Genomic DNA, 56976 nt, shown 5'->3' with positions numbered 1-56976 from the left:
CGTCGCCGCGTCCCCGACCCCGCACGCCGACATCCTGAACTTCGTCAAGAAGAACCTGGCGGAGAAGGCGGGCCTCGAACTGGAGGTCAAGGAGTTCACGGACTACGTCCTGCCGAACACCGCGACCCAGAACGGCCAGGTCGACGCCAACTTCTTCCAGCACAAGCCCTACCTGGACGACTTCAACAAGAAGAACGACACCACCATCGTCCCGGTGGCCGACGTGCACCTGGAGCCCCTGGGTCTCTACTCCAAGAAGATCAAGGACCTCGAGCACATCAAGGCCGGCCAGACCATCGCCGTCCCCAACGACACCACCAACGGCGGCCGCGCCCTCCAGCTGCTCGCCGAGAACGGCCTGATCACCCTCAAGGACGGCGTCGGCACCAGCGCCAGGCTGAGCGACATCACCGACAAGAAGGGTCTGGAGTTCAAGGAGCTGGAGGCCGCCACCGTGCCCCGCGCCCTGAACGACGTGGACGCCGCGGTCATCAACGGCAACTACGCACTCACGGCCGAGCTCTCCCCGGCCAAGGACTCCCTCGCCCTGGAGAACGCCGAGGGCAACCCGTACGCCAACTTCCTGGCGGTCAAGGACGGCAACGAGAAGGACCCGCGCGTCGAGAAGCTCGCGGGGCTCCTCAACTCCGACGAGGTCAAGAAGTTCATCGAGGACACCTACCAGGGCTCGATCGTCCCGGCCTTCGGCGCACCCGCCAAGTCCTGACGCCTGCCCGGCACTTGCCGACGGAGCCCCGCACATCCCTCCCGGAAGGTGCGGGGCTCCGTCGCGCCGACCCGCCCATGCGCAAGGCGGACCCGATGCTGCATGCTGTGCTTTTACCCGGTCTTCGGCATGGAGCTGCGCATGACTACCACCTTTCCGTCCATCTCCATCAGCACGGACAGGTTGGTGATGCGCCCCTTCGAGATGGCCGACATCCCCGCGTACATCGAGATGATGAACGACGAGATGGTCACCGCGTGGATGGACGGGCCGAACCCGTACACGCAGGTCGACGCCGAACGCTGGGTCCGCAGGATCGCTCCTGCCGAACGCACCGCCGGCCACGGCATCGCCCTCGCCGTCACCGAATTCCTCACCCAGCGGCTCGTCGGCAGCGTCCGCCTCCTCAACACCGACTGGCGCACCCGGGCCACCGAGGTCCGCTACATCACCGCCCCCTGGGCCCGCGGCGAGGGGTACGCCACCGAATCCGTGCTCGCCATAGCCGAATGGCTCTTCCGCGACCAGGGCTTCGAACGCATCGAGCTGCGCACCCCCGCCGACAACACCGCCTCCCAGCAGGTCGCCCAGAAGCTCGGCTGCATCAGCGAGGGCGTCCTGCGCAACGCTCGCATCGCCCGTACCCGGACCGAGAACGGCACCGACGGCGGCTGGACCGACATCCGCACCGACCTGATCGTCTGGGGGCTCCTCCCCGAGGACCTCGAAGGCGTCGCCGAACAGCTCGCCGACGCCGGCGAATACGGCACGTACAACGACTGGAGGTAGAGGTAGAGCCCGAGGCCACCCGCGGGCCCAAGGTCCGGACCGGATACCCTCACCCCTGCCCGGCATGCACGGGCAACGCCCCGCTCCCTCCGACACCCCAGGAGACAGACGACGATGGCCGACCGGGTCACGGTGATCGGCTGGGACGGCTCGCCACTGACCAGAGCGGCCACGGCCGCGCTCTCGGCCGCCACGCTCGTCGCGGGCGCCGCCCACCACCTCGCCCTGCCGGAAGTGCCTCCGAACGCCGAACGCATCCGCCTCGGCAGCGTCGACCTGGCCGCCCGCAGGATCGCCGGACACCGCGGCAGCGCCGTGGTCCTCGCCGACGGCGACCCCGGCTTCTTCGGCGTCGTCCGCACGCTCCGCGACCGCGAACACGGCCTGGAGGTCGAGGTCGTCCCCGCCGTCTCCTCCGTGGCCACCGCCTTCGCCCGGGCCGGCATGCCCTGGGACGACGCCCAGATCGTCGTTGCCCACCCCCGCACCCTGCGCCGCGCGGTCAACGTCTGCCGGGCCCACCACAAGGTCGCCGTCCTCACCTCACCGGGCGCCGGACCCGCCGAACTGGCCCTCCTCCTCGACGGGATCCACCGCACCTTCGTCATCTGCGAGGAACTCGGCACCGACCGCGAGCGCGTCACCGTCCTCACCTCCGACAAGGCCGCCGACCACGCCTGGCGCGACCCCAACGTCGTCATCGTCATCGGCGGCGGCCCCGAGACCACCGCCGCCGGCGCCTGGATCGCCGGCCGCCAGCCCGCCTACCCCCAGGGGATACGGGGCTGGGCCCTGCCCGCCGAGGCCTACCGGGCCGCCGGGGTGGAGCGGATGCAGGAGTCCGGCGAGGGCGAGTTCCCCGGTCTGCGCGCCGCCCAGCTCGCCCGCCTCGGCCCCCGCACCGGCGACCTGGTCTGGGACATCGGCTCCGGCAGCGGCGCCCTGGCGGTCGAGGCGGCCCGCTTCGGCGCGGCGGTACTCGCCGTCGACGCCGACCCGGCCGCCTGCGCCCGCACCGAGGCAGCCGCCCGCGCCTTCGGCGTCCCGGTCCAGGTGGTCCGCGGCCGCGCCCCGCACGTCCTGGAACGGCTGCCCGAACCGGACGTCGTACGGATCGGCGGCGGGGGAGTGCCGGTGGCCACCGCGGTCGCCGACCGCCGCCCCGAACGCATCGTGACCCACGCCTCGACCCGGGACGAGGCCGAGGCCCTCGGCGCGGCGCTCACCGGCAACGGCTACACGGTCGAATGCGCACTGCTCCAGTCCGTCGACCTGGACACCACCGCCTGGACCGAGCGCGAAAGGTCGGTCGTGTTCCTGCTGTCCGCGCGGCGTTCGGACCTCGCCCCCTGACCCGCTCGGCCCGGTACGCGAGGTAGGCTGGCCGATTGTTGTACCACGCCCGGCCGTTCGTCGCTTCGTTCGTCAATGTCCGGAAAAGTGGACCGTTTTGGTCCGCACTGTGGTACGGCACAACCCGGGGGACGCGCAACGTGGCGCAGTCCACAGTGAGCCGTGGCAGAACTGCCTGTCGCGGCGGCGAACGGCCGCGAGAATAGGAAGCCCCGCGGGCGTTTCGTGCCGCGCGGCGAGCCCGCTCGTTCTTGATGACGAGCGCCGGCGTGCCGTGGTTCGGCGTCCCGGGCGAAGGGCCGAAGGAGCACTGACGATGGGCGAGGGGTACGCATGACTGACACCGGCCAGATCCCGGGCGAGGGACTGCCGGAGAACGCAGGCATGGTGGAGCAGCCGGGCATCCCCGCCCCGGACGCGTACACCTTCCTCGACCCCTCCGAGCACACCCCCGAGGACGACGACCTTCTGCTGATGCCGACCTCCCAGGGCGCCTGGAGCGACCCGCAGGCCGCTCCGGCCCCCGCGCAGGGCCAGCCCGCCGCACCGGCGGCGGTGGCGCAGCCGCTCGCGCCGGAGCACGGTGGGCAGCAGCCTCAGCCGCAGGTTCCCGCGCAGCAGGTCCAGGCTGCCCCTGCTCCCGCCGAGACGCACGGCACCCATGAGTCCGGTGGCCGTGACTCCGGCTCCGTGGACCTCAACGGCGTACGGATCCCGGCGCCCGGGCCCGCACCGGTCGGCGCACACGCGGCCGCCGCCCCCGCACACCGTCCCCTGCACCGGGGCCCCGCCTCCGCAGAGGCACCGACGTACGGCGGCACGCAGGGCGGCGGCGTCGTGCGCTCGCTCGCCGACCGCGGCCCGGCCGGAGCCACCAGGACCGCCGCCCCCGCACGCCACGCGGGCCCGCCGACGACGGGCCCCGAGTACGTCGACGTCCCGGCCGAGGACCCTTCGACCCTGCCGGGACCGCAGCTGGGAGAGATCCCGCCGCAGGCCGGCGCCCCGTGGGGGGCACAGCCGCAACAGCCGGAGCCGGAGCAGGTCCTCGCGGAGCCGGTGGCTCCGGAGGAGGCTCAGCAGCCGGAGCAGATCATCGAGGCCGAGCAGGCGGTGGCGGATCCTGCGGTGGCCGAGCAGTCGGTGGCCGAGCCGCTGGTCGCGGAGCCTGCTGTGGTCGAGGCCGAGCAGTCGGTCGAGGCGGTTCAGGCGGTTCCGCCGAGTCAGCCGGGTCAGCCGGCCGAGCCGGTGGCGGTGCCCGCCCCGGAAACCGCGGCGGCCCCGGTCGAGCAGCTGGACCAGCCGGTGCGGCCGGACGAGCCGGTGCAGTCCGCTGCCGGTGCGCAGCCCGAGCCCGCCCCCGAGGCCGTCCCGGCAGAAACGGTCGTCCCCGAGCCGGCCGCCGCCGTGGAGCTGCCTCCCGCCGGCCCGGTCCTCGTCCCGGAGCCCGAGGCGACCCAGCCGGAAACTCCGGCGGACGCACCTGTCCAGCCCCCGACGGACGAGGTGGCCGCCGTCCCCGAGGCGCCGGTGGCCCCGGAGCCCGAGGCACAGGCCGTCCCCGAGGCGCCGGTGGCCCCGGAGCCCGAGGCACAGGCCGTCCCCGAGGCACCGGTGGCCCCGGAGCCCGAGGCACAGGTCGTCCCGGCGGAAGTACCCGCCCCCGAACCCCGGGTCGAGGTCCAGCCCCAGACCCCGGCACAGGCTCCGCCCGCCGCCGAGCCGGTGACGCGGCCCGAGCAGGAGCAGGCCGTCGAGCCGACCCCCGAGCCGGTCCCGGCCGAAGCGGTGACCGAGAGCCCGGAGGCCGTCGCGGCTCCGGAGCCGGTGGCCGCGCCGATCGCTCCCGAGCCCGTACAGCCCGAGCCCGTCGCCGAGGAGCCCGTGGCTGAGGCGACGGCCCAGCAGCTCCCCGTGACGGAGCAGGAAGCCACCCCGGCCCCTGCCCAGGAGCCGGCAGAGGCAACGACGGCAGAAGCGGCCGGCGAAGCGGAAGCAGCCCAAGCGGTCGCGCCCGTCGCCGAGGACGGCACCGGCCCCGAGGTCATCGAGACGCCGGAGCTTCCGGAGCCGCTGGAGCCCGCCCAGCAGACGCAGGCCGAGGCACCGCAGAGCGCGGCTCCGCGGCAGGACGGGCCGGCACAGCAGCCCGAGGAGCCCGCCGAGCCGTTCACCCCGCCCGCCCCCGGCTACGACGACGCCGAACGGGAAGCGGTGCTCCGGGTCATGCGCGAGCGCCGTGACATCCGCAACGGCTTCCGCAGCGACCCGATTCCGCACGACGTCCTGCTCCGGGTGCTGGAGGCGGCGCACACCGCGCCGAGCGTCGGGCACTCGCAGCCGTGGGACTTCGTCGTCATCCGCTCGGCGGAGACGCGTCGCTCCATGCACGAACTGGCCGAGAGCCAGCGCGAGGCCTACGCCAAGTCGCTGCCCAAGGGCCGGGCGAAGCAGTTCAAGGAACTGAAGATCGAGGCGATCCTCGACACCCCGGTGAACATCGTCGTGACCGCCGACCCCACCCGCGGCGGCCGCCACACCCTCGGCCGGCACACCCAGCCGCAGATGGCGCCCTACTCCTCGGCGCTCGCCGTCGAGAACCTGTGGCTCGCGGCCCGCGCCGAGGGCCTCGGCGTCGGCTGGGTCAGCTTCTTCGACGAGCGGGAGATGGTGCGGGCCCTGGGCCTGCCCGAGCACCTCGAAGTGGTGGCCTACCTCTGTGTCGGTTACGTCGACGAGTTCCCCGAGGAACCCGAGCTGATGCAGGCGGGCTGGTCCAAGCGCCGCCCGCTGTCCTGGGTCGTCCACGAGGAGACGTACGGCCGTCGCGCACTGCCCGGCGCCGAGCCGCACGACCTGCTCCAGGAGACGATCTCCGCGATCCGCCCGCTTGACGCGAAGGCGCTCGGCGAGGCGTGGGAACGCCAGAAGCGGATGACGAAGCCCGCCGGCGCGCTCGGCATGCTGGAGATCATCTCCGCGCAGCTGTCCGGGCTCTCCCGGATGTGCCCGCCGCCGATCCCGGAGCCCGCGGCGGTCGCGATCTTCGCCGGCGACCACGGGGTGCACGCCCAGGGTGTCACCGCCTGGCCGCAGGAGGTCACCGCCCAGATGGTGGCGAACTTCCTGGGCGGCGGAGCCGTCTGCAACGCGTTCGCGGCCCAGGTCGGCGCGGAGGTCTGCGTGGTGGACGTCGGCGTGGCCTCGGACCTGCCCGCGACCCCCGGCCTGCTGCCCCGCAAGGTGCGGCCCGGAACGGCGGACTTCACCACGGGCCCCGCGCTCAGCCGCGAAGAGGTCCTCGCCGCGATCGAGGTCGGCATCGAGACCGCCCGCGACCTGGTGGCGGCCGGCAACAAGGCCCTGCTCACCGGCGAGATGGGCATCGCCAACACCACCGCGTCGGCGGCGCTGATCTGCGTGTACACCAGGATCGACGCCTCCGAGGTGACCGGCCGGGGGACCGGCATCAACGACGAGATGCACGCCCGCAAGGTCGACGTCGTCCGCCGCGCCCTTGACCTGCACCAGCCGGACCCCGCCGACCCGATCGGCGTGCTCGCGGCGGTAGGCGGCCTGGAGCACGCGGCGATGGCCGGCTTCCTCCTCGGCGGAGCCTCCCTGCGTACGCCGGTGATCCTGGACGGCGTGAGCGCGGGCGCGGCGGCCCTGGTCGCCCGCGCCATCGCCCCCGAGGCACTGGCCGCCTGCATCGCCGGCCACCGCAGCGCGGAGCCCGGCCACGTCGCCGCGCTCAACAAGCTGGGCCTGCGCCCGCTGGTCGACCTCGACCTGCGCCTGGGCGAGGGCACCGGCGCGCTGCTGGCGCTCCCGATCGTGCAGAGCGCGGCGCGCGCGATGCACGAGGTGGCGACGTTCGACTCGGCGGGCGTGACGGAGAAGTAGCCCGCGGCCCGTCAGCCCCTTCGGCGCCCGGTGTCCAGCCTCTCCGGCGTTCGAGGAGCCGGGGCCCCGGACCTCAGCCCGTCCGGCGCTTGAGGACAGACCGGGGCCCGGGGCGGAGCCCCGGTTTCGGGAAGGGGGGTCGGGGACAAGGCCCGTCGCGGGCGCCCCCACCCGCCCCACCCCGGCGCCCCCGGCCCCCACCCACCCCCACCCCGTATCGTGTCCCTCACCGGGAACCCCGCTTTCCGCACGTCACAGCCGCTCCACCGCCGCAGCGGCCTACGCAGCACCCGCACGAGGAGCCCGTACCGCCATGGCCGAGCACGCAGACCACGCCGACCACCCCGCGTACCCCGTAGGACTGCGCCTGCACGGCCGCCGGGTCGTCGTCGTCGGCGGCGGCCAGGTCGCCCAGCGCCGACTGCCGCAGCTCATCGCCACCGGTGCCGTCATCACGCTGATCTCCCCCTCCGCGACGCCCTCCGTCGAGGCCATGGCGGACGCCGGGGAGATCCGCTGGGAGCGCCGCCGCTACCAGGACGGCGACCTCGCCGACACCTGGTACGCCCTGATCGCCTCCTCCGACACCACGGCCAACGACGCCGCGTCCGCCGAGGCCGAGCGCACCCGCACCTGGTGCGTCCGGGCCGACGACGCCGAGGCCGCCACCGCCTGGACCCCGGCCACCGGCCGCAGCGAGAACGTGACCGTCGCCGTCCTCACCACCACCTCCCAGGGCCGCGACCCCCGGCACTCCGCCGCCATCCGCGACGCCATCGTCGAGGGCCTGCGCGACGGCACCCTCGCCGCCCCGCACCACCGCACCCGCGCCCCCGGCGTCGCGCTCGTCGGCGGCGGCCCCGGCGACCCGGACCTGATCACGGTCCGCGGCCGCCGCCTCCTCGCCGAGGCCGACGTGGTCATCGCCGACCGCCTCGGCCCCCGCGACCTGCTCGACGAACTCCCGCCGCACGTCGAGGTGATCGACGCCGCGAAGATCCCGTACGGGCGGTTCATGGCCCAGGAGGCGATCAACCAGGCGCTGATCGAGCACGCCAAGGCGGGCAAGTCCGTGGTCCGGCTCAAGGGCGGCGACCCGTTCGTCTTCGGCCGCGGCATGGAGGAAGCCCAGGCGCTGGCCGCCGAAGGCATACCCTGCACGGTCGTCCCCGGGATCTCCAGCACCATCTCCGTCCCCGGTGCGGCCGGCATCCCGGTCACCCACCGGGGCGTCGCCCATGAGTTCACCGTGGTCAGCGGCCATGTCGCCCCCGAGGACCCGCGCTCGCTGGTCGACTGGGAGGCCATCGCCCGGCTGCGCGGCACCCTCGTCCTGCTGATGGCCGTCGACAAGATCGGCGCCATCGCCGCCGCCCTGATCGCCCACGGCAAGGACCCGGCCACCCCGGTCGCCCTCGTCCAGGAGGGCACCACCGCCGCCCAGCGCCGGGTCGACGCGACCCTCGCGGACGTCGGGGAGCGCGCGGTCGCCGAGGACGTGCGCCCGCCCGCCGTGATCGTCATCGGCGAGGTCGTCACGGTCGGCCCCGACTCCGCACCGAGGAGCGCCCCGGACCCGGCCGCGTGACCGGCAGCGACGTAACCCGCGGTTACGTATCCCGATCCCAGGCGTTGGCACCACACACCGGACAAGGCAGTATCACCCTGTGGCAGATCTCATCACCGTCGACGACCCTGACGACCCCCGGCTGAGCGACTACATCGGCCTGACCGACGTCGAGCTGCGACGACGACGCGAACCCGCCGAAGGCCTCTTCATCGCCGAGGGCGAGAAGGTGATCCGACGCGCCCGGCAGACCGGGTACGAGATGCGGTCCATGCTGCTCTCGGCCAAGTGGGTCGACGTCATGCGCGACGTCATCGACGAGGTCCCGGCCCCGGTGTACGCCGTCGCTCCCGAGCTCGCCGAACGCGTCACCGGCTACCACGTACACCGCGGTGCGCTCGCCTCCATGCAGCGCAAGCCGCTCCCGGCATCCGACGAACTGCTCGCCGGCGCGCGCCGGGTGGTGGTCATGGAGTCGGTGAACGACCACACCAACATCGGCGCCATCTTCCGCAGCGCGGCGGCCCTGGGCATGGACGCGGTCCTGCTCTCACCGGACTGCGCCGACCCGCTCTACCGGCGCTCGGTCAAGGTCTCCATGGGCGCCGTCTTCTCCGTTCCCTACGCCCGGCTGGAAGCCTGGCCCAAGGGGCTGGAGACGGTACGGGAGGCCGGCTTCCGGCTCCTCGCCCTTACCCCGGACGCCAAGGCCACCAGCATCGACGAGGCGGCCCCGCACCGGCTGGAGCGGGTGGCGCTGATGCTCGGGGCGGAGGGCGACGGGCTGTCCACACAGGCCCTGATGGCCGCCGACGAATGGGTCCGCATCCCGATGGCGCACGGCGTCGACTCTCTGAACGTGGGCGCGGCGGCGGCCGTCGCGTTCTACGCGGTGGCCACGGGACGCCCGGAGAACTGAGCGGGGACGACCCCTGCCGGCTCCGGCGTCAGGACCACTGCCGCGGCCTCTGCGCGGCCGGTGCTCGCGCGGCCTGTACGGCCTGCGCCTGCGACACCCGGTTCGCCTGCTCGGCCCCGGTCCCGGTCCCGGTCTTCCCGCCCATCCCCCGCGCCGGCCCCTGGCAGCCCTGCGCCGCCGCGATGCCCAGTGCCACCAGCAGCGTCACCACGACGAACACCACCAGCCGCTGACGCAGCAGCCGCGGATTGGCCGGCCGCCGCCCCGCCGAGGTCGTGCGGCCCCCGGAGTGGGTTCCGGGCCGGCCGTTCGTCCCGGCGGGGGACCCCTGCCGCTTCCCCCCGGAACGCGTCGTGTTGCGCGACGCCTGCTGCGGGCGCGAGCCGCCGGTGCGCGGCGGTCCCGAACGCGCGGGCGCGCCGCGCCTGCCCGACCGGGGGCGGGAGGCGGACGGGTCCTCCGAACGGCGGGTGTGCTGCTCGGAGTACGGATCGGCCATCCGCCCGGTCGGCCGGTCGGCGTCCTGGGCGGAGCGCTGGACTGGCGGCCGGCTCTCGTGCAGCCCCTGCGCCTCGCGCGCCGCGATCTCCTTGAGCCGCATGGACAGTTGCAGCGTGCTGGGCCGCTCCTCCGGGTCCTTCGCCAGACAGGCGCGCACCAGGGGGGCCAGTGCGTCGTGCACATCGTGGAGCTGCGGCTCCTCGTGCACGACGCGGTACAGCATCACCTCGGAACTGCCGTGCCCGAAGGGGGAGTCGGCCATCGCCGCGTACGCCAGCGTCGCGCCGAGCGAGAAGACGTCCGTCGCGGGCGTCACCGCCGCGCCCCGGACCTGCTCGGGCGCGAGGAACCCGGGCGACCCCACCGCCGTACCGACATGGGTGAGCGTGCTCGCCCCGGTCGCCCAGGCGATGCCGAAGTCGATGATGCGGGGGCCCTTGGGGGAGAGCAGGATGTTCGACGGCTTCAGGTCACGGTGGACCACCCCCGCCTCGTGCACCGCCACCAGACCCTCGGAGAGGGCCGCCCCGATCGAGGCGACCTCGGCGGCGGCCAGGGGGCCCTCCTCGGCGACCTTGTCGTGCAGCGAGGGGCCGGGTACGTACTGCGTCGCGAACCACGGGCGGTCCGCCTCCAGATCGGCGGCGACCAGCCGGGCCGTGCAGCCGCCGCGGATCCGCCGGGCCGCCGACACCTCGCGCGCGAAGCGCGAACGGAACTCCTGATCCTCCGCCAGGTCGGGCCGGATCACCTTGAGCGCGACCCGCTGGCCGCGCCGGTCGGAGCCGAGGTAGACGACGCCCATGCCGCCCGCGCCGAGTCGCCGGTGCAGCCGGAACGAGCCGACGAGACGCGGGTCCTCGCGCCGGAGCCGCATCATCGCCATCGTCTGCCCATCCCCGCTGCCTGGTCCGCCTGACGAGGCACAGCTTACGTACCCCGCGCCCGGCGCGCTCAGAGGCCGCGCCCTCGCCGGAAATTCGATTGTCCGTGCCGTACGGGAGGGGTGAAGAGGGGTCCGGGCGTGGCGGATCCGGGTCCCTCGGCCGGGCGGTCCGCTCAAGGGGCCACCGGGCAAGGGGGATTGGATCACCGCGGGAGAGCCGGGGCGCGGTCGTCACGCAGGCTGTGACCACCGTTCCGGGACACGGGGTGGTGGTGTCCCGGGCGGCCTCCGGCACGGGGGCGGCTGCCCGCCGGGGGCGGTGGGCGTGAGTGAAGTCACCCACCGGGTGCGCCCGCGAAGCCGACGGGCACGCACCGGCACACGTGCCGGGCACGTACCGGACCGGCCCCGGCGTTCCCTCGGGGATGACCCCCAACCTCCGGTGGTCCGTCTCCACCCAGGGGAGTACGCCGATCGACGACGGCTCATCCTCCGGGAGGCCCGGGATTCGGTACGCGGGCATGACGCCCCGTGCTCGCCGCCTACCTAATGTTGAGGTCAAGCGGCGGGCGCAGCACTCGTCCCCCGAGGTCACACGCCCGCCGCCCTCCATCAGGTCAGGAGAGGAACCATGTCGGACACGGCAACGCGGACGATGGTCCGTATGCAGGGACGCAAGGCGTACGCCGCGTTCGGCGCCCGTTCGTCCGGCACCCGTCACCCCTTGGTGGCGACGGTGATGGTCCTTCCCCTGGCGGCCCTGCTCGCGGTCGTCTTCGGCGGCTGGGACGCGGTGGTCACACATGCGTCGTCCGTGGCGGTGATGCTGGGGCGCTGAGCGGCGCCCGGGGTCCGGAAGAGCGGTCCGGACCCGCACATCCGGCCAACAGCCCCGTGGGGACGGGGGTGCGGCGGACGGCAGCGTTTGTCCGGTCAGCTGGGGAGCTGACCGGGCATCGCGCTGTCCGGGCCCATGCGCTTCCGCGTCCGGGCCCACGCACGGCATCAGCACGGGCACTGTCCGGACCGGCTCTCGCGTTACGCTCACGGCGGGACCGGTGCCACGGCCGGGCCGACCGCCGCCGGGGGAGCCGTTGACCACCACCGAGACCTCCGTAGTCCATGAGCTGGGCACCCTCGCGCACCGCCTCTCCCACCCCGCCAGGACGCGTTGCGTGTGCGAGCCGTCGCAGGTCCTCGCGGACCGGCCCGACGGCACGGTGGTCCGCAGCGGCGCGATCGTGGCGAAGGCCCACGCCGTCGACACCGACCGCGAGGCGCTGGCGGCCCGGATCGCCTTGGCCGACGCCCCGCAGCTCACCGGGATCCTGCTCCCGCCGCTCACCGCCCCGGGACAGTCGCTCACCGCCCCCGAGCACCAGGAATCCTCCGGCACCCCCCGGCGGACAGGGCTCTACGCGCTCCCCGCGCCCGCTTCCCGCCCGGTCACGCTCTGGCCGTTCGGTGCGCCCGTCGACCCCTTCGACCCCGGGGCGGCCCCCTGGGCCGAGGCCGCCGCGCTGCTCGCCCGCCTCCACCGGACGGAGCCCCCGTTCCGGCTCCCGCCGATGCGTGGACCGGTCAAGGCGGCGCGGGCCGTCGCCCGGATGCGCGCGGCCCTTCCCGGCGAGCCGGCCGTCCTGCCCGTGCTGGCCGGCTGGCGCGCCCTGCCCGGCTGGGCCCGGGGCGCGGCCCCGGCGCCCGTGCAACGGGCCGGTTTCCTGTGCCACGGGGACCTGCACCTCGGCCAGCTCGTCCGCCATCCGGCGCCGGACGGGCCCTGGCTGCTCATCGACGTGGACGACGCGGGGACGGGCGATCCGGCGTGGGACCTCGCCCGGCCCGCCGCCTGGTACGCGGCCGGACTCCTGGCTCCCGAGGACTGGTCCGCCTTCCTGGACGCCTACCGGTCGGCCGGGGGACCCGCGGTTCCCGCCGCCGGAGATCCCTGGCCCGAACTGGACGTCCCGGCCCGCGCGCTGACGGTGCAGACGGCGGCCCTCGCCCTGGCCAAGTGCGCCGCGGAGCAACGGGATCCGGACGAGCACGAACAGCTGATGATCGAATCCTGTGCCCGAATCGCTACGTTGCCGCCCGAGTTGGCCACTGTCCGCCCGTCGTAGGGTGAACGGACCGTGGCTGGGCAGACCTTCCGGCGACGGCACAACGAGGGCGAGGAGCCGAGCCGATGATGCAGTGTCCGAAGTGTCACGCGCAGATGAACACGTACAACCGCAACGGCGTCCAGATCGAGCAGTGCAGCGGCTGCCGGGGGATATTCCTCGACTACGGCGAGCTGGAGTCGCTGACCCGCCTGGAGTCCCAGTGGTCCCAGCAGGCCCCGCCCGCGCCCCCGGCCCCCGGCGGCTACCCGGCCGGCCCCGCCCCGCAGGCGTACCCGGCCGCTCCCGCCGCCCACGCCCCCGCCTGGGGTGCGCCGCAGCACGGCGGGCACTACGGCCACCGCCGCCAGAAGGGCTTCGGCCGGATGCTGTTCTCGTCCTGAGCTTTCCTCCACGGCCCGGCGTTCACCGCGCTGCCGGGCCGTGGAGGTGGCGGACGGGCCGACCGTACGACGAAAGAACCCCCGGTCGTGGAGACGACCGGGGGTTCTCGACGGTGCGCGATACTGGGATTGAACCAGTGACCTCTTCCGTGTCAGGGAAGCGCTCTCCCGCTGAGCTAATCGCGCAGGTGAACCTGCGTGTACTGCGTGCGCGATACTGGGATTGAACCAGTGACCTCTTCCGTGTCAGGGAAGCGCTCTCCCGCTGAGCTAATCGCGCGGGGATCCTTGCGGACCAGTGGACGATACTGGGATTGAACCAGTGACCTCTTCCGTGTCAGGGAAGCGCTCTCCCGCTGAGCTAATCGTCCTTGGAGGTGGAGACGGGATTTGAACCCGTGTAGACGGCTTTGCAGGCCGTTGCCTCGCCTCTCGGCCACTCCACCAGGGGTGGGGGGCCAGGAAGAATCCCCCACCTTCTGCGAGCGGACGACCAGGTTCGAACTGGCGACCTCAACCTTGGCAAGGTTGCGCTCTACCAACTGAGCTACGTCCGCTTGTCTTTCCCGGCCCGCTTGCGCGTCCCGGCGACGTGTTGAACTCTAGCGGATTCCTGGGCCAGTACAAAAACGCGTTTGTGCAGCGTGCTGCGGTGACCTCGCCCCGACGCAGGTCACCGCACACCGTCCTAGACTCATTGGCGTGTCCGATCTCGCCCCCTTGGCCCGCTTCGACGGCCTCATAGCCTCCGGTCTGCAGGATGTGACCCACGATCCCGCGGCTCTCGACTCGTCCGGTTTCTGGGCGGTATCCGCCGATTTCGAAGGCCGTATCGTCTGCGCCCGCTTCTTCGACGTACGCAAGGAGGCGGTGCCCCCTCCCGTCCCCGGAGCCTGGCGCGGGCCCGCCACCGGGGACTGGGTATCGTCGCTGGACCGTGACGCCTACACCGCGGGCGTACGGCGGATCCGTGAACACATCGCGGCGGGCGACGTCTACCAGGCCAACCTCTGCCGGGTGCTGTCCGCACCGCTCCCCGGTGGCGGCGCCGGGGCCGACGTCGACGCCCTGACCTCCCTGCTCGCCCGCGGCAACCCCGCCCCGTACGCGGGAACGATCCGGCTGCCCGGCCACGGCGTGGAGGTCGCCACCGCGTCCCCGGAGCTCTTCCTGCGGCGCGACGGGCGGACCGTGGAGTCCGGGCCCATCAAGGGCACCGGCCGGACCGAGGACGATCTGCTGGCGAAGGACCACGCGGAGAACGTGATGATCGTGGACCTGGTCCGCAACGACCTGGGCCGGGTCTGCGCCACCGGAAGTGTGAGCGTGCCCGATCTCTGCGTGGTGGAGAAGCACCCGGGCCTCGTCCACCTCGTCTCCACCGTCCGGGGCCGGCTGGCCGACGGGGCGGGCTGGCCCGAGCTGTTCTCGGCGGCCTTCCCGCCCGGTTCGGTCACCGGGGCGCCGAAGTCCAGCGCGCTGCGGATCATCGCCGAGCTGGAGCGCGCTCCGCGCGGGCCGTACTGCGGTGCGATCGGGTGGGTCGACGCCGACCGGGGTGCGGCCTCGCTCGCCGTCGGGATACGGACGTTCTGGATCGACCGGACCGGGCCCGCGCCGCTGCTGCGGTTCGGGACGGGCGCCGGGATCACCTGGGGATCCGACCCGGAGCGCGAATGGGACGAGACCGAACTCAAGGCCTCCCGGCTGCTCGCTGTAGCGTCGGGTGCGCATCTGGAGACAGGAAGGACCGCGATATGAGGATCTGGGTCAACGGCGGACTGCGGGACGCCGACGACGCCCGGCTGTCGGTGCTCGACCACGGGCTGACCGTGGGCGACGGCATCTTCGAGACGGTGCGCACGAGCGAGGGGCGCACCTTCGCCCTGACCCGGCACCTCGACCGCCTCACCCGGTCCGCCCGGGGCCTGGGCCTGCCCGACCCGGACCACGACGAGGTCCGTCGTGCCACCGCCGCCGTAATCGCCGCCAACCCCGTCGCCCTGGGCCGCCTGCGGATCACCTGCACCGGCGGGCTGTCCCCGCTCGGTTCGGACCGGGGCACCGACGGGCCGAGCCTCGTCGTCGCCCTCGACGGGGTGAGCCGCCGCCCGGACAGCACGGCGGTGATCACCGTCCCCTGGACGCGCAACGAACGCGGCGCGCTCGCGGGCCTGAAGACCACCTCGTACGCCGAGAACGTCGTCGCCCTGGCACGTGCGCGGGAACGGGGTGCGTCCGAGGCGCTGTTCCCCAACACCGCCGACCGCCTCTGCGAAGGCACCGGCTCCAATGTGTTCGTCGTCCTGGACGGCCGGATCCACACCCCGCCGGTGGCCTCGGGCTGTCTCGCCGGGATCACCCGCGCACTGGCCGTGGAGTGGACCGGGGCCGAGGAGACCGACCTTCCGATGGACGTCCTCGCCGAGGCCGACGAGGTGTTCCTGACCTCGACGCTCCGTGACATCCAGGCGGTGCACCGGGTCGACGACCGCGAGCTGTCCCCGGAGATCGGGCCGGTGACGGCGAAGGCCATGCGCGTCTTCGCCGAGCGGGCCGGCGACGACCTCGATCCGTAGCGGGCTCCGGCGGCCCACGGGCTCCGGCGCCCCCGAAAAGCGCGTGACGGGGTGTCGTGGAGGGGATACAACCCTTTGATGACCACGACACTCCGGCCGTCCGGGCCGCTTCAGCAAGGCGCCGACGGGGCGCGGGCACGCCATTACGACGTGTGCGACAACGGGCTGCCCGTCGGCGCCGTCGCGATCAGTACCGACGACGCGTTCGGGGCGACCGCCGGAGTGCTGGGCTCCCTCAGCGTGGAGGAGCCCCGGCGCAGGCGCGGCCGGGGCACCATCGCCGCGCTCGCCGCCGAGGAGGTGCTGCGGGGGTGGGGCTGCACCCGGGTACGGGTGGAGGTCCCCGCCGACAACGACCCCGCCCGGCGCCTCGCGGCCGCCCTCGGCTACACCGAGCGCAGCCGCAACATGGTCAAGCACCTCGGCCCGGACCCTGCCCCGCTGCCCGCGGGTCTCACCGCGCGGGCGATGGACGAGGCGGAGTTCGCCGCCTGGCGGCGGGACGCGCTGCAGACGTACGCGCAGGACTGGATCGACCGAGGAGTGCCGCCCGAGCAGGCCCGGCGCAAGTCCGAGTCCGACCACGCCACCCTCCTGCCGGACGGACTGGCGACCGAGGGGGTGCGCTTCGAGGTGCTGGTGCACGCGGGCGAGGTCGTCGGCCATGTGTGGGTGGCCCGGCGGGAGCTCCCGCCGGGCGGCCCGGCCGGATTCGTCTTCGATGTCGAGGTACGCGAGGAACACCGGGGCCGGGGACACGGCCGGGCCCTGATGCTGCTCGCCGAGGACGTCACCCGCGGCTGGGGCGCGGACCGGCTCGGCCTGCACGTCTTCGCCTCCAACACCCCGGCCCTGCGGCTGTACGAGTCCCTGGGCTACGCCACGACGCGGTACAACCTGGCCAAGGCGTTGTAGCGGGGCCCACGGTGCCGGTCCCGCGGCTACCCGCCCTGCGTGGCCAGAGTCCGGTCGACGATCTCCTCGATCCGCTCGCGCAGCCCGTCCTGGCTCTTGCCGCCGTCCAGCCGCTCGTCGCCGATCACATAGGTGGGCGTGCCGGTGACGCCGATCGCCTTGGCCTCCGCGTGGTCGGCGTCGACGATCAGCAGATGCCGGCCGTCGATCAGCGCGGTGTCGAACTCCTCGGCATCCAGACCCAGCTCGCGTGCCACCTCCAGGAGCAGCGGCTCGCCCATGTGGCTGAGGTCGGCGGTGCGGGACAGGAGGGCCTCGATGTACGGCCAGGCCTTGCCCTGGTCCGTCGCCTCCTCGGCGGCCTGGGCCGCGGCGTAGGCGTACTTGTGCTTCTCCAGCGGGAAGTGCCGCAGACGGATCTCGACACGGTCGCCGTACCGGGCGCGCAGGGCGTGCACATCGTCGAGGGCTCGGTGGCAGTCGGGGCATTCGAGATCGCACCAGAGGTCGAGGACGACCGGTGCCACGGGGGTGGAATCGCTCATGCGGCCCAGTCTTTCAGGCCGGGCGGGCGCGTCCCAACCGGGACCGGGACGCCCCCTGGGGAGGAGCACGGCCCTGAAATGTCCCTGAGGTGGGCCGCCGCCGTGGCCCCTACGGTGCTCGCCGGTGCAGGATGGAAGGGACGTATCCCCTGCGCCTGGAGGCCCCGATGCTTGCCGAGACCATCTGTTCCGCGGTGTCGGCGGCCGGCCTGGGCATCGCCGCCGTGACCGCGTACCGCAAGCGGTTCCTCACGGCGACGAGGATCGCCGCCTACTCCCTGGTCCCGGTCGGGCTCGTGCTGACCGGGGTCGTCGAGTGGCTCGCCGGGATCGCCTTCAAGCCGAGTATCTGGCTGGGCTTCGGAGTGCTCGGCCTGTCCTGGCTGCTGTTCATGACCACCCGCGCCATCGAGCGCCGCAGCGGCACCACCCGCGCGGAACGCAAGGCCGCGCGGGCTGCCGGGCGGAACGAGGCGGTCGCCCCGGCGGCCTCCGCCCCTTCGCTCGGCGCCGGCGCTACGGCCGGACCCGCAGCGGCCGCGAAGCCCCAGCCGCAGACGAAGTCGAAGAAGAAGCAGGAGGCCGCCGCGCCCGGCGACGACTTCAGCGACATCGAGGCGATCCTCAAGAAGCACGGCATCTGAGAAGCGCGGCATCCGGCCCGCCGGTCGGTCACGCGGGCAACCGGTCGCTCGGGCCGTCGGTCCGAATGTCTGATGGCGCCCCGTACGCCGGAGCGATTATTGATGGCCACGGGACGGTGAACTCCCGGGGGAACGAACCTGGTTGATCGCCAACCCGGCCGCGGGTGCGTCATGATCGCCCCGAGATGGTGGACACTTCCCGGGGCGATGCCCCCGCACCCCCCGCCGAAGAGCCCCGCGGCTGTCTCTTCGCGCTCTCCCAGCCGCCCCTGATGATCTTCCTGACGGTGATCGGGGGCCTGCTGCTGATGGCCGCCCTGCACGATCTCTTCGTGCTGTGACGCGTCGGGCCACCGTGCGGGGCGGGGCGGACGTCAGCCCGCGGCTTCCTTGCGCCGGGCCCGGTAGGCCGCGACGTGGAGCCGGTTTCCGCACGTACGGCTGGAGCAGTATCGGCGGGAGCGGTTGCGCGACAGGTCGATGAACGCGTGCCCGCAGTCCGGCGCCTCGCAGCGCCGCAGCCGCTCCTTCTCGCCCGCCACGATGATGAAGGCCAGCGCCATGCCGCAGTCGGCCGCGAGGTGGTCCGCGATCGAGGCGTCCGGGGCGAAGTAGTGCACGTGCCAGTCGTAGCCGTCGTGGTCGGTGAGCTGCGGGGTGGTCCCGGCGGCCGCGACGAGCCGGTTGACCAGGTCGGCGGCGGTACGGGGGTCGGGCGTCGCGAAGACCTCGGCGAACCGGGCCCGTACGTCGCGCACGGCGGTCAGGTCCTTCTCGCCGAGCGTGCCGACCCCGCTGATGAGATGCCGCTCCGCGAAGGCGTACAGCGCGGCGACATCGGCGAGACCGTCCTCGGATCCGCCCACGAGCCCGTCCGCGGACTCGTCCCGCGGCGGCCGGCTCTCCGGTGCGGTGTTCACCAGATCGACCACCACGTCGAGGGCGATCCGGGTGTCGTGAGGGATCAGCACACTTCGCTCCCTGGCCTTCCGGCGGGCGGGCGCCTGCCGATGGCGGCTGACTCTACTGGCTCGGTCCGCCGGTGCCAGGCCCGGTATGGGCCCGACGGGGAGCGGAATCAGCCCCTCCGGCACCCGGCGGGAGACGGGTCCCGTGAGCGCACCGGCGCCGTCGTCGCGGTGGATTCCGCGACGACGGCGCCGGTGTCTGCCCTATGCGGTTGTCAGCACGACGCCGTCTCCCCGAGTCGGACGGCGTCGAGCGGCTCTCTGCCTGGCTCAGCTCTCGGCCAGGATGTGGGAGAGCTCCGTGTCGAGATCGAAGTGACGATGCTCGGTGCCCGGCGGAACCGCGGCGTCGGTCCTTTTCAGGAACGACTCCAGGGCCCGCGCCGGAGCTTCGAGCAGGGCTTCTCCCTCCGGGGAGCTCAGGGCGATGCATACGACGCCTTGACCGTGACTACGAGATGGCCAGACGCGGACGTCTCCGGTGCCGGTGGGCCGGTGCAGCCCCTCGGCGAGGAGGTCACGGGCGAAAACCCATTCGACCGTCTCCTCCGCTCCGGTGTGGAAGGTGGCGTGCACGGCATAGGGATCGGCCGTGTCATACCGCAGGCCCGCGGGTACAGGCAGTGAGGACTCGCTCGACACAACGAGGCGCAGGTGCAGCTCGCAGCTGACCGTGGTGTTCATAAGCGCCAGGGCCTTTCGCTCAGTGTGCGCTCGGGGATTCGCACGTCGGCGAAATCGACATGCCACCTACGGTGGCGTTGTAAACCCCTCTGACCCATTTGTGATGCTTCGAACCCCTCGCTCGGCGGCGTGTAACTTTGGGTTATGCGCCCATTCCAGTGACGAAGACAGGTCGGGTAAGTTGAGCTTCATGAACGCGGAGAGTGACGAGCGGAGCGAGGTCGCCGAGAAGGCGGCCCCGGCATCCGCCACGGGGGAATCGGACCGGGTGGAACGCGAGCTGGGCTCGCGGGCGCCGGGTTTCATCAAGGCATCGAAAGCGCTCCACCTGAGCTGGCAGGTCGGCGTCTTCATCGTCGGGCTCGGCGTCGTGATCGCGGGCGTGCTCATGCTGGTGCTGCCCGGCCCCGGCTGGCTGGTGATCTTCGGCGGTATGGCGATCTGGGCGACCGAGTTCGTCTGGGCCCAGCTGGTGCTGCGCTGGACCAAGCGCAAGGTCACCGAGGCGGCCCAGCGGGCCCTCGATCCCAAGGTCCGGCGGCGCAACATCATCCTCACCACGGTGGGGCTCGTGATCATGGCGGTGCTAGTCGGGATCTACGTCTGGAAGTTCGGGCTCACCATGCCGTGGAAGATCAGCGCGTAGCCCGGGGACGGTCCAGGAGCACCGCTGACATGGGGTAATGTTTGCGGTGCGCCCGGGCGATTAGCTCAGTGGGAGAGCGCTTCGTTCACACCGAAGAGGTCACTGGTTCGAACCCAGTATCGCCCACCCGGACAGAGGGCCCGGGAGACGGATTCCGTCTCCCGGGCCCTCTGCGTCACCCGGCCCGGGACCCGCGGTTCTCCCGGCCCGGGAGCCGCTGTGTGCAGCGGGCCCCCGGACCGGGCGCGGCTCACCGCATCCGACCCAGCGCGTCCTTCAGCCGACGGGCGTCGCGCAGCCGCTGTTCGTACGTCGCTCCCAGCACCAGCAACAGCAGCCCGGCCAGGGCCGGCGGCAGCCAGCGGGGGAGCGCCCCCGCCACCTGCACCACGTACGGCGCCAGCTCGTGCAGTCCGTCCAGTGCCAGCACCGCCCCGCCGAGCAGCAGCAGTGCCTGGAGGCGGTAGCGTGCGCCCAGCAGTGTGATCACGAGCGCCGCCACCCCCAGCAGCAGCGGCCGGAGCCAGTCCGTGTCGGTCCAGGCGACCGCCAGGCTCGGCAGCAGCGTCGCCGCGAGCCCCGGCCCGTACGCCGTCCACGAGGACGCCTCCGGGTCCCTGCGCCGCCGCAGGACCCCGACCACCAGCGCGGGCACGGTCACCGGCAGGGTGTACGCCTCCGGGACCGACACCTCCGATGCCGCCAGCCGCACCCAGGTGGCCAGCAGGAACAGCACCGCCGCCAGGTAGCCCGCCACCGGCCGCCGCTCGGGCCGCACCGCGGCGCCCGCCGCCAGCACCCCGCACGACGCGAGCACCAGGGCCAGGAACGGCGCGTCGGACACCGCGAGCCCCACGGCTACCAGTGCGCCCAGCGCGCCCGTCAGTTCCACCGGCAACGCCACCGGGTTCCGCCGCAGCCGCGCCCCGAGCAGCACGGTCAGCGCGGGCACCACGAGCACCAGCGGCGCGGCCTCGTGCGAGGCGAGCCCCAGGGACCGGCCCGCGAACCCCGTCAGCACGGTGGCCCAGACCACCGCGGTCACCGCGAACACGGCACGCGGCACCTCGGACCCCGCCCGTACCGCCGCCCCGGCGAACAGCACCGCCAGCGTGCCGAACACCGCGTAGGAGGCCTCCTCGGACGCCAGCGACAGCACCCCGACGCTCACCGCCCCGGACACCGCCGCCGCCAACGCGGTCATCGGCACGGTCGCCGGCGCGCTCCGGCCGCTCCCGGTACCCCGGACCGCCAGGGCGAGCAGACCGGCCACCAGGGCCGTCTCCCCGGCGACCGCGAGCGCGTAGGGGACGTCCAGCACGGCCCCGGTCAGCAGCAGCGCACCCCAGCCGAGAGCCACCGCCCCCGCACCGACGACCCCGCGCAGCGCCGCACCGGACGGCCTGCGCGCACCGGCACTCGCACGGGCTCCGGTCCAGCCGGGCCAGGCCGGCCAGGGCGCTGACGCCCCGGGAGCCGCCGCCCCGGCGGCTCCCGGCCACTCTGCGGCCGGCGCCCCGCCCGGCACGTTCACGCCCGGCGTCCCGGCGCCCGGCGTCCCCGGCGCGGCCAACGGCGCGGCGATCCGCGCCAGCGACGGCCACCACCGGTACGCCGCCCCCAGCAGCCCGCCCACCAGGGCGAGCACCACCGGGGCCGCCGACAGCTCCGGCCACCGCAGCGTCGACCCCAGCGCGGACCGGAAGCCCTCCGGCGCCCCCGCCCACAGGTCCGACAGCAGCGTCACCGGGCCCAGCAGCACCGCCGCCGCCGGCGGCAGTGCCCACACCAGGGTCCCGGCCACCACGGCCGCCGACGCCGCCAGCACCCCGTATGCCGCGTTCCTCGGCAGCCGTGTCCGTACGACCGCCGTCAGGGCGAGGCCGCACAGCAGGTACGCGAGCACCAGCCAGCCGTCCGGCAGCGCCGCCGCCGGTACGCCGCCCACCGAGGCCACCGCGGCGAGACCGGCCACCACGCCGCCGATCTGCGCGAAGCCCTTCGGTGCGTGCCACGCCCCCGCCAGGGCAGCCGCCGCAGCCGCCAGCAGCAGCGCGCCCGGAGCCACCGCCCCGAGCGGACCGGAGGCCGTCCCGGACAGCGTCAGGCCCACCAGCAGGGCCGAGAAGCCCATCACCGCTCCGCCGACGCACGCCGTGACCCGCACCCCGGTGCCCTTGCCCCGCAGCGCGATCGTCCCGTCCAGCACCGCCGTGGCCAGCAGCGCCCACCCGACCACCAGTGCCGGTGCGCCCGCGGCCCACGCCCAGAACAGCAGCGGCCACTGGGCCAGCACCACGGCGGCCGGCAACGGCAGACTCAGCTTGCCCAGCGCCAGCCCGTACGCCGTCCACAGCGCCGCGAGCACCGCCGAGGCGACGGCCGTGAAACCGAGCCCGTCCGTATCGGGCGCGGCCACCGCATGGACCGCGTAGACGTCCAGCAGCGTCAGCACCAGGGCCAGGGCCGCCAGCGCCTCGGCGGTGGCGGCCAGCTTCCGCCGCAGCAGCACCGCCGGGGCGGTCAGCGCCCCGAGCGTCACCGCCGCCAGCACGGCCGACCGGCCGCCGATCCCCATCGAGCCCCAGCTCACCAGAGTGAACGCGATCGCCGCGACCGTCAGCAGCAGACCACCCAGGGTCAGCAGGACGTTCTGCGCGCTGCGCGGGGCGGACGGCCGCTTCGGTACATGACCCCACGGCTGCGCGGGGGTGCCGGGAGGCGCACCCCAGCCCGACGGGTTCCAGCCCGGGGCGGCCGTCGGCGCGGGCGGCCGCAGCGCGGCGAGCAGCCAGGCGCGCCGGGTCAGCAGCTGGGCCCTGCGGGCGTCCAGCTCGGCCAGTTCTCGGTCGAGGCGGGCCAGTTCCTCGGCGGGCGGGGGCACATGTTCCATGAACGGAAGTGTGGCCCCGGCCAGACGGCCCGTACATGCGCTCGGATACTCACTTCCCGGCCACGACGCCCTGAGTGGAGCGCGAGGGGAAGGAGTTTGAACGAAGCCCGCGGAGCCCTGTATGGTTCAACCCGTTCCCGGGCGATTAGCTCAGTGGGAGAGCGCTTCGTTCACACCGAAGAGGTCACTGGTTCGAACCCAGTATCGCCCACCGGGGAAAGCCGGTCCGCAAGCATCACGCGGACCGGCTTTCGCGTGTTCCGGCCCCTCGGACCCCTCACGCCGCCGCAGGCAGTTCCGGGCGCAGCGGCCACGACGGGTCCACAGCCTCCGGCGTCCCGCTCTTCGCGAACCACGCCTCCAGGCCACGCGCCTGGGCCGCGTGCCAGGTCGCCTGAAGGGTGTGCAGCTCGGACGGCGACAGCCGTTCCATCCGGGCCGAGAAGCGCCGGCACACCGCCCGCACCAGCTCCAGCGATGCGGTCGCGTCGGCCGCCGCGTCATGGGCCCCGTCGAACACCACCTCATAACGCGCGCACAGATCCGTGAGCGTCCGGCGGCCCTTGCGGTAGCGGTCCAGGTGCTTGTCCAGCACCCGCGGATCCACGACGCGCATCGGTACGCCGTCCAGGTATCCGGCCAGCGACGATGCCCGGTGCCGCCTCAGCTCCCGGTCCAGCAGCGTCAGGTCGAAGGGAGCGTTCATCACGACCAGCGGCCGGCCCGTCGCGCAGCTCTCCGCCAGGGAACGGGCCATCTCGTCCATCACCGGGGCGGGCCAACGCCCGTTGCGCTGAAGGTGATCGTCGGTCAGACCGTGGATCTCGGTCGCCCCGGGCGGGACCGGAACCCCCGGATTGACCAGCCAGCGGGTGACGCGGACGCGACCGCCCGCGGTGTCCTGCGCGACGAGAGCGGCCGAAACGATCCGGTCCTGCTCGACGTCCACGCCTGTCGTCTCCGTGTCAAAAGCGGCCAGCGGCCCCTCGAACCAGTGCATCATCCCCGAACTCCTCGCACCTGCACGGCAGATGGAGTGATTCCTCTGCCCGATATCGGTGATACCCGGGCCGTTTGCCTGATACGCCGTTTGCGGGCGGTCCGATGCGGTGACAACACAGTTGAGACGTACGGAAGTTATCTCCGGCGTCCGTCGATCCGCCCAGCCCACGACACCCCGCCGGCAGGCCACCTGCCATCGATCGGCACGCCCGGAAGGCACACGGAGCCATGGCGCTCGCGCAGCCCGAACCCGGGGGACCCACCCGCGCCGAGGCCCTCGGGCCCCGGCTGCCGCAGCCGCTCGACGCGCCGCTGCGCGGCTCCCTCGCCACCACCGCCTGCATGGAGACCCTTCAGGTGGGCTATCTGCACGCCGTCGCGGCGGCGGCGGGATGCTCGCTGTCCCAGCCCTTCCCCGACAACGGCATCGACTGGCACGTCAGCCACGGCGCCCCGGCCCACACCGTCGACGACGAAGTGACCATCAAGGTGCAGCTCAAGTGCACCCACCAGATAGCGCCGCACCCGGCGGGCGGGGCCTTCTCCTTCACGCTCGACAACGCCCACCTCGTCAAGCTCGCCCGCAGCCCGGTGTCGGTGCACAAGATCCTGGTCGTGATGCTCGCGCCCCGCAGCCAGGACGACTGGCTGCGCGCCGGACCCGCAAGTCTCGACCTGCGCCACTGCTGCTACTGGACCAACCTGGCCGGCCACGCGGTGACGGGCCGGTACCGGACCACTGTGCGCATCCCGACCTCGCGGATCTTCGACGACCGCGCACTCTGCGACATCATGGCCCGGGTCGGGGCCGGAGGGAGACCCTGATGCACCGGTCGATGGACGAGTCCACGGGCGGAGCGGGACTGCCCGCCGCCCGCTCGCATCCCACCGCACGCCCCGGGCCGCCGCTGGTCGCCGTGGCCGGTGCGGAGCTGCCCGACCCCGCCGTTCTCGCCGCCCTCCTGCGCCGGCACGGCTGGCAGCGGCGCGGGGGAGCGCCGGGCCGGTACGGCCGCTGGACCCCGCCCGGATCGACCGCCGGGGCGACGAGCCTGCTGGTGCCCGAGAGCGCGGCCTTTCCCGACAGCGGGGAGCTGATCGAGGAGGCCCTCGACGCCCTCGGCCGCAGCGCCGCCCCCTCCGCCCGCGACGTCCTGGTCTCCCTCACCGTCGCCAGCGACGAGATCCGCTGGTGGCGCGAGGTACCCGAGTCGGCGGCCGGAGCCGCGGGCGCCACGGGCTGGACCGAGGCGGAGGAACTGCGCTCGGCCGCCCGGCAGGTCCTCATGGCCGGGGCCCTCGCGGCCCGCGGCCGGGCCGGCTACCACGGCGCCCGGCACCGCAGGAAGGCGCGCGCCGCCCTGGACGACGCCCTGATCGGGCCCGGGGCCGACGGCCGGAGCCTCACCGCGTACGTCCCCGTCGCCTCCGGACGCGCCGTCGCCGTCCAGCTCTGCCACGCCCTGCACGCCACCCGCGAGGCGGTGGACTACCAGCGGGCCACCGGCGGCATGGAGGCCTTCGACAGCGCGGTCGCGGCGGGCGCCGGCCGTGAGCTGACCGAGGCGCTGATCGCCCTGGTGAGCGGTTCCGAGGGGGCCGGGATCGACCTGCGGTGGGCGCCCGCCGCAGGCACCCCGGACGGCTGCCCGGTCCGCCCCGCGCCCGTCGAGTTCTCCCCGGGCGACCTGCCCGCCCTGCGCGCCGCCGGGGCCCGCTACCTCCGCGACGAACCCGCCGTGCACGTGCGGCTGACCGGCGCGGTGGTCCGGCTGCGTCGCTCGGGGCCGCGCGGCGCCGGGACCGTACGGTTGCGAGTGCTGGCCGGGGCCGAGGTCGCGCACGTCCGGGTGGAGCTGGACGAGGAGGCGTACCGCATCGCGGGCCACGCCCACCTCGTGGGGCTGCCGCTGCGGGTGGAGGGGCGGCTGGAGAACCGGGGCGGCTTCCGGCGGCTCACCGGGGCCTCGCAGGTAGCGCCAGTCCAGGTCGACGAGGCCGAACGGGACCGGCTGATGAAGGCGCTCCAGGAGAACGTGGACTTCTTCGAGGAGGCGTGCGCGGGGGAGGAGCCGTAGTCCTTCCCCGGAAGGCGTTCGCATCGGGGGCGTACGGCTCGGTACGATTCGCATTGCTCAGCCATACGAAGGCGAGCGTCCCCTCAGTCAGGAGAGACCGGTGTCAGACGTCCGTGTGATCATCCAACGCGATTCCGAGCGGGAAGAGCACGTGGTGACGACGGGCACGACGGCCGGCGAGCTCTTCCCCGGTCAGCGCACCGTCGTCGCCGCGCGCATCGGCGGCGAGCTGAAGGACCTCTCCTACGAGCTCAGGGACGGCGAGAGCGTCGAGCCGGTGGAGATCTCCTCCGAGGACGGCCTCAACATCCTGCGCCACTCCACCGCGCACGTCATGGCCCAGGCCGTGCAGGAGCTCTTCCCCGAGGCCAAGCTCGGCATCGGCCCGCCGGTCAAGGACGGCTTCTACTACGACTTCGACGTCGAGAAGCCGTTCACGCCCGAGGACCTCAAGGCCATCGAGAAGAAGATGCAGGAGATCCAGAAGCGGGGCCAGAAGTTCTCGCGCCGCGTGGTCTCCGACGATGCCGCCCGCGAGGAGCTGGGAGACGAGCCCTACAAGCTGGAGCTCATCGGCATCAAGGGCTCCGCCTCCTCGGACGACGGCGCGGACGTCGAGGTGGGCGGCGGCGAGCTGACCATCTACGACAACCTCGACCCCAAGACCGGTGACCTGTGCTGGAAGGACCTCTGCCGGGGTCCGCACCTGCCCACCACCCGGTTCATCCCGGCGTTCAAGCTGATGCGCAACGCCGCCGCGTACTGGCGCGGCAGCGAGAAGAACCCGATGCTCCAGCGCATCTACGGCACCGCCTGGCCCACCAAGGACGAGCTGAAGGCGCACCTGGAGTTCCTGGAGGAGGCCGCCAAGCGCGACCACCGCAAGCTCGGCAACGAGCTGGACCTCTTCTCCTTCCCCGACGAGATCGGCCCCGGCCTCGCGGTCTTCCACCCCAAGGGCGGCGTCATCCGCCGGGCCATGGAGGACTACTCGCGCCGCCGTCACGAGGAGGAGGGCTACGAGTTCGTCTACTCGCCGCACGCCACCAAGGGCAAGCTCTTCGAGAAGTCCGGCCACCTGGACTGGTACGCCGACGGTATGTACCCGCCCATGCAGCTCGACGACGGGGTGGACTACTACCTCAAGCCGATGAACTGCCCGATGCACAACCTGATCTTCGACGCGCGCGGCCGCTCGTACCGCGAACTGCCGCTGCGCCTCTTCGAGTTCGGCACGGTGTACCGGTACGAGAAGTCGGGCGTCGTGCACGGTCTGACCCGCTCGCGCGGCTTCACGCAGGACGACGCTCACATCTACTGCACCAAGGAGCAGATGGCCCAGGAGCTCGACCGCACGCTCACCTTCGTGCTGAACCTGCTCCGTGACTACGGGCTCACCGACTTCTACCTGGAGCTCTCCACCAAGGACCCGGAGAAGTACGTCGGCTCCGACGACACCTGGGAAGAGGCCACCGAGACGCTGCGTCAGGTCGCCGAGAAGCAGGGGCTTCCCCTGGTCCCGGACCCGGGCGGCGCCGCGTTCTACGGCCCCAAGATCTCCGTGCAGTGCAAGGACGCCATCGGCCGCACCTGGCAGATGTCGACCGTGCAGCTCGACTTCAACCTGCCGGAGCGCTTCGACCTGGAGTACACCGGCCCCGACGGCTCCAAGCAGCGCCCGGTCATGATCCACCGCGCCCTGTTCGGCTCCATCGAGCGCTTCTTCGCCGTGCTCCTGGAGCACTACGCGGGCGCGTTCCCGGTCTGGCTCGCGCCGGTCCAGGCCGTCGGCATCCCGATCGGCGACGCCCACATCCCCTACCTGCAGGAGTTCGCCGCCAAGGCGCGCAAGCAGGGACTGCGAGTGGACGTGGACGCCTCCTCCGACCGGATGCAGAAGAAGATCCGCAACCAGCAGAAGGCCAAGGTGCCCTTCATGATCATCGCTGGCGACGAGGACATGGCCAACGGCGCCGTCTCCTTCCGCTACCGCGACGGTTCGCAGGAGAACGGCATCCCGGTCGACGAGGCCATCGCCAAGATCGCGAAGGCCGTCGAGGACCGCGTACAGGTCTGAATCCGTACGGCAGGCAACGGCCCCCGGAGCGCTATCCGCGCTCCGGGGGCCGTTGCTCGTCCTCCCGGGTGAACACCTGGAGCAGCCACGACGAGAACGACCCGGTCACCGCGCCGAGCAGCGCCAGACCACCGGCCATCAGCCCCGCCGCGACCGTCCGGCCCCAGAACGTGACCGGTGCGACGTCCCCGTAACCGACCGTCGTGAGCGTCGCGCACGCCCACCACACCGCGTCGCCGAAGGTACGGATGGAGGCGTCGGAGGCCGTGCGCTCCAGGTGGTAGACCGCGAGCGAGGCGGCGAAGCCGAGCAGGACGGCGGTCAGGCCCGCGAACGCCATCACGCGGGCGTACAGGCCCATCCGCGGCCGGTCACGTCGGCGCTGCACCGCCAGGTACACCTGGACCATCCGCAGCGGGCGCAGCAGCGGCAGCAGCAGGACCAGGGTTTCGAGCCAGTGGGCGCGGACGAAGCGCGCGCCCAGTCCGCTGAGCCGCAGCCGCGTCACGTAATCCGCGAGGAACAGCGGCCAGGTCGACCAGACGAGAATCAGCGCGATGCCGTTCCAGGGCTGGGCCTCGGGCGGGGTCAGCACCCAGACCGCGTACCCCGCCAGGAAGACCAGCCCCGCGATGAAGAGCGGAACCTCGGTGCGCTGCTCCCAGCGGGTCAGCCGCGCCGGTGGCTCGGATGCAGGTCGGTCGGTCATCGCCTCAGCATCGTGGCCGGCCGTGCGGCGCGCCCCCGGCGACACGCTCCGCACGGGTGACGCAATATGCTGATCGGCATGACGAGTGAGCCGGAGCAGCAGATCGGCGTGGGGATGCCCGACGCGTTTCAGCGTCTGTGGACGCCCCATCGGATGGCGTACATCCAGGGTCAGGACAAGCCCAGCGGCCCGGGTGCCGAGGACGGCTGTCCGTTCTGTTCGATCCCGGCGAAATCCGACGAGGACGGGCTCGTCGTGGCGCGCGGGGAGCGCGTCTACGCGGTGCTGAACCTGTACCCGTACAACGGTGGCCACCTCATGGTCGTTCCCTACCGTCATGTGGCCGACTACACCGAGCTGGACGGTCCGGAGACGGCGGAGCTGGCGGAATTCACCAAGCGGGCGATGGTCGCGCTGCGGGCGGCCTCCGGGGCGCACGGCTTCAACATCGGCATGAACCAGGGTTCGGTGGCCGGTGCCGGGATCGCCGCGCATCTGCACCAGCACCTGGTGCCGCGCTGGGGCGGGGACACCAACTTCATGCCGGTCATCGGCCACACCAAGGTGCTGCCCCAGCTGCTGGGCGACACCCGGGCGATGCTGGCCGAGGCCTGGCTGACGGGCGAGCTGCCGGTTCACTGAGCGCGGCGCGAGGACGGGGGGAGTCCCGGCCGGGACTCCCCCCGTCCTCATGTCTACGCGTCGTAGACGTCGGCCTTGCGCGGGGCCGGGTCCTGGACGAGGCCGCTCAGTATCATCGAGCGGTTGTCGAAGCGCTCCGTGTCGACGCCGTTCTCCGCGAGGACCCGCATCGCCGCCGTGTGGACGGCCCGCAGGACCGGGGTGGCGGCGCGCATCGCGTCGTCCGCCATGAAGCGGTGGTTCCACGGCTTGGCCGCCCACGCGTGCCGCAGCCCGAACGGCTCGGGCAGCACTATCTTGCCGCCCAGGTAGTCCAGCAGCGGCGGATACCAGGTGAGCGGGGCCCGCAGGGCGAGCCGTACGACCTCCTTGGCGTCCACCAGGGCCAGTTGGACGTCCCGGGTCTCCCAGAAGCGGACCGTCTTGTTGACCGTCTTCGTCTTCGCCGCCGGCTTGGAGAGGAACAGGCCGTGCACGGGCCCGAGCGCGTGGCCCGTGACCTCGATGCGCAGGGTCTCGTGGAGCACGGTGACGGTGATCATCATGGTGATCACCAGCTGGCCGTCCCACAGGGTGAACTGGACGCCCAGATAGTGCCGGTCGCCGCTGCCGAACTGCTGGTGGTTGCAGATCCGCTGTATCTCGTGGGGCTTCACCTGGAAGGTGGCGACGTCCTCCCCCTCGGGGCGCGTGACGGAGTCGGCGTTCTCCCCGATGGGCGAGACGATCCAGTGCTTCACGGACGGCTTGGGAAAGCCGCCGGTGTTCAGCGGTCCGCGCTCCAGCATCTTCAGCTGGTCATGGATGATCCGGATCAGGTCCCAGCTCCGGAACTGGTGGATCTCCTTCGTCGGGTCCTTGGGGAGCAGTTCCTCGGCCAGCTGCCAGCTGCCCCAGCGGGTGCCCATCCCGAGGACGCCCTTGGGGCCGGCGTAGAAAACGGCGTTCGACTGCTGCTCGGCCGACAGCTTCTCCAGACCCTGGCGCAGGGCCTCGCGCGCGGTCTCGTTGGGGTTCTTCGGCACCGCCTCGGGGATCTTCGCGATCACCCCGGTGCCGGAGAGGAGGCCTTCCCAGCGGGCCCGCATGTCCTTGGCCGAGGTCTCCGCGATCCGCTTGGCGATCAGCCAGCCGATCACTGGGGCGATGAGCGCGCCCCGGACGTAGAGCGCGAGCAGCCCGTCCAGGGGGAGCTTGACCATCAGGACCAGCGCGCCGATCCCGAAGGCGGCCAGGAGCACCGTCCCGACCGCGCGGAACGCCGTGTCCTTGGACTTGTTGAGCGCGTCCCGGACCCGGAAGGCGATCACCCAGGCCAGCATGCCGGGCAGGAACAGGACACCGAACACCACGGTCACCAGGGTGAGACGGGCGTCCCGGGCCTTGCGCAGGTTGTTCGCCGACAGGCAGTGCTCCACCACGGTCTGCGGGTCCGTCCCGAAGGACTGGATGAGCGCCTTGCGGGCGCCGCCGAGCATGCGTTCCTGGACTGCCCGGGCGAACGCCTCACCGAGATTCGGTTTGAAGTAGTCGGACTTGAAGAGTTTGGAGGAGCCCGGCTTCACTTCCGATTTGTGCCACTCGCTGTTGGCGTCGAGGATCGTCTCCACCGGACTGTCCCGATACGCCGCCGAGGCCAGGGCGTTGGTCGCCACGGTCTGGCCGCCCGAGCCCTGGATGGGGATCTGGGCCCCGGGTGAGAAGTCGAATCCGTCGTTGGCCACCTGTCGCCCCCACTCGCCGCACGTCCGCTCCTGCGGTGTGCCCAACTACCGTACGCGGCATACCTTCTGAGCTGCGACCACAGCGTATCGTCCCGATCACCGCACCACCCGTCACCGGCGTGGACACGGGCGGCGAGTGCCACCGTGCGCCGGTCACGCGCCGGGTGACCCGTCGGCCCGGTCCGCGCGGACCCGGTCGGCGACCTGCGGCGGCATCGCCTCGTGCCGGGCGTAGGCGCGGTCGAAGCGACCGGTGCCGTGCGACAGGGAGCGCAGGTCCACCGCGTAACGGCCGACCTCGATCTCCGGCACCTCGGCCCGTACGAGAGTGCGCCCGCCCGGACTCTGTTCGGTGCCCACGACCCGGCCCCGCCGCCCCGACAGATCGCTCATCACCGGGCCCACGTAGTCGTCCGGAACCAGGACGCTCACCTCGCAGACCGGTTCAAGGAGCTGGATACGGGTGTCGGATGCGGCTTCCCGCAGCGCGAGCGCCCCGGCGGTCTGGAAGGCGGCGTCCGAGGAGTCCACCGAATGCGCCTTGCCGTCGAGCAGCGTGACGCGGACGTCGACCAGGGGATGCCCGGCGGCCAGCCCCCGGGCGGCCTGGGCCCGCACGCCCTTCTCCACCGAGGGGATGAACTGGCGCGGCACCGCACCGCCGACGACCTTGTCGACGAACTCGATGCCGGAGCCCGGCGGCAGCGGCTCCACCTCGATCGCGCAGATCGCGAACTGGCCGTGCCCGCCCGACTGTTTGACGTGCCGTCCGCGCCCGGCGGCCGGCCCGGCGAACGTCTCGCGCAGCGGCACCCGGTGCGGTTCCGCGTCGACCTGGACGCCGTAACGGCTGCGCAGCCGCTCCAGCGCGACCTCCTGATGGGCCTCGCCCAGGCACCACAGGACGACCTGGCCGGTGTCCGGGTTCTGTTCGAGGCGCAGCGTGGGGTCCTCGGCGACCAGCCGGGCCAGGCCCTGCGACAGCTTGTCCTCGTCCGCCTTGCCGTGCGCCCGTACGGCCAGCGGGAGCAGCGGGTCCGGCGTCGTCCAGGGCTCGATCAGGACGGGGTCGCCGGCCGGGGAGAGCGTGTCGCCGGTCTCCGCCTCGCCGAGCCGGGCCACACACGCCAGATCGCCCGCGACGCACCGGTCCGCGGCGTACTGGCGGCGGCCGAACGGCGAGGTGAGCGCCCCGACGCGGATCTCCGCCTCGTGACAGGGGCGCGGCGCGTGGCCCGTCGCGGTCAGACCGTGGCCGCACAGGTGCACGGAGTCGTCGGGACGCAGGGTGCCGGAGAAGACGCGGACCAACGAGACCCGGCCCACGTACGGGTCGGAGGCCGTCTTGACGACCTCGGCGACCAGCGGGCCGTCGGGATCGCAGACCGGGGCGGTCCGCGGCTTGCCCGACGGGGTGGTGACGACCGGCGGGGTGCGCTCCAGCGGGGTCGGGAAGCCGCGGGTGATCAGCTCCAGCAGCTCCACGGTCCCGATGCCCTGGCGGGCGCCCTCGGCCGCCGGGGCCGCGGTGAGGACGGGATGGAAGGAGCCCCGGGCGACGGCCCGTTCCAGATCGCCGATCAGCGTCGCGACGTCGATGTCCTCGCCGTCCAGATAGCGGTCCATCAGGGACTCGTCCTCGCTCTCGGCGATGATCCCCTCGATCAGCCGCTCCCGGGCCTCCCGCAGCGGTTCCTCCTGGTCGGGCGCGGGCGGCAGCTCGGCGCGTTCCCCCGAGGAGTAGTCGAGGATCCGCCGGCTCAGCAGCCCGGTGAGCCCGGTCAGCGGGGCGTGCCCGTCGGCGGCCTCGGGCCCCAGCACCGGCAGGTACAGCGGCAGTACGGCGTCGGGGTCCTCGCCCCCGAAGGCCTCGGCGCAGATCCGGTTCATCTCCCGGTAGGAGGTGCGGGCGGTGTCCAGATGCGTGACGACGATCGCGCGCGGCATGCCGACGAGCGCGCACTCCTCCCAGGCGGCCCGGGTGGTCGCCGCCACGGACGCCGCGTCCTGGGCCGCCGAGACGACGAAGAGGGCCGCGTCCGCCGCACGCAGACCGGCCCGCAGCTCCCCGACGAAGTCCGCGTAGCCGGGGGTGTCCAGCAGATTGATCTTGCAGCCGTCCCAGGCCACCGGTACCAGCGAGAGCTGCACGGAACGCCGTCGACGCTGCTCGATCTCGTCGTAGTCGGAGACGGTCGCCCCGTCCTCGACCCGCCCGGCCCGGTTCACGGCTCCCGCCGTCAGGGCCAGCGCCTCGACCAGCGTGGTCTTGCCCGATCCGCTGGGGCCGACCAGCACCACGTTCCGTACGGCGGAGGGGTGGCCGGCCGTCGGTGCTCCTCCGGCGGCCCCGGGGTGTGCGTGTGCCTTGTCGCCCATGATGCGTGCCTCCCGGTCGACGGCGCGGTGCGGGGGAGGGCGACCGCGCGCGGAGCAGCGGTGGTCACGGGCACGGGGAGAGGCCGCCGCGGCGGCTTCGGCGACGCCCGCGGTCCTTCGAGCTTGGCACCGGAGCGGAGCCGCGTCCATACGTCGCGCACAGGCGCCGCGAAGCTGGGGCGGGAGTCCGCGTGACACCTGGCGGCGGGTGCCCGTCCGGTGGAAGGCACCGGCGGTGACTACGATGGGCCAGCCGGTGGCCGAAGGGGCCGCTCGGCGAACCGAACCCTCGGGAAGGCCATGCTGAACAAGTACGCGCGTGCATTCTTCACGCGTGTCCTCACACCGTTCGCCGCTCTGCTGCTCCGCCTCGGGGTCAGCCCCGACGCGGTCACTCTCATCGGCACGGCCGGAGTGATGGCAGGTGCGCTGGTCTTTTTCCCGATGGGGGAGTTCTTCTGGGGCACGATCGTCATCACGGTCTTCGTCTTCTCCGACCTCGTCGACGGCAACATGGCGCGGCAGGCCGGGATCTCCAGCCGGTGGGGCGCTTTCCTCGACTCGACGCTGGACCGGGTAGCCGACGGGGCGATCTTCGCCGGCTTCGCCCTCTGGTACGCGGGCAGCGGTGACGACAACATCCTGTGCGCCGTCGCGATCTTCTGCCTGGCCAGCGGCCAGGTGGTCTCGTACACCAAGGCGCGCGGCGAGTCGATCGGTCTGCCGGTCGCCGTCAGCGGCCTCGTGGAGCGCGCCGAGCGCCTGGTCATCTCGCTGGTCGCCGCCGGTCTCGCCGGACTGCACACGTTCGGTGTCCCCGGTATCGACGTCCTGCTGCCGATCGCGCTGTGGATCGTCGCCGCGGGCAGCCTCGTGACGCTGATCCAGCGCGTGGTGACCGTACGCCGTGAATCCGCCGAGGCGGACGCCGCGGAGGCCGCCGCCGGGGAGCAGACCGCCGCGGACGCGTCCGCCGCCGGCTCCGTCGGCCAGGGGAGCGAGGCCGACCGGTGAGCGCCGACGCGTCCGACCTGAAGGGCCGGATCACCGACGGGCTGTACGGGCTGGGCTGGGGGGCGGTCAAGAAGCTCCCCGAGCCCGCCGCCGCCCGCCTCTTCCGCACCATCGCCGACCAGACGTGGAAGCGGCGCGGCAAGAGCGTGCTGCGCCTGGAGTCGAACCTGGCCCGGGTCGTCCCCGACGCGGGCCCGGAGCGACTGGCGGAGCTGTCCCGCGCCGGTCTGCGCTCCTACATGCGCTACTGGATGGAGTCGTTCCGGCTGCCCGCCTGGAGCCCGGAGCGCATCAAGGACAGCATCGACATCGCCGACGTCCACCACCTGACCGAGGGCCTGGACGCCGGGCGGGGGGTCGTCGTCGCCCTACCGCACCTGGCCAACTGGGATCTCGCCGGCGCCTGGGCCACCACCGACCTGAAGATCCCCTTCACCACCGTCGCCGAACGGCTGGAGCCGACGACCCTCTACGACCGGTTCGTCGCCTACCGCGAGGGCCTGGGCATGGAGGTCCTGCCGCACAGCGGTGGCGCCGCCTTCGGGACCCTGGCGCGGCGGCTGCGAGCGGGCGGCCTGGTCTGCCTGGTGGCGGACCGGGACCTCTCCTCCTCCGGGGCCGAGGTGTCGTTCTTCGGCGCCACCGCCCGGATGCCCGCGGGTCCGGCGCTCCTCGCTCAGCAGACGGGCGCGAAGCTGCTGCCGGTGACCCTCTGGTACGACGGGCCGGTGATGCGCGGGCGCATCCATCCGCCGGTCGACGTGCCGGAAGAGGGCAGCCGAGCCGAGAAGACCTCCGCCATGACCCAGGCGATGGCCGACGCCTTCGCCGGCGGTATCGCCGAGCACCCGGAGGACTGGCACATGCTCCAGCGGCTCTGGCTGGACGATCTGGACCCCCGGGGGGAACCCACGTGAAGATCGGCATCGTCTGCCCGTACTCCTGGGACGTACCGGGCGGCGTGCAGTTCCACATCCGGGACCTCGCCGAACACCTGATCCGGCTCGGCCACGAGGTCTCCGTCCTGGCCCCCGCCGACGACGAGACACCGCTCCCGCCCTACGTGGTCTCGGCGGGCCGGGCCGTCCCCGTCCCGTACAACGGCTCCGTCGCCCGGCTGAACTTCGGCTTCCTGTCGGCGGCCCGGGTGCGGCGCTGGCTCCACGACGGCACGTTCGACGTCATCCACATCCACGAGCCGACCTCCCCCTCGCTCGGTCTGCTGGCCTGCTGGGCGGCGCAGGGGCCGATCGTGGCCACCTTCCACACCTCCAACCCGCGCTCCCGGGCGATGATCGCCGCGTACCCGATCCTCCAGCCCGCGCTGGAGAAGATCAGCGCCCGGATCGCGGTCAGCGAGTACGCCCGGCGCACTCTGGTAGAGCACCTCGGCGGCGACGCCGTCGTCATCCCCAACGGCGTCGACGTCGGTTTCTTCGCCAAGGCCGAGCCGAAGGCCGAATGGCAGGGCCGGACCCTCGGGTTCATCGGCCGGATCGACGAACCCCGCAAGGGCCTGCCCGTCCTGATGAAGGCGCTGCCCGCCATCCTGGCCGCCCACCCCGAGGCCCGGCTGCTGGTCGCCGGGCGCGGCGACGAGGAGGAGGCGGTGGAGACCCTGCCGAAGGAGATGCGCGAGCGCGTCGAGTTCCTCGGCATGGTCAGCGACGAGGACAAGGCCCGGCTGCTGCGCAGCGTCGATGTGTACGTGGCCCCGAACACCGGCGGGGAGAGCTTCGGCATCATCCTGGTCGAGGCGCTGTCGGCCGGAGCGCCGGTGCTGGCGAGCGACCTGGACGCCTTCGCGCAGGTGCTGGACCAGGGTGCGGCGGGCGACCTGTTCGCCAACGAGGACGCCGACGCGCTGGCCGCCGCCGCGATCCGGCTGCTGGGCGACCCGGAGCGCCGGGCCGGACTGCGCGAGCGCGGCGAGGCCCATGTGCGGCGCTTCGACTGGGCGACGGTGGGGGCCGACATCCTCGCGGTGTACGAGACGGTGACCGACGGGGCCACCTCGGTCGCGGCGGACGAACGCTCGGGGCTGCGGGCCCGGTTCGGACTCGCGCGGGACTGAGCCCCTGGGGCCCGTACCCGACGGGGGTGCGGGCCGGGGCCTCCGGCGACGGTAGCGTGTGGGCCCGTGACCGTAACCTTCATCGTCTGGATCGTCCTCGCCCTCATCGCGGTCGGCGTGTACCTCAGCTGGACCGCCGGCCGGCTCGACCGCCTGCACTCCCGGATCGACGCCGCCCGCGCCGCCCTCGACGCCCAACTGCTGCGCCGAGCCTCGGTCACCCAGGAGCTGGCCACCTCCGGCGTCCTGGACCCGGCCGCCTCGATCGTCCTGTACGAGGCCGCGCACGCCGCCCGGCAGGCCGAGGAGGACCACCGCGAGGTCGCCGAGAGCGAACTGAGCGCCGCCCTGCGCGCCGTCTTCGGTGAACCGGCCCAGGTCGACGCGGTGAAGGAGATTCCCGGCGGCGAGGAGGCGGCCACCGAACTGGCCGCCGCCGTACGCCGCGTCCCCATGGCCCGGCGTTTCCACAACGACTCCGTACGCGCCGCCCGCGCCCTGCGCCGGCACCGTACCGTCCGGCTCTTCCGGCTGGCCGGGCACGCGCCGTTTCCGCTCGCCTTCGAGATGGACGACGCCCCGCCGGTGGCCCTGGCGGACCGCCCCGGCACCTGAGCCCGAGGCCCGGACCGGCGGCGCGCGAGCCACGCGGCACACGGTTCCAAGGCCAAAACGATCCACGCCGTGTCCATTGGCCCTTGCTGTGGACTGGTCCCACAGCGTTTGCTCGGCGGTGCAGCATCCAGCGTCTTTCCACCGAGTGAGGTCCCGTGTCCACGCTTCCCAGCACCCCGCAGTCCGCCGAGTACCCTGCCACCGGCACCGCCCGCGTCAAGCGCGGCATGGCCGAGCAGCTCAAGGGCGGCGTGATCATGGACGTCGTCGACGCCGAGCAGGCGAAGATCGCCGAGGACGCGGGCGCCGTGGCCGTCATGGCCCTGGAGCGGGTCCCCGCCGACATCCGCAAGGACGGCGGCGTGGCCCGGATGTCCGACCCCAACATGATCGAGGAGATCATCGGGGCCGTCTCCATCCCCGTCATGGCCAAGTCCCGCATCGGCCACTTCGTCGAGGCCCAGGTGCTCCAGTCCCTCGGCGTCGACTACATCGACGAGTCCGAGGTCCTCACCCCGGCCGACGAGGTCAACCACAGCGACAAGTTCGCCTTCACCACCCCCTTCGTCTGCGGCGCCACCAACCTGGGCGAGGCCCTGCGCCGCATCGCCGAGGGCGCGGCCATGATCCGCTCGAAGGGCGAGGCCGGCACCGGCAACGTCGTCGAGGCCGTCCGCCACCTGCGCCAGATCAAGAACGAGATCGCCCGGCTGCGCGGCTTCGACAACAACGAGCTGTACGCCGCCGCCAAGGACCTGCGCGCTCCGTACGAGCTGGTCAAGGAGGTCGCCGAGCTCGGCAAGCTGCCCGTCGTGCTGTTCTCCGCCGGTGGCGTCGCCACCCCCGCCGACGCCGCGCTGATGCGCCAGCTCGGCGCCGAGGGCGTCTTCGTCGGCTCCGGCATCTTCAAGTCCGGAGACCCGGCCAAGCGCGCCGCCGCCATCGTGAAGGCCACCACCTTCTACGACGACCCGAAGGTCATCGCGGACGCCTCCCGCAACCTGGGCGAGGCCATGGTCGGCATCAACTGCGACACGCTGCCCGAGTCCGAGCGCTACGCCAACCGTGGCTGGTAACCACTGATGAGCGACACCCCCCTGATCGGCGTCCTGGCTCTCCAGGGCGACGTACGGGAGCACCTGATCGCCCTGGCCTCGGCGGACGCCGTGGCCAGGCCGGTCCGGCGCCCCGAGGAGCTCGCCGAGGTCGACGGCCTGGTCATCCCGGGCGGCGAGTCCACCACCATGTCCAAACTGGCCGTGCTCTTCGGCATGATGGAGCCGCTGCGCGAGCGGGTCCGGGCCGGGATGCCGGTCTACGGCACCTGCGCCGGAATGATCCTGCTGGCCGAGAAGATCCTCGACCCGCGCTCGGGCCAGGAGACCGTCGGCGGCATCGACATGATCGTGCGGCGCAACGCCTTCGGCCGTCAGAACGAGTCGTTCGAGGCGGCGGTCGAGGTCGACGGGATCGACGGCGGTCCCGTGGAAGGCGTCTTCATCCGCGCGCCCTGGGTCGAGTCCGTCGGGGCCGAGGCCCAGGTCATCGCGGAGCACGGCGGTCACATCGTCGCCGTACGGCAGCGAAATGTCCTCGCTACGTCGTTCCATCCCGAACTGACCGGCGACCATCGCGTACACGCTCTGTTCGTGGACATGGTGCGCGCAGTGAACTGAGCGGACCCCGGTAGGATCTCTCGGGTTCGACTCGATTTTGGTGACGCGAAGGAGAAGGCAGATGTCCGGCCACTCTAAATGGGCTACGACGAAGCACAAGAAGGCCGTGATTGACGCCAAGCGCGGCAAGCTCTTCGCGAAGCTGATCAAGAACATCGAGGTCGCGGCGCGTTCCGGCGGCGTGGACCCCGACGGCAACCCCACGCTCGTCGACGCCATCCAGAAGGCGAAGAAGAGCTCCGTCCCGAACAAGAACATCGACTCCGCGGTCAAGCGCGGCGGCGGTCTCGAAGCGGGCGGCGCCGACTACGAGACGATCATGTACGAGGGCTACGGCCCCAACGGTGTCGCGGTGCTCATCGAGTGCCTCACCGACAACCGCAACCGTGCCGCTTCCGACGTGCGTGTCGCGATGACCCGGAACGGCGGCTCGATGGCCGACCCGGGCTCCGTCTCGTACCTGTTCAACCGCAAGGGCGTCGTGATCGTGCCCAAGGGCGAGCTGGGCGAGGACGACGTCCTCGGAGCAGTCCTCGACGCGGGCGCCGAGGAGGTCAACGACCTCGGCGAGACCTTCGAGGTGGTCAGCGAGGCCACCGACATGGTCGCGGTGCGCACCGCGCTCCAAGAGGCGGGCATCGACTACGACTCCGCCGAGGCCAACTTCCTGCCGACCATGCAGGTCGAGCTGGACGAAGAGGGCGCCCGCAAGATCTTCAAGCTCATCGACGCGCTGGAGGACAGCGACGACGTGCAGAACGTCTTCGCCAACTTCGACGTGTCCGACGAGGTCATGGAGAAGGTCGACGCCTGACGGCGTGGCCGGCACGGCCCCACACGACGGGCCGACGGGGACAACCCCCGTCGGCCCGTCGTCTTGTCGGTTGCGACGGTTTGTCAGTGCGAGCCGATAGCCTGCGGGAACAGATGAACGAGTGGGTGTGCCGAGCGTCAAGGACAAGAGGGGGGCTCCATGCGGGTTCTGGGTGTTGACCCGGGGCTGACCCGGTGCGGTGTCGGTGTGGTCGAAGGGGTCGCGGGGCGCCCGTTGACCATGATCGGCGTCGGCGTCGTGCGCACCCCGTCCGACGCGGAGCTCGGTGACCGGCTCGTCGCCATCGAGCAGGGCATCGAACAGTGGCTCGACGAACACACTCCGGGTTACGTGGCCGTGGAGCGGGTCTTCGCCCAGCACAACGTCCGTACGGTGATGGGCACCGCCCAGGCCAGCGCGGTCGCCATGCTCTGCGCCGCGCGCCGCGGCATCCCTGTCGCCCTGCACACCCCCAGCGAGGTCAAGGCGGCCGTCACCGGGGCCGGCCGAGCCGACAAGGCCCAGGTCGGCGCGATGGTGACCCGGCTGCTGCGGCTGGACGCACCGCCCAAGCCCGCCGACGCCGCGGACGCCCTCGCCCTGGCCATCTGCCACATCTGGCGCGCCCCCGCGCAGAACCGGCTCCAGCAGGCCGTCGCCGCGCACCGCACGTCCGGCGCGCACCGCACGTCCGGCGCGCACCGCACGTCCGGCGCGTCCCGGACGTCCGGCGCACCCCGAACACCCGGCGTGGCCGGCGCCCCTCGCACAACCGCCACGACCGGCACGCCTCGCACGCTGAAAGGCCGCACCGCATGATCGCCTTCGTCTCCGGCCCGGTGGCCGCCCTCGCCCCGACCACGGCAGTCATCGAGGTCGGCGGCATCGGCATGGCCGTCCAGTGCACCCCGCACACCCTCGCCGACCTGCGCGTCGGCAAGGAGGCCCGGCTCGCCACCTCGCTGGTCGTCCGCGAGGACTCGCTCACGCTGTACGGCTTCCGGGACGACGACGAGCGGCAGGTGTTCGAGCTGCTCCAGACCGCCAGCGGCGTCGGCCCCCGCCTCGCCCAGGCGATGCTCGCCACCCACAGCCCCGACGCCCTGCGCCTCGCGGTCTCCACCGGCGACGAGAAGGCGCTGACCGCCGTCTCCGGCATCGGGAAGAAGGGCGCTCAGAAGCTGCTCCTGGAGCTCAAGGACAGGCTCGGCGAACCGGTCGGCGTCGCGCACACCGGCCAGCAGGGCATCGGCGCCCCCGTCACCTCCGGCTGGCGCGACCAGCTCCAGGCCGCCCTGATCGGCCTCGGTTACGCGAGCCGCGAGGCCGACGAGGCCGTCAACGCCGTCGCCCCGCAGGCCGAGGCCGCCGTCGCCGAGGGCACGGCACCCCCCGTGCCGCAGCTGCTGCGGGCAGCCCTGCAGACTCTCAACCGCGCCCGCTGACCGGCACCGAACCACCGAAGAGGCCCTTGATGAACTGGGACGAGACCGACGAGCCGACCGGGCCCGTCTTCGACGACCGGCTGGTCGACGCGGACGCGGACGGCGAGGACACCGCGGTCGAGGCGGCTCTGCGCCCCAAGGACCTGGAGGAGTTCGTCGGCCAGGAGAAGGTCCGCGAACAGCTCGACCTGGTCCTCAAGGCGGCCCTCGCCCGCGGCGCCACCGCCGACCATGTGCTGCTCTCCGGTGCCCCCGGCCTCGGCAAGACCACCCTGTCGATGATCATCGCCGCCGAGATGAACGCCCCGATCAGGATCACCTCGGGCCCCGCCATCCAGCACGCCGGCGACCTCGCGGCGATCCTCTCCTCCCTCCAGGAGGGCGAGGTCCTCTTCCTCGACGAGATCCACCGCATGTCCCGGCCCGCCGAGGAGATGCTCTACATGGCGATGGAGGACTTCCGGGTCGACGTCATCGTCGGCAAGGGCCCCGGCGCCACCGCGATCCCCCTCGAACTGCCCCCCTTCACTCTGGTCGGGGCCACCACCCGGGCCGGTCTGCTGCCGCCCCCGCTGCGCGACCGATTCGGCTTCACCGGGCACATGGAGTTCTACGCCCCCGCCGAGCTGGAGCGCGTCATCCACCGCTCCGCCCGCCTCCTCGACGTCGTCATCGACGTGGAGGGCGCCGCCGAGATCGCCGGACGCTCCCGCGGCACCCCCCGTATCGCCAACCGCCTGCTGCGCCGCGTCCGCGACTACGCCCAGGTCAAGGCGGAGGGAGTGATCGACCGGGAGATCGCGATGGCGGCCCTCAAGGTGTACGAGGTTGACGCCCGCGGACTCGATCGGCTGGACCGTGCCGTCCTCGGCGCGCTGCTGAAGCTCTTCGGCGGCGGCCCTGTCGGCCTGTCCACCCTGGCGGTCGCCGTGGGGGAGGAGCGGGAGACCGTCGAGGAGGTCGCCGAGCCCTTCCTCGTACGGGAAGGACTGCTGGCCAGGACCCCACGCGGCCGCGTCGCCACCCCGGCGGCCTGGGCGCATCTGGGACTGGTCCCGCCGCAGCACGGAGCAAAGGGACAACAGGGCCTGTTCGGGGCGTGATGCGTCACAGGTTCGCGTGTACAGGAACCCGGGTGCCATGCTGGGCGTTGTTCCATCGATGCGGACTCGCTTAGACTCCGCCGATGCCGCCCTTACCGGTCGGTGTACCCACCCCCGTATATACAGGCCGCATTCCAGCGCGGTCGTGCGAAGGAATTCCCGTCCCGTGGATATCTTGACTCTCCTCCCCTTCATCGTGCTCATCGGGGCCATGTTCCTGATGACCCGCTCCGCCAAGAAGAAGCAGGCGGCGGCGGCGCAGATGCGCAGCGACATGCAGCCCGGTACCGGCGTCCGGACGATCGGGGGCATGTACGCGACCGTCAAGGAAGTCCACGACGACACCGTTCTCCTCGAGGTCGCCCCCGGCGTGCACGCCATCTACGCGAAGAACGCGATCGGTGCCGTCCTGGACGACGCGGAGTACAACCGCATCGTGCACGGTGACGACCAGGAGCTGGACGCGGACGGCACGGTCGTTCCCGACGACGCCTCCTCGCTGACCGGCGAGCCCGACGACGCCGAGGTCGCCAAGATCGACCTGGTCAAGGACGACGCCGACGACGCCGCGGACGCTGCCGCCAAGGACGTCAAGGACGCCAAGGGCGAGGGCAAGACCGACGGCGAGGCCGACTCCAAGTAGTTCTCACGATCCCGGGGACGTCGCGCGCTCACCGGCGGGCGGCGTCCCCGGGACCGTGCGGTCGTCTGCGGGGGCAGGGTCCCCACTACACTTCGTGGCCGCCCGGGCGCGTACCCGGCGCGGGGCGGTTGGACAGGGAGAAACGAGAAGGTGGCAGCACCCAAGAAGGGCCGAGGGCCGTCCGGCGGTCAGGGCAGGCCGGGGCGTGCCCTGGCTCTGATCCTCATCGCCATGGTCGCGCTCACCGGCGGGATGTTCCTGTCCGGGCACACCACGCCCCGGCTGGGCATCGACCTGGCCGGCGGGACGTCGATCACGCTGGAGGCGCAGAACCAGCCCGGCAAGCCGAACGCGATCAACAAGACCAACATGGACACCGCGGTCGGGATCATCGAGCGGCGTGTCAACGGTCTGGGCGTCTCCGAGGCCGAGGTTCAGACCCAGGGCCGCGAGAACATCATCGTCAACATCCCCAAGGGGACGAACTCCAAGCAGGCCCAGGAGCAGGTCGGCACCACCGCCCAGCTCTACTTCCGGCCTGTTCTGACGGTGCAGGCGAGCGGCCCCGAGGCGCCCAAGCCCTCCGGTTCCGCGACCCCTTCGGGCAGCGCCACTCCGAAGCCCGGCGAGTCCGCAGAGGGTGAGGACAAGCCTGACGCCGAGGAGGCCACCGGTTCTCAGGCCACCCCCTCGGCGAGCGCCACCACCCAGGGCCGCGCGGTCACCGGCGCCCTGACGAAGGACGACCCGACCCCCGGCGCCTCCGACAAGCCGAAGCCGTCCGATTCCCCCGAGGCCTCGCCCTCCGCGGACCCGGCCACGGCCAAGCTCCAGGAGGAGTTCGCCAAGCTCGACTGCACCGACCCCAAGCAGCGCTCGGAGGCCGGCCAGAACGCCAAGCCCACCGACTCGATCGTCGCCTGCGGCTCGAACGTCCCGGGCAGCTACGAGAAGTACGTGCTCGGCCCGGCCGAGGTCTCCGGCAGCGATGTCGACGACGCCAAGGGCGCCATCGAGCAGCAGACCGGCGAGTGGATCGTGTCGATGGAGTTCACCTCCAAGGGCGCGAAGAAGTTCCAGACGATCACCAGCCGGCTCTCGCAGCAGCAGCCGCCGATGAACCAGTTCGCGATCGTCCTCGACGGCGAGGTCGTCTCCGCTCCCTCGGTGCGCACGGCGCTCAGCAAGAACGCCCAGATCTCCGGCAGCTTCGACCAGCAGTCCGCCGAGGACCTCGGCAACATCCTGTCGTACGGCGCGCTTCCGCTGACCTTCGAGGAGGTGAGCGTCACCACCGTGACCGCCGCCCTCGGCAGCGATCAGCTCCGGGGCGGGCTGATCGCCGGAGCCGTAGGACTGGCACTGGTGATCATCTACCTGGTCGCCTACTACCGAGGGCTGGCCTTCATCGCGCTGCTGAGTCTCCTGGTCTCCGGCGTCCTGACGTACACGATCATGTCCCTGCTGGGCCCGGCCATCGGCTTCGCGCTGAACCTCCCGGCGGTCTGTGGAGCGATCGTCGCGATCGGCATCACAGCGGACTCGTTCATCGTCTACTTCGAACGTGTCCGGGACGAGATCCGCGAGGGCCGCACCCTGCGTCCGGCCATCGAGCGTGCCTGGCCCCGTGCCCGGCGCACCATCCTGGTGTCCGACTTCGTGTCGTTCCTGGCCGCGGCCGTGCTCTTCGTCGTCACCGTCGGAAAGGTGCAGGGCTTCGCGTTCACGCTTGGCCTCACCACCCTGCTCGACGTCGTCGTGGTGTTCCTCTTCACCAAGCCCCTCATGACGCTCATGGGGCGGACGAAGTTCTTCTCCAAGGGTGGTCCGTGGTCCGGGCTGGACCCGAAGCGGCTCGGCGCCCAGCCCCCGCTGCGCCGCTCGCGCCGTGTCAACGCCCCCACCGAACCGAAGGAGGCGTGAGATGTCGCGACTCGGCAATCTCGGCGCCCGGCTCTACCGCGGCGAGGTCGGCTACGACTTCATCCGCAACCGCAAGATCTGGTACGGCGTCTCGATACTGATCACCATCACGGCCATTATCGGCGTGGCGGTCGGCGGCCTCCGCCTGGGCATCGAGTTCGAGGGCGGCGCGGTCTTCACGACCGACACCAAGGCCAAGATCTCCACCGCCCAGGCCACGGACGTGGCCACCGAGGCATCGGGTCACCAGGCCATCGTCCAGGAGCTGGGCAACGGCGGTCTGCGCATCCAGATCACCGAGGTCGGCACGGCCAAGGCCAACGAGATCAAGGAGACGCTCTCCGACGAGCTCGGCATCCCGGCCAATGACATCAACGCGGACCTGGTCGGCCCGAGCTGGGGCGAGCAGATCGCCAACAAGGCGTGGACCGGTCTCGTGGTCTTCATGATCCTGGTGGTGATCTATCTCGCGATCGCCTTCGAGTGGCGGATGGCCGTCGCCGCCCTCATCGCGCTGATCCACGACATCACCATCACGGTCGGTGTCTACGCCCTGGTCGGCTTCGAGGTCACCCCGGGCACGGTGATCGGTCTGCTGACCATTCTCGGTTACTCCCTGTACGACACGGTGGTGGTCTTCGACAGCCTCAAGGAGGGCCAGAAGGACATCACCAAGCAGACCCGCTTCACGTACAGCGAGATCGCCAACCGGTCGATCAACAGCACCCTGGTCCGCTCCATCAACACCACCGTGGTGGCGCTCCTGCCGGTGGCCGGTCTGCTGTTCATCGGCGGCGGCGTCCTCGGCGCGGGCATGCTGAACGACATCTCGCTGTCGCTGTTCGTCGGTCTCGCCGCCGGTGCCTACTCCTCGATCTTCATCGCCACGCCGCTCGTCGCCGACCTCAAGGAACGCGAGCCGCAGATGAAGGCGCTGAAGAAGCGGATCCTCGCTAAGCGGGCGGCCGCGGCCGCCAAGGGCGAGTCCCCCGACGAGGGCCCCGAGGACCGGCGGGACGACGGCTCCCCGGACGCCGAGACGGCGGGCACGGTGATCGGCCGCCCCCGGTCGCACGGCCGCACCCCCGGGAAGCGCTGAGCGATGACGAGCACCACCGAATCCACCAGGGAGCTGCTGCTCAGCCGGATCCGTGATGTCGCGGACTACCCGAAGCCGGGCGTGATGTTCAAGGACATCACCCCGCTGCTCGCGGACCCGGTGGCCTTCACGGCGCTCACCGACGCCCTCGTGGAGCTGTGCGTACGACACGGCGCCACGAAGATCGTCGGTCTGGAGGCCCGCGGCTTCATCCTGGCCGCGCCCGTCGCGGTCCGGGCGGGCATCGGCTTCATCCCGGTCCGCAAGGCCGGGAAGCTCCCCGGGGCCACGCTGAGCCAGTCCTACGAGCTGGAGTACGGCAGCGCGGAGATCGAGATCCACGCCGAGGACCTCGACGCCGGGGACCGGGTCATGGTCATCGACGACGTCCTCGCCACCGGCGGCACCGCCGAGGCCTCGCTGGAGCTCATCCGGCGGGCCGGCGCCCAGGTCGTGGGCGTCGCGGTCCTCATGGAGCTCGGCTTCCTCGCGGGCAGGGCCCGCCTGGAGCCGGGCCTCGCCGGAGCGCCGCTGGAGGCGCTGATCACGGTCTGAGCCGCTGACCGGTGTCCGTCGACGGACACCACGCACGAGGGGCGGGCACCCGGGAACACCGGGTGCCCGCCCCTCGTTGTGCAGGCTCCCACCGTCCCCGGGCGAGGTCCCGCCGGGGGATCGATACCATGGGCTCTCCGGGTACCCCGGATCCGCACGAGGAGCGCTCTTGCCAGACGAGGCCCAGTCAGCCGCCGCCCCGCAGCCCGACAAGCCCGTGGCGGCCCCCGCCACGCCGGATAAGGCCGCGCCCTCGAACGCGCCGAAGCCCGCGCCCCCCGAGCCCGCCGCCGACGCCGTGCGCCCCCCTGCCGCCGCGAAGCCCGCCGAGCCCGCCGCCCCCGCTCCTCCCGCGAAGCCCGCGGCCCCCGAGGCCCCGCCGGAACCGGCCGGGGCCGACAGCCCGGCGCAGCCGCCGGCCAGAAAGCCGGCCGCCGCCGCGCCCAAGCCCCCGCCGCCCGGACCCCCCGCGAAGGCCGGAGCCCCCACCGGGTCCGCCTCCCGCACCGGCGGCTCGTCCAACCGTGTGCGGGCCCGCCTCGCCCGACTGGGCGTACAGCGCTCCAGCCCGTACAACCCGGTCCTGGAACCCCTCCTGCGTACGGTCCGGGGCAACGACCCCAAGATCGAGACGGCCACGCTCCGCCAGATCGAGAAGGCCTACCAGGTCGCCGAGCGCTGGCACCGGGGCCAGAAGCGCAAGAGCGGCGACCCCTACATCACCCACCCACTGGCCGTCACCACGATCCTCGCCGAGCTCGGCATGGACCCGGCGACGCTGATGGCGGGCCTGCTGCACGACACCGTCGAGGACACCGAGTACGGCCTGGACACCCTGCGCCGCGACTTCGGCGACCAGGTCGCCCTGCTCGTCGACGGCGTCACCAAGCTCGACAAGGTCAAGTTCGGCGAGGCCGCCCAGGCCGAGACCGTACGCAAGATGGTCGTCGCCATGGCCAAGGACCCCCGGGTCCTGGTCATCAAGCTCGCCGACCGCCTGCACAACATGCGCACCATGCGCTACCTCAAGCGGGAGAAGCAGGAGAAGAAGGCCCGCGAGACGCTGGAGATCTACGCCCCGCTGGCGCACCGGCTCGGCATGAACACCATCAAGTGGGAGCTGGAGGACCTCGCCTTCGCGATCCTCTACCCCAAGATGTACGACGAGATCGTCCGGCTCGTCGCCGAGCGTGCCCCCAAGCGCGACGAATACCTCGCCATAGTGACCGACGAGGTCCAGTCCGACCTGCGCGCCGCCCGCATCAAGGCCACCGTCACCGGCCGCCCCAAGCACTACTACAGCGTCTACCAGAAGATGATCGTGCGAGGCCGCGACTTCGCCGAGATCTACGACCTGGTGGGCATCCGCGTCCTCGTCGACACCGTCCGCGACTGCTACGCGGCGCTCGGCACCGTCCACGCCCGGTGGAACCCGGTGCCCGGGCGGTTCAAGGACTACATCGCGATGCCGAAGTTCAACATGTACCAGTCACTGCACACCACGGTGATCGGCCCCAGCGGCAAGCCCGTCGAGCTCCAGATCCGTACGTTCGACATGCACCGCCGCGCCGAGTACGGCATCGCCGCGCACTGGAAGTACAAGCAGGAGGCCGTCGCGGGAGCCTCCAAGGTGCGCACCGACATCCCCAAGAACACCGGGCGCGGCCAGGACACCGTCAACGACATGGCGTGGCTGCGCCAGCTCCTGGACTGGCAGAAGGAGACCGAGGACCCCAGCGAGTTCCTGGAGTCCCTGCGCTTCGACCTCTCGCGCAACGAGGTCTTCGTCTTCACGCCGAAGGGCGACGTGATAGCGCTGCCCGCCGGCGCGACCCCCGTCGACTTCGCGTACGCCGTCCACACCGAGGTCGGCCACCGGACCATAGGAGCACGCGTCAACGGGCGGCTCGTCCCGCTCGAATCGACGCTCGACAACGGCGACCTGGTGGAGGTCTTCACCTCCAAGGCGGCCGGCGCCGGACCCTCCCGGGACTGGCTCGGCTTCGTCAAGTCCCCGCGCGCCCGCAACAAGATCCGGGCCTGGTTCTCCAAGGAGCGCCGCGACGAGGCCATCGAGCAGGGCAAGGACTCCATCGCGCGCGCCATGCGCAAGCAGAACCTGCCGATCCAGCGCATCCTGACCGGCGATTCCCTGGTCACCCTCGCCCACGAGATGCGTTATCCGGACATCTCCTCGCTGTACGCGGCGATCGGCGAGGGCCATGTCGCCGCCGCCGGCGTCGTACAGAAGCTGGTGCAGGCGCTCGGTGGCCACGACGAGGCCAACGAGGACCTCGCCGAGTCCACCCCGCCCTCGCACGGCGGCCGCAGCAAGCGCCGTGCCAACGCGGACCCCGGTGTCGTCGTCAAGGGCGTCGAGGACGTCTGGGTCAAGCTGGCCCGCTGCTGCACGCCCGTCCCCGGCGACCCGATCATCGGCTTCGTCACCCGCGGCAGCGGCGTCTCCGTGCACCGCGCCGACTGCGTCAACGTGGAGTCGCTCTCGCAGCAGCCCGAGCGGATCCTCGAAGTGGAATGGGCGCCCACCCAGTCCTCGGTCTTCCTGGTCGCCATCCAGGTCGAGGCGCTGGACCGCTCCCGGCTGCTCTCCGACGTCACCCGGATCCTCTCCGACCAGCACGTCAACATCCTCTCGGCGGCCGTCCAGACCTCCCGCGACCGGGTGGCCACCTCGCGCTTCACCTTCGAGATGGGCGACCCCAAGCACCTGGGGCACGTCCTGAAGGCCGTACGCGGCGTGGAGGGCGTCTACGACGTCTACCGGGTCACCTCGGCCCGCAGGCCGTGACAGCGAAACGGAGGGGCCCCGGTACGCGTAGCTCGCATCGCGTACCGGGGCCCCTCCGTTTCGACTTCTCTCAGCCGCCGAACTCCTCCAGGCCCTTGAGCGCCTGGTCCAGCAGCGCCTGCCGGCCCTCCAGCTCCTTGGCCAGCTTGTCCGCGCGGGCGTTGTTGCCCGAAGCACGCGCGGTGTCGATCTGACCGCGCAGCTTGTCCACGGCCGCCTGGAGCTGACCGGTCAGACCCTCGGCGCGGGCCCGCGCCTCCGGGTTCGTCCGGCGCCACTCGGACTCCTCGGACTCCTGGAGCGCCCGCTCCACCGCCTGCATCCGGCCCTCGACCTTCGGGCGGGCGTCACGCGGTACGTGGCCGATGGCCTCCCAGCGCTCGTTGATGGACCGGAAAGCGGCCCGGGCCGCCTTCAGGTCCTTCACCGGCACCAGCTTCTCGGCCTCGGCGGCGAGCTCCTCCTTGAGCTTGAGGTTCTCGCCCTGCTCGGCGTCCCGCTCCGCGAAGACCTCGCTGCGGGCGGCGAAGAAGACGTCCTGGGCACCGCGGAAACGGTTCCACAGATCGTCCTCGGCCTCCCGCTGGGCGCGGCCCGCCGCCTTCCACTCGGTCATCAGGTCGCGGTAGCGCGCGGCCGTGGTCACCCAGTCCGTGGAGCCGGACAGCGCCTCGGCCTCGGTGACCAGCTTCTCCTTGGCCTTGCGGGCGTCCTCGCGCTGGGTGTCCAGCGCGGCGAAGTGCGCCTTGCGCCGCTTGGAGAACGCCGAGCGGGCGTGCGAGAAGCGGTGCCACAGCTCGTCGTCCGACTTGCGGTCGAGGCGGGGGAGACCCTTCCAGGTGTCCACCAGCGCCCGCAGCCGCTCACCGGCCGACCGCCACTGCTCGCTCTGCGCCAGTTCCTCCGCCTCGGCGACCAGCGCCTCCTTGGCGTGCTTGGCCTCGTCGGTCTGCTTGGCCTTGAGGATCCTGCGCTCCTCGCGCCGCGCCTCGACCGTCGCCACGAGCGCGTCCAGCCGCTTGCGCAGCGCGTCGAGGTCGCCCACCGCGTGGTGCTCGTCGACCTGCTGCCGCAGATGGCCGATCGCCGTCGTCGCGTCCTTCGCCGACAGGTCGGTGGTCTTCACCCGCCGTTCGAGGAGGCCGATCTCGACCACAATGCCGTCGTACTTGCGCTCGAAATAGGCCAGAGCCTCCTCGGGGGAACCGGCCTGCCACGATCCGACGACCTGCTCGCCCTCGGCTGTACGCACGTACACGGTGCCCGTCTCGTCGACGCGGCCCCACGGGTCGCTGCTCACAGCGCCTCCTCCACCTGATGCCTGCGAGGGGGTTCGCCCCCCGGGCATCGTCCACAGTTTCCTGGGGCGGGCATCGCCCGCCCTGCACAACGCCAATCTAGGCGACCGGCCACCCGGCTGTCCGCACTCAGCACGGCCGAGATTCTCCGCTCCGTCCCGGGGCAGGTCCCTGCCCCGGGAGGAATCGCATCCTGGGGCGCGACGCGGGGCGTCGCGGCATCGTGCTCCTGGTGCGCGGAGCGCCCGGAATGCCGTCGGTGGAGCCGACGAGTGCCGGTGAAGCGAACGTGTGGTCGATTGCTGACTTGATCGTGTGGGACTCGCGTGCGATTGGCCGGTTCGTATGACCGGCCGGTTGGGGTCGAGGCGTGAAGCTGGTGGTGCGGGTGAAGCTGCTGCCGACGCCGGTACAGGCGGCGGCGCTTGAGGCGACCCTGCATGGCTGCAACGAGGCCGCGACCTGGGCCGCCCGGATCGCCTTCGAGGAGGACGTCCGCCGCCCGCTGGGCCTGCGCAAGCACACCTACACGGAGATCAGGGAGCGGTGAGGGCTGGGGGCGCAGGCCGCCCAGCACGCGATCAAGAAGACTTGTGATGCGGCGTACACCAGCCGGGAATGCTCCCAGTGCCACCACACCGCACGCTCGAACCGGCCCTCCCAGGCCCGCTTCGCGTGCAAGGTCTGCGGCTTCGTTGAGCACGCGGACCACAACTCGTCCCACAACATCGCCCACCGCGGGTGGATGTCATGGGTTCGCGGGGCCCGGTCAACGGCCCCAGCTCTCACGCTCATCGCGTGAGAGCCGGACGCAGCCAGGACCCATCACAGCCAGTGATGACCCGAGCAGCAAGCCCGGACGTTCACGACCGGGTGGTTGACTCCTTCTCGACCGAAGCCTCCTCGATCGTCACGGCCTTCTTCGGGGCGCCGTCGCCCGCACCGCCCTCGACACCGGCCTCGCCGACCTTCTGGACGGCCTTCAGCGAGGCGTCGTCCATCGTGCCGAACGGGGTGTAGGTGGGCGGGAGCTTCGTCTCCTTGTAGACCAGGAAGAACTGGCTGCCGCCGGAGTCCGGCTGGCCGGTATTGGCCATCGCCACCGTGCCCGGCGGGAAGGACACCGTGCCGTCGGCACCCGCCTTGCCGAGCGCGTCCAGGTTCTCGTCCGGGATGTTGTAGCCCGGGCCGCCCGTGCCGTCGCCCTTCGGGTCGCCGCACTGGAGCACGAAGATGCCCTGGGTCGTCAGCCGGTGGCACTTGGTGTCGTCGAAGTAGCCCTTGTCGGCGAGTGCCTTGAAGGAGTTCGCCGTCTGAGGTGTCTTCGCCGCGTCCATCGAGAACGCGATGTCGCCCTGGCTCGTCTTGAGCGACATCGTGTACTTCGCCTTTTCGTCGATCTTCATCGGCGGCGTGGGAGCCTTGCTCTCACTCTCCGAAGGCTCCGGAGTGGGGCTCTGGCTCGACGCGGCCTCGCTCTTCTTGTCCTTGTCGTCGTCCTTGCCCGCCACGACGAACGCGCTCACACCCACGACCGCGGCCACCGCCACCGCCGAGGCGACGATCGCGGTGATGCGCCTGGTCCTGCGGCGGGCCTCCTCCCGGCGCTTCTGCTGGCGCTCGAACTTCTCCCGGGCGAGCTGCCGCCGCCGCTGTTCGCTGCTGGACACCGGTTGGGCTCCTTGTTACGTCGTGGAATGAGGGCCTGAGTTGCCCGTACCGTATACGGGTTACCTGTGTCATGAGGAGCGCCGGTAGGCTCTGATCCGCTGCATCCTTCGCCGCTGCCGCATCCTCCGGACGAACATTAAGGACGATCGTGCTCATTGCCGGGTTCCCCGCCGGGGCCTGGGGGACCAATTGCTACCTGGTCGCCCCCGCCGCCGGTGAGGAGTGCGTGATCATCGACCCGGGCCACCAGGCCGCCCAGGGCGTCGAGGAAGCGCTGAAGAAGCATCGGCTCAAGCCCGTCGCCGTCGTCCTCACCCACGGCCACATCGACCATGTCGCCTCGGTCGTCCCCGTCTGCGGCGCCCACGACGTCCCCGCCTGGATCCACCCCGAGGACCGCTACATGATGAGCGACCCGGAGAAGGCGCTCGGCCGCTCGATCGGGATGCCGCTCATGGGCGAGCTGACCGTGGGGGAGCCGGACGACGTCAAGGAGCTGACCGACGGTTCGAGGCTGACCCTGGCCGGTCTGGAGTTCGGCGTCTCGCATGCGCCCGGCCATACCAAGGGGTCGGTGACGTTCGGGATGCCCGAGGCCGCGGACGTTCCGCCGGTCCTCTTCTCGGGCGACCTGCTCTTCGCCGGCTCCGTCGGACGCACCGACCTGCCCGGCGGCGACCATGCCGAGCTGCTCGAGTCGCTGGCCCGTGTGTGCCTGCCGCTCGACGACTCGACCGTGGTGCTGTCCGGCCACGGCCCCCAGACGACCATCGGCCGCGAGCGCGCCTCCAACCCGTTCCTGAACGGTCTGGACGCGGCGCCGCGCCGAGGAATGTAGACGAGAGACGTAATCGTGAGCACCTTTCAGGCCCCCAAGGGCACGTACGACCTGACCCCGCCCCGTTCCGCGACGTTCCTCGCGGTGCGCGAGGCCATCGCGGCCCCGCTGCGCGACTCGGGCTACGGCTACATCGAGACGCCCGGCTTCGAGAACGTCGAGCTCTTCGCACGTGGTGTCGGTGAGTCCACCGACATCGTCACCAAGGAGATGTACACCCTCACCACCAAGGGCGGCGACCAGCTCGCCCTGCGCCCCGAGGGCACCGCATCAGTGCTGCGCGCCGCCCTGGAGGCCAACCTCCACAAGGCGGGCAACCTCCCCGTCAAGCTCTGGTACTCCGGCTCGTACTACCGCTACGAGCGCCCGCAGGCGGGCCGCTACCGCCACTTCTCGCAGGTCGGCGCCGAGGCCATCGGCACCGAGGACCCGGTCCTGGACGCCGAGCTGATCATCCTCGCCGACCAGGCGTACCGCTCGCTGGGCCTGCGCCAGTTCCGCATCCTGCTGAACTCGCTGGGTGACAAGGAGTGCCGCCCGGTCTACCGCGAGGCGCTCCAGACCTTCCTGCGCGACCTCGACCTCGATGAGGAGACCCGCCGCCGCATCGAGATCAACCCGCTGCGCGTCCTGGACGACAAGCGGGCCGACGTACAGAAGCAGCTCACCGGCGCCCCGAAGCTCCGCGACTACCTCTGCGCGGCGTGCAGGGCGTACCACGAGGAGGTCCGTGCGCTGCTCACGACCGCCGGCGTCGCGTTCGAGGACGACGAGAAGCTGGTCCGCGGCCTCGACTACTACACCCGCACGACCTTCGAGTTCGTGCACGACGGTCTCGGCGCCCAGTCCGCTGTGGGCGGCGGCGGCCGCTACGACGGACTGTCCGAGATGATCGGCGGCCCCGAGCTGCCGTCCGTCGGCTGGGCGCTCGGCGTGGACCGCACGGTGCTCGCGCTGGAGGCCGAGGGCATCGAGCTCGACCTGCCCTACACCACCAGTGTGTACGCGGTCCCGCTCGGCGAGGAGGCCCGCCGGGTGCTGTTCGGCGTCGTCACCGGGCTGCGCCGGGCGGGGATCGCCGCCGATTTCGCGTTCGGCGGCCGAGGCCTGAAGGGCGCGATGAAGAGCGCCAACCGCTCGGGCGCGCGCTACACCCTGGTGGCGGGCGAGCGCGATCTCGCCGAGGGCGTCGTCCAGCTCAAGGACATGGAGTCCGGAGAGCAGAGCGCGGTGCCGCTGACCGAGGTCGCGGCGGAGCTGACGAAGCGCCTCGCCTGACAGAGCCGTGAGCGGGCGCGGGCGGCAGGACGTCGGTCCTGCCGCCCGCGCCTTTCCCGTCCGCCGTCAACCCGACGAGCCCGGATTCATCCCGCCCGGTGACCCCGACTTGGAGCCGCCCGGGCGTCCGTCGCTCGCCGGACCGGTGCCGGGTACGCACAGATCTTCCGTCGTCGCGGGCCCCGCCACCACCGGAGTCCACCCGAGGACGGCGCTCACGGGCGGACACCTTTATGTCCATCGAACGGTTGATCCGTACGGGGGTACGGCACAATGACCTTGCCCGGCTGACCACTCGGTGACGGAACGGCGATATGACGACTGCTGCGGTAGACCACGGCCTCTCCTCCGACCAGGACGAGGGCGGCCACAAGCGCACCTTCGGGGCCGGACGCGGTCTCGCCCTGCTCCTGGTGATCACCGGTGCGGCCGGACTCCTGGCCTCCTGGGTCATCACGATCGACAAGTTCAAGCTGCTGGAGGACCCTTCCTTCACCCCCGGCTGCAGCCTCAACCCGGTCGTCGCGTGCGGCAACATCATGAAGAGCGAGCAGGCCTCGGTGTTCGGGTTCCCCAACCCGATGCTGGGCCTGGTCACGTACGGCATGGTCATCGCGATCGGCATGGGCCTGCTCGCCGGCGCCCGCTACCGCAGCTGGTTCTGGCTCGGACTGAACGGCGGGACCCTCTTCGGTGTCGGCTTCTGCACCTGGCTCCAGTACCAGTCGCTGTACAACATCAACTCGCTCTGCCTGTGGTGCTGCCTGGCCTGGGTCGCCACGATCGTCATGTTCTGCTACGTGACCACGCACAACGTCAAGCACCGCATCCTCCCGGCCCCGGCCTGGCTGCGCAGCGGCCTCACCGAGTTCCCGTGGGTGCTCCCGGTGATGTGGATCGGGATCATCGGCATGCTGATCCTGACCCGCTGGTGGGACTTCTGGACCCGCTGAGGGCCACCTGCCACTTCGGTAGGTGCTCGGCCCGCTGTCAGTGGGGTCGCATAGGCTTCATGACGTGGAGCCCGACCTCTTTACCGCAGCCGCCGAAGACCGCCAGGAGAAGGACCCGTCCAGCAGCCCTCTCGCTGTCCGGATGCGTCCGCGCATCCTCGACGAGGTCGTCGGCCAGCAGCATCTGCTGAAGCCGGGCTCGCCGCTGCGCCGCCTCGTCGGCGAAGGAGGCGGCGGTCCCGCCGGCGCGTCCTCGGTCATCCTGTGGGGTCCGCCCGGCACCGGCAAGACGACCTTGGCGTACGTGGTCAGCAAGGCGACCAACAAGCGCTTCGTCGAGCTCTCCGCGATCACCGCGGGCGTCAAGGAGGTCCGGGCTGTCATCGAGAGCGCGCGCCGCGCCACCGGTGGCTTCGGCAAGGAGACCGTTCTCTTCCTGGACGAGATCCACCGCTTCTCCAAGGCCCAGCAGGACTCCCTGCTCCCCGCCGTGGAGAACCGCTGGGTGACCCTCATCGCCGCCACCACGGAGAATCCGTACTTCTCGATCATCTCCCCGCTGCTGTCGCGCTCCCTGCTGCTCACCCTGGAGCCGCTGACCGACGACGACCTGCGTTCCCTGCTGCGCCGGGCGCTGACCGAAGAGCGGGGTCTCGGCGGGGCGGTCACCCTGCCCGAGGACGCCGAGGCGCATCTGCTGCGCATCGCGGGCGGCGACGCGCGCCGGGCCCTGACGGCACTGGAGGCCGCGGCGGGTGCGGCCATCGCCACGGGGGAGGCGGAGATCGCCCTGGAGACGGTCGAGGCGACCGTCGACCGCGCCGCCGTGAAGTACGACCGTGACGGCGACCAGCACTACGACGTGGCCAGTGCGCTCATCAAGTCGATCCGCGGGTCCGACGTGGACGCCGCTCTGCACTACCTGGCCAGGATGATCGAGGCCGGCGAGGACCCGCGGTTCATCGCCCGGCGGCTGATGATCTCGGCCAGCGAGGACATCGGCCTGGCCGATCCCACCGCGCTGCCGACGGCGGTGGCGGCAGCCCAGGCGGTGGCCCTGATCGGTTTCCCGGAGGCGGCGCTCACCCTCAGCCACGCAACCATCGCGCTGGCGCTCGCGCCCAAGTCCAACGCGGCGACGCTGGCGATCTCCGCGGCGCAGGAGGACGTGCGCAAAGGGCTCGCGGGACCCGTCCCGGCCCATCTGCGCGACGGCCACTACAAGGGCGCGGCCAAGCTCGGCCACGCCCAGGGCTATGTCTACCCGCACGACGTGCAGGGTGGCATCGCCGCCCAGCAGTACGCCCCGGACGCGGTCCGCGACCGGCAGTACTACACCCCCACCCGCTACGGCGCCGAGGCGCGGTACGCGGACGTCGTCGAGCGCGTCCGCGAGCGCCTGGGCCGTTCCGGCGAAGGTGCGGAGCCGTCCTAGGGCCAATGCCGTTCGGTTAGCCGTCTGACGGGTTTGGCAACGTGCTGGATCTCGATGTGGACGGTGGTCCTGTGGGTGCGGTGGTCGATGGCGC

Annotated in this window: 51 protein-coding genes and 7 tRNA genes (1 of these 58 only partly in view); 42 read left to right on the top strand and 16 right to left on the bottom strand. The window is 72.0% G+C overall.

The annotated features are described in order from the left end of the window. The 6 genes from IG90_RS0114825 to IG90_RS0114800 form a co-directional block, all read left to right on the top strand. Positions 1–727 carry the 3' portion of a MetQ/NlpA family ABC transporter substrate-binding protein gene (locus tag IG90_RS0114825; RefSeq protein ID WP_030583346.1) on the top strand. 140 nt of this gene lie to the left of the window's left edge, so 727 of the gene's 867 nt are visible here — the last part of the coding sequence; the start codon falls outside the window, past its left edge; the stop codon is at positions 725–727. A gap of 102 nt (positions 728–829) precedes the next feature. After that, the gene (locus tag IG90_RS0114820; RefSeq protein WP_030583344.1) at positions 830–1516 is read left to right on the top strand and encodes a GNAT family N-acetyltransferase; all 687 of its coding nucleotides are present in this window, start codon (positions 830–832) and stop codon (positions 1514–1516) included. Between the two features lie 114 nt (positions 1517–1630). Beyond that, entirely contained in the window at positions 1631–2869 is a 1239-nt protein-coding gene (gene cbiE / locus IG90_RS0114815; protein WP_030583341.1) for a precorrin-6y C5,15-methyltransferase (decarboxylating) subunit CbiE, read from the top strand. Between the two features lie 333 nt (positions 2870–3202). Further along, positions 3203–6775: a nicotinate-nucleotide--dimethylbenzimidazole phosphoribosyltransferase gene (gene cobT / locus IG90_RS39440; RefSeq protein WP_030583339.1), complete on the top strand. Its 3573-nt coding sequence runs from the start codon at positions 3203–3205 to the stop codon at positions 6773–6775. A gap of 313 nt (positions 6776–7088) precedes the next feature. Continuing rightward, on the top strand, positions 7089–8363 hold the full coding sequence (gene cobA, locus IG90_RS0114805; RefSeq protein WP_030583337.1) for a uroporphyrinogen-III C-methyltransferase: 1275 nt from the start codon (positions 7089–7091) through the stop codon (positions 8361–8363). A 79-nt stretch (positions 8364–8442) separates the two neighbouring features. Beyond that, on the top strand, positions 8443–9261 hold the full coding sequence (locus IG90_RS0114800; RefSeq protein WP_030583335.1) for a TrmH family RNA methyltransferase: 819 nt from the start codon (positions 8443–8445) through the stop codon (positions 9259–9261). A gap of 28 nt (positions 9262–9289) precedes the next feature. On the opposite strand, the gene IG90_RS0114795 is transcribed toward IG90_RS0114800, so the two are convergent. Beyond that, positions 9290–10648, bottom strand: a complete 1359-nt coding sequence (locus IG90_RS0114795; RefSeq protein ID WP_030583333.1) for a serine/threonine-protein kinase — start codon at positions 10646–10648, stop codon at positions 9290–9292. Positions 10649–11279: 631 nt separating this feature from the next. On the opposite strand from IG90_RS0114795, the gene IG90_RS0114790 reads away from it, so the two are divergent. The 3 genes from IG90_RS0114790 to IG90_RS0114780 all read left to right on the top strand — a co-directional run bounded on the left by IG90_RS0114790 (position 11280) and on the right by IG90_RS0114780 (position 13154). Then, positions 11280–11486, top strand: a complete 207-nt coding sequence (locus IG90_RS0114790; protein WP_030583331.1) for a hypothetical protein — start codon at positions 11280–11282, stop codon at positions 11484–11486. Between the two features lie 256 nt (positions 11487–11742). Beyond that, entirely contained in the window at positions 11743–12771 is a 1029-nt protein-coding gene (locus tag IG90_RS0114785) for a phosphotransferase family protein (protein WP_030583328.1), read from the top strand. A 65-nt stretch (positions 12772–12836) separates the two neighbouring features. Continuing rightward, complete coding sequence (locus IG90_RS0114780; protein WP_030583326.1) at positions 12837–13154, top strand: TFIIB-type zinc ribbon-containing protein; 318 nt, start codon at positions 12837–12839, stop codon at positions 13152–13154. A 114-nt stretch (positions 13155–13268) separates the two neighbouring features. Here the strand turns inward: IG90_RS0114780 and IG90_RS0114775 are convergent. The 5 genes from IG90_RS0114775 to IG90_RS0114755 all read right to left on the bottom strand — a co-directional run bounded on the left by IG90_RS0114775 (position 13269) and on the right by IG90_RS0114755 (position 13711). After that, positions 13269–13340 (bottom strand) — tRNA-Val (locus tag IG90_RS0114775). A gap of 22 nt (positions 13341–13362) precedes the next feature. Continuing rightward, positions 13363–13434 (bottom strand) — tRNA-Val (locus tag IG90_RS0114770). A gap of 19 nt (positions 13435–13453) precedes the next feature. After that, a tRNA-Val gene (locus tag IG90_RS0114765) sits at positions 13454–13525 on the bottom strand. Between the two features lies 1 nt (position 13526). Continuing rightward, a tRNA-Cys gene (locus tag IG90_RS0114760) sits at positions 13527–13600 on the bottom strand. A 38-nt stretch (positions 13601–13638) separates the two neighbouring features. Then, a tRNA-Gly gene (locus IG90_RS0114755) sits at positions 13639–13711 on the bottom strand. A 145-nt stretch (positions 13712–13856) separates the two neighbouring features. Here IG90_RS0114755 and IG90_RS0114750 point away from each other — a divergent pair. From IG90_RS0114750 to IG90_RS0114740, 3 genes are all read left to right on the top strand, one after another. Continuing rightward, positions 13857–14915 (top strand): chorismate-binding protein, encoded by a 1059-nt coding sequence (locus tag IG90_RS0114750; RefSeq protein WP_030583325.1) that lies wholly within the window; start codon positions 13857–13859, stop codon positions 14913–14915. Continuing rightward, positions 14912–15733: an aminotransferase class IV gene (locus tag IG90_RS0114745; protein WP_030583322.1), complete on the top strand. Its 822-nt coding sequence runs from the start codon at positions 14912–14914 to the stop codon at positions 15731–15733. The genes IG90_RS0114750 and IG90_RS0114745 overlap by 4 nt, the downstream gene beginning before the upstream one ends. A 78-nt stretch (positions 15734–15811) precedes the next feature. After that, the gene (locus tag IG90_RS0114740; RefSeq protein ID WP_030583319.1) at positions 15812–16648 is read left to right on the top strand and encodes a GNAT family N-acetyltransferase; all 837 of its coding nucleotides are present in this window, start codon (positions 15812–15814) and stop codon (positions 16646–16648) included. A gap of 26 nt (positions 16649–16674) precedes the next feature. On the opposite strand, the gene IG90_RS0114735 is transcribed toward IG90_RS0114740, so the two are convergent. Beyond that, a complete protein-coding gene (locus IG90_RS0114735; protein ID WP_030583316.1) occupies positions 16675–17193 on the bottom strand; it encodes a DsbA family protein in 519 nt (172 codons plus the stop codon). Between the two features lie 167 nt (positions 17194–17360). On the opposite strand from IG90_RS0114735, the gene IG90_RS0114730 reads away from it, so the two are divergent. Next, positions 17361–17837 carry a hypothetical protein gene (locus IG90_RS0114730; RefSeq protein WP_030583315.1) on the top strand — a complete coding sequence of 159 codons (477 nt, stop codon included), beginning with the start codon at positions 17361–17363 and terminating at the stop codon, positions 17835–17837. Positions 17838–18022: 185 nt separating this feature from the next. After that, a complete protein-coding gene (locus IG90_RS44815; RefSeq protein WP_164494018.1) occupies positions 18023–18178 on the top strand; it encodes a hypothetical protein in 156 nt (51 codons plus the stop codon). Positions 18179–18211: 33 nt separating this feature from the next. Here the strand turns inward: IG90_RS44815 and IG90_RS0114720 are convergent, their stop codons facing one another. Together IG90_RS0114720 and IG90_RS0114715 are read right to left on the bottom strand one after the other, a co-directional pair. Further along, positions 18212–18808 carry a CGNR zinc finger domain-containing protein gene (locus tag IG90_RS0114720; RefSeq protein WP_030583312.1) on the bottom strand — a complete coding sequence of 199 codons (597 nt, stop codon included), beginning with the start codon at positions 18806–18808 and terminating at the stop codon, positions 18212–18214. A gap of 267 nt (positions 18809–19075) precedes the next feature. Then, positions 19076–19489 carry an SsgA family sporulation/cell division regulator gene (locus IG90_RS0114715; protein ID WP_003959770.1) on the bottom strand — a complete coding sequence of 138 codons (414 nt, stop codon included), beginning with the start codon at positions 19487–19489 and terminating at the stop codon, positions 19076–19078. Positions 19490–19679: 190 nt separating this feature from the next. Between IG90_RS0114715 and IG90_RS0114710 the strand changes: the two genes are divergently transcribed. Continuing rightward, positions 19680–20135, top strand: a complete 456-nt coding sequence (locus IG90_RS0114710; protein WP_030583301.1) for a TIGR02611 family protein — start codon at positions 19680–19682, stop codon at positions 20133–20135. A 54-nt stretch (positions 20136–20189) separates the two neighbouring features. Continuing rightward, positions 20190–20261 (top strand) — tRNA-Val (locus IG90_RS0114705). A gap of 124 nt (positions 20262–20385) precedes the next feature. Here the strand turns inward: IG90_RS0114705 and IG90_RS0114700 are convergent. Next, a complete protein-coding gene (locus IG90_RS0114700; RefSeq protein WP_030583297.1) occupies positions 20386–23028 on the bottom strand; it encodes an SCO7613 C-terminal domain-containing membrane protein in 2643 nt (880 codons plus the stop codon). A 139-nt stretch (positions 23029–23167) separates the two neighbouring features. On the opposite strand from IG90_RS0114700, the gene IG90_RS0114695 reads away from it, so the two are divergent. Next, positions 23168–23239, top strand: a tRNA-Val gene (locus tag IG90_RS0114695). Between the two features lie 66 nt (positions 23240–23305). Here the strand turns inward: IG90_RS0114695 and IG90_RS0114690 are convergent. Continuing rightward, entirely contained in the window at positions 23306–24031 is a 726-nt protein-coding gene (locus IG90_RS0114690; RefSeq protein WP_030583294.1) for a 3'-5' exonuclease, read from the bottom strand. Between the two features lie 227 nt (positions 24032–24258). Between IG90_RS0114690 and IG90_RS0114685 the strand changes: the two genes are divergently transcribed. The 3 genes from IG90_RS0114685 (at position 24259) to thrS (ending at position 28185) form a co-directional block, all read left to right on the top strand. Continuing rightward, positions 24259–24855 carry a DUF4365 domain-containing protein gene (locus tag IG90_RS0114685; RefSeq protein ID WP_030583291.1) on the top strand — a complete coding sequence of 199 codons (597 nt, stop codon included), beginning with the start codon at positions 24259–24261 and terminating at the stop codon, positions 24853–24855. Beyond that, positions 24855–26108 carry a hypothetical protein gene (locus IG90_RS0114680; protein ID WP_030583288.1) on the top strand — a complete coding sequence of 418 codons (1254 nt, stop codon included), beginning with the start codon at positions 24855–24857 and terminating at the stop codon, positions 26106–26108. Before IG90_RS0114685 ends, IG90_RS0114680 begins: the two co-directional genes overlap by 1 nt. Before the next feature lie 100 nt (positions 26109–26208). Then, complete coding sequence (thrS, locus tag IG90_RS0114675) at positions 26209–28185, top strand: threonine--tRNA ligase (RefSeq protein ID WP_030583285.1); 1977 nt, start codon at positions 26209–26211, stop codon at positions 28183–28185. Positions 28186–28216: 31 nt separating this feature from the next. On the opposite strand, the gene IG90_RS0114670 is transcribed toward thrS, so the two are convergent. Then, the gene (locus IG90_RS0114670) at positions 28217–28894 is read right to left on the bottom strand and encodes a potassium channel family protein (RefSeq protein ID WP_030583282.1); all 678 of its coding nucleotides are present in this window, start codon (positions 28892–28894) and stop codon (positions 28217–28219) included. A gap of 66 nt (positions 28895–28960) precedes the next feature. On the opposite strand from IG90_RS0114670, the gene IG90_RS0114665 reads away from it, so the two are divergent. Continuing rightward, positions 28961–29536, top strand: a complete 576-nt coding sequence (locus tag IG90_RS0114665) for an HIT family protein (RefSeq protein WP_030583279.1) — start codon at positions 28961–28963, stop codon at positions 29534–29536. Between the two features lie 53 nt (positions 29537–29589). On the opposite strand, the gene IG90_RS0114660 is transcribed toward IG90_RS0114665, so the two are convergent. After that, a complete protein-coding gene (locus IG90_RS0114660; protein ID WP_030583276.1) occupies positions 29590–31260 on the bottom strand; it encodes a hypothetical protein in 1671 nt (556 codons plus the stop codon). Between the two features lie 153 nt (positions 31261–31413). Continuing rightward, positions 31414–33639, bottom strand: a complete 2226-nt coding sequence (locus IG90_RS0114655) for an elongation factor G-like protein EF-G2 (RefSeq protein ID WP_030583273.1) — start codon at positions 33637–33639, stop codon at positions 31414–31416. A 300-nt stretch (positions 33640–33939) separates the two neighbouring features. Between IG90_RS0114655 and pgsA the strand changes: the two genes are divergently transcribed. From pgsA to IG90_RS0114580, 15 genes are all read left to right on the top strand, one after another. After that, entirely contained in the window at positions 33940–34653 is a 714-nt protein-coding gene (pgsA, locus tag IG90_RS0114650) for a phosphatidylinositol phosphate synthase (protein ID WP_030583269.1), read from the top strand. Further along, the gene (locus IG90_RS0114645) at positions 34650–35570 is read left to right on the top strand and encodes a phosphatidylinositol mannoside acyltransferase (RefSeq protein ID WP_030583265.1); all 921 of its coding nucleotides are present in this window, start codon (positions 34650–34652) and stop codon (positions 35568–35570) included. The genes pgsA and IG90_RS0114645 overlap by 4 nt, the downstream gene beginning before the upstream one ends. Beyond that, a complete protein-coding gene (locus IG90_RS0114640; protein ID WP_030583262.1) occupies positions 35567–36727 on the top strand; it encodes a glycosyltransferase family 4 protein in 1161 nt (386 codons plus the stop codon). The genes IG90_RS0114645 and IG90_RS0114640 overlap by 4 nt, the downstream gene beginning before the upstream one ends. A 66-nt stretch (positions 36728–36793) precedes the next feature. Then, positions 36794–37342, top strand: a complete 549-nt coding sequence (locus IG90_RS0114635) for a hypothetical protein (RefSeq protein WP_030583258.1) — start codon at positions 36794–36796, stop codon at positions 37340–37342. A 155-nt stretch (positions 37343–37497) separates the two neighbouring features. Next, positions 37498–38418, top strand: a complete 921-nt coding sequence (gene pdxS, locus IG90_RS0114630) for a pyridoxal 5'-phosphate synthase lyase subunit PdxS (protein ID WP_018960500.1) — start codon at positions 37498–37500, stop codon at positions 38416–38418. Positions 38419–38424: 6 nt separating this feature from the next. After that, on the top strand, positions 38425–39018 hold the full coding sequence (gene pdxT / locus IG90_RS0114625; RefSeq protein WP_030583255.1) for a pyridoxal 5'-phosphate synthase glutaminase subunit PdxT: 594 nt from the start codon (positions 38425–38427) through the stop codon (positions 39016–39018). Positions 39019–39079: 61 nt separating this feature from the next. Beyond that, entirely contained in the window at positions 39080–39832 is a 753-nt protein-coding gene (locus IG90_RS0114620) for a YebC/PmpR family DNA-binding transcriptional regulator (RefSeq protein ID WP_026242063.1), read from the top strand. A 159-nt stretch (positions 39833–39991) separates the two neighbouring features. After that, on the top strand, positions 39992–40651 hold the full coding sequence (ruvC, locus tag IG90_RS0114615) for a crossover junction endodeoxyribonuclease RuvC (protein WP_078585509.1): 660 nt from the start codon (positions 39992–39994) through the stop codon (positions 40649–40651). Then, entirely contained in the window at positions 40648–41277 is a 630-nt protein-coding gene (gene ruvA / locus IG90_RS45845; protein ID WP_030583250.1) for a Holliday junction branch migration protein RuvA, read from the top strand. The genes ruvC and ruvA overlap by 4 nt, the downstream gene beginning before the upstream one ends. 29 nt (positions 41278–41306) lie before the next feature. Then, complete coding sequence (gene ruvB, locus IG90_RS0114605) at positions 41307–42380, top strand: Holliday junction branch migration DNA helicase RuvB (protein WP_030583245.1); 1074 nt, start codon at positions 41307–41309, stop codon at positions 42378–42380. 166 nt (positions 42381–42546) lie between these two features. Continuing rightward, on the top strand, positions 42547–43023 hold the full coding sequence (gene yajC / locus IG90_RS0114600) for a preprotein translocase subunit YajC (RefSeq protein ID WP_030583241.1): 477 nt from the start codon (positions 42547–42549) through the stop codon (positions 43021–43023). Positions 43024–43173: 150 nt separating this feature from the next. Then, a complete protein-coding gene (gene secD, locus IG90_RS0114595; RefSeq protein WP_030583237.1) occupies positions 43174–44946 on the top strand; it encodes a protein translocase subunit SecD in 1773 nt (590 codons plus the stop codon). A 1-nt stretch (position 44947) separates the two neighbouring features. Next, complete coding sequence (secF, locus tag IG90_RS0114590) at positions 44948–46045, top strand: protein translocase subunit SecF (RefSeq protein WP_030583234.1); 1098 nt, start codon at positions 44948–44950, stop codon at positions 46043–46045. Positions 46046–46048: 3 nt separating this feature from the next. Then, a complete protein-coding gene (locus IG90_RS0114585; protein ID WP_030583231.1) occupies positions 46049–46600 on the top strand; it encodes an adenine phosphoribosyltransferase in 552 nt (183 codons plus the stop codon). 298 nt (positions 46601–46898) lie between these two features. Beyond that, positions 46899–49409: a RelA/SpoT family protein gene (locus IG90_RS0114580; protein ID WP_411572661.1), complete on the top strand. Its 2511-nt coding sequence runs from the start codon at positions 46899–46901 to the stop codon at positions 49407–49409. A 70-nt stretch (positions 49410–49479) separates the two neighbouring features. Here IG90_RS0114580 and IG90_RS0114575 read toward each other — a convergent pair whose 3' ends face one another. Beyond that, positions 49480–50709, bottom strand: coding sequence for a DUF349 domain-containing protein (locus IG90_RS0114575; RefSeq protein WP_030583225.1), 1230 nt, complete (start codon positions 50707–50709; stop codon positions 49480–49482). 368 nt (positions 50710–51077) lie between these two features. Here IG90_RS0114575 and IG90_RS46900 point away from each other — a divergent pair, with 368 nt between their 5' ends. Then, complete coding sequence (locus tag IG90_RS46900; RefSeq protein ID WP_030583223.1) at positions 51078–51257, top strand: hypothetical protein; 180 nt, start codon at positions 51078–51080, stop codon at positions 51255–51257. A gap of 3 nt (positions 51258–51260) precedes the next feature. Next, positions 51261–51509, top strand: coding sequence for a zinc ribbon domain-containing protein (locus IG90_RS46895; RefSeq protein WP_342447235.1), 249 nt, complete (start codon positions 51261–51263; stop codon positions 51507–51509). Between the two features lie 61 nt (positions 51510–51570). Here IG90_RS46895 and IG90_RS0114560 read toward each other — a convergent pair whose 3' ends face one another. Then, positions 51571–52377, bottom strand: a complete 807-nt coding sequence (locus IG90_RS0114560) for a peptidylprolyl isomerase (protein WP_030583218.1) — start codon at positions 52375–52377, stop codon at positions 51571–51573. Positions 52378–52526: 149 nt separating this feature from the next. On the opposite strand from IG90_RS0114560, the gene IG90_RS0114555 reads away from it, so the two are divergent. From IG90_RS0114555 to IG90_RS0114540, 4 genes are all read left to right on the top strand, one after another. After that, complete coding sequence (locus IG90_RS0114555) at positions 52527–53216, top strand: MBL fold metallo-hydrolase (protein ID WP_030583213.1); 690 nt, start codon at positions 52527–52529, stop codon at positions 53214–53216. Positions 53217–53231: 15 nt separating this feature from the next. Further along, the gene (gene hisS, locus IG90_RS0114550; protein ID WP_030583210.1) at positions 53232–54494 is read left to right on the top strand and encodes a histidine--tRNA ligase; all 1263 of its coding nucleotides are present in this window, start codon (positions 53232–53234) and stop codon (positions 54492–54494) included. A gap of 314 nt (positions 54495–54808) precedes the next feature. After that, positions 54809–55447, top strand: coding sequence for a vitamin K epoxide reductase family protein (locus IG90_RS0114545; RefSeq protein WP_030583207.1), 639 nt, complete (start codon positions 54809–54811; stop codon positions 55445–55447). Positions 55448–55511: 64 nt separating this feature from the next. Next, complete coding sequence (locus tag IG90_RS0114540; protein ID WP_030583204.1) at positions 55512–56882, top strand: replication-associated recombination protein A; 1371 nt, start codon at positions 55512–55514, stop codon at positions 56880–56882. Positions 56883–56976 lie beyond the last annotated feature (94 nt).

The sequence above is a fragment of the Streptomyces anulatus genome (assembly GCF_000721175.1).
In the GTDB taxonomy this organism is placed as follows: Bacteria; Actinomycetota; Actinomycetes; order Streptomycetales; family Streptomycetaceae; genus Streptomyces; species Streptomyces anulatus_C.
The sequence above is the reverse complement of the archived record's forward strand: the minus strand, read 5'-3'. Positions and strand labels throughout refer to the sequence as shown.

Coding starts and splice junctions, on each gene's coding strand:
- IG90_RS0114820 (WP_030583344.1), top strand. CDS start 830: ATGCTGTGCTTTTACCCGGTCTTCGGCATGGAGCTGCGCATGACTACC.
- cbiE (WP_030583341.1), top strand. CDS start 1,631: ATGGCCGACCGGGTCACGGTGATCGGCTGGGACGGCTCGCCACTGACC.
- cobT (WP_030583339.1), top strand. CDS start 3,203: ATGACTGACACCGGCCAGATCCCGGGCGAGGGACTGCCGGAGAACGCA.
- cobA (WP_030583337.1), top strand. CDS start 7,089: ATGGCCGAGCACGCAGACCACGCCGACCACCCCGCGTACCCCGTAGGA.
- IG90_RS0114795 (WP_030583333.1), bottom strand. CDS start 10,648: ATGGCGATGATGCGGCTCCGGCGCGAGGACCCGCGTCTCGTCGGCTCG.
- IG90_RS0114790 (WP_030583331.1), top strand. CDS start 11,280: ATGTCGGACACGGCAACGCGGACGATGGTCCGTATGCAGGGACGCAAG.
- IG90_RS0114780 (WP_030583326.1), top strand. CDS start 12,837: ATGATGCAGTGTCCGAAGTGTCACGCGCAGATGAACACGTACAACCGC.
- IG90_RS0114745 (WP_030583322.1), top strand. CDS start 14,912: ATGAGGATCTGGGTCAACGGCGGACTGCGGGACGCCGACGACGCCCGG.
- IG90_RS0114740 (WP_030583319.1), top strand. CDS start 15,812: ATGACCACGACACTCCGGCCGTCCGGGCCGCTTCAGCAAGGCGCCGAC.
- IG90_RS0114735 (WP_030583316.1), bottom strand. CDS start 17,193: ATGAGCGATTCCACCCCCGTGGCACCGGTCGTCCTCGACCTCTGGTGC.
- IG90_RS0114730 (WP_030583315.1), top strand. CDS start 17,361: ATGCTTGCCGAGACCATCTGTTCCGCGGTGTCGGCGGCCGGCCTGGGC.
- IG90_RS44815 (WP_164494018.1), top strand. CDS start 18,023: ATGGTGGACACTTCCCGGGGCGATGCCCCCGCACCCCCCGCCGAAGAG.
- IG90_RS0114715 (WP_003959770.1), bottom strand. CDS start 19,489: ATGAACACCACGGTCAGCTGCGAGCTGCACCTGCGCCTCGTTGTGTCG.
- IG90_RS0114710 (WP_030583301.1), top strand. CDS start 19,680: ATGAACGCGGAGAGTGACGAGCGGAGCGAGGTCGCCGAGAAGGCGGCC.
- IG90_RS0114700 (WP_030583297.1), bottom strand. CDS start 23,028: ATGGAACATGTGCCCCCGCCCGCCGAGGAACTGGCCCGCCTCGACCGA.
- IG90_RS0114690 (WP_030583294.1), bottom strand. CDS start 24,031: ATGATGCACTGGTTCGAGGGGCCGCTGGCCGCTTTTGACACGGAGACG.
- IG90_RS0114685 (WP_030583291.1), top strand. CDS start 24,259: ATGGCGCTCGCGCAGCCCGAACCCGGGGGACCCACCCGCGCCGAGGCC.
- IG90_RS0114680 (WP_030583288.1), top strand. CDS start 24,855: ATGCACCGGTCGATGGACGAGTCCACGGGCGGAGCGGGACTGCCCGCC.
- IG90_RS0114670 (WP_030583282.1), bottom strand. CDS start 28,894: ATGACCGACCGACCTGCATCCGAGCCACCGGCGCGGCTGACCCGCTGG.
- IG90_RS0114665 (WP_030583279.1), top strand. CDS start 28,961: ATGCTGATCGGCATGACGAGTGAGCCGGAGCAGCAGATCGGCGTGGGG.
- IG90_RS0114655 (WP_030583273.1), bottom strand. CDS start 33,639: ATGGGCGACAAGGCACACGCACACCCCGGGGCCGCCGGAGGAGCACCG.
- pgsA (WP_030583269.1), top strand. CDS start 33,940: ATGCTGAACAAGTACGCGCGTGCATTCTTCACGCGTGTCCTCACACCG.
- pdxT (WP_030583255.1), top strand. CDS start 38,425: ATGAGCGACACCCCCCTGATCGGCGTCCTGGCTCTCCAGGGCGACGTA.
- IG90_RS0114620 (WP_026242063.1), top strand. CDS start 39,080: ATGTCCGGCCACTCTAAATGGGCTACGACGAAGCACAAGAAGGCCGTG.
- ruvC (WP_078585509.1), top strand. CDS start 39,992: ATGCGGGTTCTGGGTGTTGACCCGGGGCTGACCCGGTGCGGTGTCGGT.
- ruvA (WP_030583250.1), top strand. CDS start 40,648: ATGATCGCCTTCGTCTCCGGCCCGGTGGCCGCCCTCGCCCCGACCACG.
- ruvB (WP_030583245.1), top strand. CDS start 41,307: ATGAACTGGGACGAGACCGACGAGCCGACCGGGCCCGTCTTCGACGAC.
- secF (WP_030583234.1), top strand. CDS start 44,948: ATGTCGCGACTCGGCAATCTCGGCGCCCGGCTCTACCGCGGCGAGGTC.
- IG90_RS0114585 (WP_030583231.1), top strand. CDS start 46,049: ATGACGAGCACCACCGAATCCACCAGGGAGCTGCTGCTCAGCCGGATC.
- IG90_RS0114545 (WP_030583207.1), top strand. CDS start 54,809: ATGACGACTGCTGCGGTAGACCACGGCCTCTCCTCCGACCAGGACGAG.